Below are 56,622 nucleotides of genomic sequence, written 5' to 3' on the forward strand. Positions count from 1 at the left end.
CGTCGAGCAGCGGGTGCAGGTCGGCGCACTCGCGGGGCGTGCGCAGGAAGCCGCGCACGCCCCACGACGTCGCCCAGCCGTGGCGCCGCTCGAGGTCGGCGAGCCGCTCGGGGGTGGTCGCGAGGTCCAGGCTGCCCACCGGGTTGAAGCACCACGGGCCGTCGAGGCCGCCGTACTTCGCGGCGGTGTACTTCGCGAACTCGGTCAGCGTGCGGTCCGCGTCGGTCCGGAACACCAGCCCCGGGTGGCCGGCCGCCTCGCCGCTGCCCAGGACGGTGACGTCGGTCCAGCCGCGCTCGGTCAGCTCGTCCGCCAGCGCGCAGCCGAGCAGGCCGCCGCCGGCGACGACCACCCGGGGCCGTGCTGCCATCTGTGCCTCCGGGCGACGAAGTTGCGTCTTCGGCAACAACGTGCGTTATGCGAGACGTCGTGTCAAGCGCCCGAAAGGTGCCCGCTCAGGCGCGGGTGAACTCCATGACTCGTTGGCTTCCCACGTCTGCCCGCCGTCGGCGGAGAACTCCTGCTCCCAGCGCGCGGTGGTGTCCGTGATGTCCGACCAGAAGCCCGGCGTCCGGATCCACGCGGAGACCGGCCCGGACGGCGGCTTACAGCTGATGGAGGGCTACCGGACCCGGCTGACCGGGCTGACCGAAGGCGAGGCCGGGTCGCTGTTCCTCACCGGCCTGCCGCAGCCGGCCGCGGAGCTGGGCCTCCGCGGCTGTATCCCTACTTCCGACTGTGCTAGTCCCGACCGTGCTAGTCCCGACTGTGCTAGTCCCGGAAGTAGCCCAGCTGCGCGGAAAGGTCGTCCGCCGCCTCGGTCATCGGCCGCACGATCTGCTTCACCCGCTGCTTGGAAAGCCGGTACGACGGGCCCGACGCGCTCATCGCCGCGACGACGTCGCCGCCCGGGCCGTGGATCGGCACGGCGACCGCGTGCATCCCGAGTTCGAGCTCCTCGTAGCAGGCCGCGAAGCCGTCTTCGAGCACGCGTTCCAGCTCGGTCATCAGCTCTTCCGGCTCGACCGTCGTGCGCGGCGTGTACTGCTCGAGCTTGCGCTTCAGCACCCGCTTGCGCTCGGTTTCGCCCATGTACGCCAGCAGGATCTTGCCGCTGGACGTCGCGTGCAGCGGCGTGCGCTGGCCGGTCCAGTTCTGCGTCGTGATCGCCGCCGAGCCGCGGGCCTGGCTGATGTTGATCGCGACGCCGTCGTCGGCGATGGCGATGTTCACCGTCTCGCCCAGCTCCTCGGCGAGCGTCAGGCAGCTGGCGCGGCCGAGCTTGGCCAGGTCCATCCGGCCGGTGGCGGCGCCGGCCAGCCGCACGATGCCGAACCCGATCGCGTACTTCCCGCGTTCGCCGAGCTGCTCGACGAGGCCTCTGGACTCCAGGACGCTGAGCAGCCGTGACGCCGTCGACTTGTGGACGCCCAGCTCGCCCGCGATCTCGGTGATGCCGGTTTCGCCGTTGCGGGCGAGCAGCTCCAGCACGCTGATCGCCCGGTCGACCGACTGCACCTGGCTTTGAGTTGCGTTGCCACCAGCCGAGGCACGCTTTACCGCCGAGGTTGCGTCAGCAGAGTCCTGGTTCCGCATAGCGCAACACTATCCGTTTCGTGCCGTTCCTATCGGCTGAGTGGGCGAATCTCTTGACGCGGGCGCCGCCGACGCCGGATTGTTGCGCAAGAGGCGCAGCGTCGCGCAATGCGCAACATTCACGAACCGTCCCGGCATCCCGCCAGTCTTTTCCGGAGGCCTCGATGATCCGAGCGTGCGCCGTCGCCGACCTGCCCGTTGGCGAAGCCCTCCGCCTCGACGGCCCGGTGCCGATCGCGGTGTTCCACACCGAGAACGGCTTCTTCGCCGTCGACGACACCTGCACCCACCAGGACGCTTCGCTCGCCGACGGGTGGCTCGAAGGCTGCTTCGTCGAGTGCCCGCTGCACGCCGCGCAGTTCGACCTGCGGACCGGCGTGCCCACCTGCCTGCCGGCCAAGGCGCCCGTGCGCAAATACCGCGTGGTCGTCGCCGACGGCGCGGTGCACGTCGGCGCGCCGGTCCCGGCCGTCCCCTGACCCTTTTCCCGCAGGTCCGTGAAGGCCGCCTGCCGGCCTTCACGGACCGTCCAAGGGCACCCGGATGGAGCAGGGACCCTTCGCGATCTTGATCTTTCTGGTGGTCAAACACGCGGGTCGCGCGTGCGGGCGCCGGAACTAGTGCGAATATGTGGACATGAAGGCACGTGTTCTCGTGGTCGACGACGACCCTGCTCTCGCGGAGATGCTCACCATCGTGCTCCGTGGGGAGGGGTTCGACACGGCCGTGGTCGCCGACGGTTCGCGCGCGCTGCCCGCGCTGCGCGAGCTGAAGCCCGACCTCGTCCTGCTCGACCTGATGCTGCCCGGGATGAACGGGATCGACGTCTGCAAGGCGATCCGCGCCGAGTCCGGGGTGCCGATCGTCATGCTCACCGCCAAGAGCGACACCGTGGACATCGTCCTCGGCCTGGAGTCCGGCGCGGACGACTACGTCGTGAAGCCGTTCAAGCCGAAGGAGCTGGTCGCGCGGGTCCGGGCCCGGATGCGGCGCACCGAGGCCGAGCCCGCGGAGTCGCTCACCATCGGCGACCTGGCGATCGACGTGCCCGGGCACGAGGTCACGCGCGAGGGCAAGGCCATCCCGCTGACCCCGCTGGAGTTCGACCTGCTGGTGGCGCTGGCCCGCAAGCCGCGCCAGGTGTTCACCCGCGAGGTGCTGCTCGAGCAGGTGTGGGGCTACCGGCACGCGGCCGACACCCGGCTGGTGAATGTGCACGTCCAGCGCTTGCGCTCGAAGGTGGAGAAGGACCCCGAGCACCCCGAGGTGGTGTTGACCGTTCGCGGTGTCGGGTACAAGGCCGGCCCGCCGTGATGAGTCCATGATCACGGAGACCGGCAGACGGCTCCCCGCGTTCGCGCGTTCGACGGCACGCCTGGTGCGGCGTGTCGTCGTTTTCGCGCGCCGGCGCGCGGTCGCGTTCAACGAGCTGTGGAAGCACTCGCTGCAGTTCCGCGTCACGGTGTCGACGCTCGCGCTGTCCTCGGCCGTGGTCTTCGTGCTGGGCATGGTGCTGCAGAACCAGATCACCGAGCGCCTGCTGGACACCAAGCGCGAAGCCGCGATCGCGCAGACCCGCGCGGCCGCGGACACCGCCGCCGGCGAGCTGGTCGGCCTCGGCGGCGAGACGCACGACGCGATGAGCAACCGGCTGCAGAACGCGCTGAAGAAGATCGCGATCACGCCGACCAGCCAGGACGCGGCCGGCTCGGCGGCGGGCACGTTCGTCCCGGTACTCGCCAGCGCCGGCCACGACCAGACCGGCGAGGTGCCCGCGTCCGCCGGGCCGTTCGAGAACGTGCCGCCGCGGCTGCGCCAGTTCGTCGAAGCCAACGAGATGAGCCTGCTCGAGCACACGGTCACCGACCCCGACGGCTCGCGCACGACGTACCTGATCGTCGGCACCCCGCTCAACACCGTCGCGAGCCCGCTGCAGCTGTACCTGCTGTTCCCGCTGACGACCGAGCAGAACACCGTCGCGACCGTGCAGAACACGCTGCTCGTCGGCTGCCTCGTGCTGCTGCTCCTGCTGGCGGGCATCACGAACCTGGTGACCCGGCAGGTGGTGCGCCCGGTCCGGCAGGCCGCCGCGGCGGCCGAGCAGTTCGCCGGGGGAGACCTCGACCAGCGCCTGGCCGTGCTCGGCGAGGACGACCTGGCGAAGCTCGCGGTGTCCTACAACGGGATGGCCGCGAGCATCCAGGGCCAGATCCGCCAGCTCGAGGAGTTCGGTGGGCTGCAGCGCCGGTTCACCTCCGACGTCTCGCACGAGCTGCGCACGCCGCTGACCACCGTCCGGATGGCCGCGGACGTGCTCCACGCGTCCCGCGAGCAGTTCCCGGCCGGGCTCGCGCGGTCGACCGAGCTGCTGGTCGACGAGCTCGACCGGTTCGAGTCGCTGCTGGGCGACCTGCTGGAGATCAGCAGGCTCGACGCCGGGGTCGAAGAGCTGTCCGCGGAGTTCATCGACGTCCGCCCGATCGCCACGCGCGCGGTCGAGCAGGTGCGCGTGATCGCCGGCAACGCGGGCAGCTCGGTCGAGCTCGTGCTGCCCGACGAGGAAGTCATCGCCGAGGTCGACGCCCGGCGCGTCGAGCGGATCCTGCGCAACCTGCTCGGCAACGCCGTCGACCACAGCGAGGGCAAGCCGGTGGTGCTCACCGTCGCGGCCAACGAGACCGCGGTCGCGGTGACCGTCCGGGACCACGGCGTCGGCCTGCAGCCCGGCGAAGCCGACCTGGTGTTCAACCGGTTCTGGCGCGCCGACCCGTCGCGCAACCGGCGCACCGGCGGCACCGGGCTCGGCCTGGCGATCAGCCAGGAGGACGCGCGCCTGCACGGCGGCGAGCTCGACGCGTGGGGCGCGCCCGGCCACGGCGCCTGCTTCCGGCTCGTGCTGCCGCGCCGCCAGGACGTGCCGGCCGGCGACCCGCCGCTCGTGCTGCCGCCGCCCGACCACGCCGCCGCCGAGGTGCCCCTCGGGCTGATCGACATCACGCCGGCGCCGGAGGCGATCTTCGCCGAACGTGAGGAAATCGGTCAGTGAACCCACAAGCTCTCCGTGGGCCGGTGAAACGGCTTCTGCTCGCGGTGCTGTGCCTGGTCCTGGTGGCCGGCTGCGCGAACGTGCCGCTGGAGTCCCAGCCCGTGGTCGTCTCCGGCGAACGGCAGGGCCAGGGGTCCGGCGACGTCGTCCCCGAGCCGGAGAAAGACATCGACCCGCTCTCGCTGGTCCGCGGCTTCATCGGCGCGACGCTCAAGCCCGGCCAGGGCAACGCGGCCGCCCGCGCCTACCTGGACGACCAGAGCCGGGCGAACTGGCGGCCCAGCCGCAGCCTGACGATCATCCAGAACACCTTCGGCACGGTCTACGACCCGGCCCCGCAGCCCGACCCGAACACCGTCGTCGTCAACGTGCGCGGGTTCGACGTCGGCATGCTCGACCAGAACAGCGCGTTCGTGCCGGACTACAGCCCGGCGGCGCTCAAGGTGCAGGTGCACAAGCAGGCGAACGGCCAGTGGCGGATCGCCGACCCGCCGCCCGACCTGTACGCGACCGAGTCCGACTTCAGCGAGAACTACACGCCGGTGTCGGTGAACTTCTACTCGGAGCAGTCGGCCACGTTCGTCCCCGACCGCCGCTACGTCATCGCGAAGCCGCAGTCCGGGCTGCCGGGCCGCGTGATGGATCTGCTGGTCAACGGGCCCTCGACGAGCCTGGCCGGTGCGGTGAAGAACCTGCTCGGCGAGCCGGTCGAGATCGACACGAACGTGAAGAGCCTGGACGACGGGACGCTCGTGGTACCGCTGACCGGGCTGTCCGGCGTCGCCGACGACATCCGGAACCTGATCGCGGCGCAGATCGTCCTGACCCTCCAGTACGTGACGTCGGCGCGGATCCGGATCCTCGCCGACGGCGCGCCGCTGGTCGCGAACCATCCGGACTGGCGCCTGAACGACCTGCCCGCGTACACCGCGACGCTGTCGCCGAGCCTGGAGCTCCCGGGCCTGATGACGGTCGGCGGCCGGGTGCGGTCCCTGCTCGACGGCGCACCGGTCCCCGGCCCGGCGGGCAACGGCGGCTACGACGTCGTGAACGCGGCCCAGTCGATCGACGGCAAGCGCCTGGCGGTGGTGGAGCACGACGGCCCGAAGGTCCGCCTGCGGATCGGCGATCTCGGGCACGACCTGCCGCTGGTCGGCCTGGGCGGCACGACGCTGAGCCGTCCGACGTGGCGGCCGGGCACCGGCGAGGTGTGGACCGTGGTCAACGAGCTTTCGGTCGGCCGGATGGTGGTCAGCCCGAACGGCCAGTGGACGGCCCTCACGGTCAACGCGGCGGATCTCATCCAGCAGGGCGGCATCACGGAGCTGCGGTTTTCCCGCGACGGCGCCCGCGTGGCGGCGGTGGTGAACGACCACCTGTGGGTGGCCTCGGTGGTCGGCAGCGGCGATTCGGTGGCCCTGCGCGAGCCCCGGCTGCTGCAGCCGCACGACCTCCAGGAAGCGGTCGACGTGGACTGGCTGGACCAGGACACCCTGGTGGCGGTGACGAAGTCGCCGTCCCAGCCGGTGGTCCGCGTGACGGTGGACGGCCAGCGGATGGACGCGTTCAACAGCTCCAACCTGACGCCCCAGGTGCACGGCGTGACGGCGGCGCCGAGCCGCCCGATCGTGGTGGCCGACGCGAGCGGGCTGTGGACGGCGTCGGAGCTCGGCGAGGTCTGGCGGCCGCAGGCCCACTCGATGAAGGACGCGGATCCGTTCTACCCGGGCTGAGGTTCCGGAAACTGTCGGTGGTGCCGGGGACACTGTCCGTGTGTGGCTCGATTTGCTGATCCCCGCCCGGTGCGCCGGCTGCGGGGCCCGTGGAGCGCCGTGCTGCGGCCGGTGCGCGGGGGTGTGGGGTGCGGTGTCCGAGGTCGTCCGGGTCCCGGTGGCGGGGAAGGTGCGGGTGTTCGCGCTGGCCCGGTACCGGGGCGTCGGCCGGCGGTTGCTGATCGCGTTCAAGGAGCGTGGCCGCCGCGACTTGGCGGCCTCACTGGGGCGCGCGCTGGCGGAGGCCCTGGTCGTCCTGCCGCGGGTGTCCGCTTCTCGGGTGTGCTTGGTGCCGGCGCCGAGCCGCCGTCCGGCGGCCCGGGTCCGCGGAGGCCCGCACGTCGAGCGCCTGGCCAACGCGGCGGCGAAGGTCCTGGCGGAGCGGGGCTTCGAAGTCGCGGTCGCTCCGGCGCTGGAGCTGTCCGGCCGAGCCCGCGACGCGGTCGGCCTGGACCGCGCGGCCCGGATGGCCAACCTCGCGGGCCGGGTGCGCTTCCGCGAGGCAGGCCGCCCACCGCCGGGCATGCCGGTGGTGCTCCTGGACGACGTGATCACGACGGGAGCCACGGCGGCGGCCTGCGTCCGGGCAATGGCGGCGGAGGGGATCGAGGTGGCGGCGGTCTTGACCCTGCTCGCGGCGGGGTGACGCATGGCGTGCGGCTGCGGGGCCGTCGTCGGCGCCGCGCCGCCCGGCGGTCCTCCGCCGCCCGGCACCAGTCCCGCGCCGCCAGGTGTGGCGGCCGCCGTCACCAGCCGCGCGGTGCCGGTCCGCGGCAGCAACGCCTGCTTCCGATCGCGCGGCCGCGGCAGCCATGGCTGCGTCCGATCGCGCGCAGCCGCGGCAGCAACGCCTGCTTCCGATCGCGCGCAGCCGCGGCAGTCACGGCTGCGTCCGATCGCGCGCAGCCGAGCATTCGTCACCGCCACGGGTACCACCGCCGACCGCGGCAAGCCACCCGCCTCCCCGGCCCTCACCACCGCAAACCCGGCACCCCACCCCGGCACCCCCCCCGGCCTCACCCCGCACCCGGGTGACCCCGACGTCACCTACACGAGTGACATCCGGCGGGAACGCAATCAGCTCGGGGGCCGTTGTCCCGGCATGAGGGTGTCGATCAAGACCACTCGGCCGCCAGGCCACTCCACCGGGGTGGCGGCTGCGGGAAACCTGGCCGTCACCCTCGGCGTCCACCAGCCGGCAGCGATGCGCCGTCCGTGTGAAAGCACGCGAACCGCACCGCGTCCGACCAGCGGGTGTTTTCTGGTGTTCACCCTCCGCTCACTGCGCGGGGTGACGGAGTCTCATTCCTCGACATCCCCCGGCTCGGGGGCTGTTGCAACGGGCGTGAGGAAGCTAACGTGCTCCGCTATCAGCAATCCCCGCAGGCAGGGAGGTGACGAGCCCATGTCCCTGGCGCCGGAGGTGCGCTGAGTCCGCGCTCGGGCCCCGGCACGAGACGTCGTGAACCGATCCCGAGTTCCTTCTCAGCCCGCGATCCGGGCTTCCGTCCCCGCTACACCGGCGCCGTGTGTGAACTCAACAGCTCGCAGTCATCTCAGCGAGGGAGGTCGTGTATGGACATCGTCGTTAAGGGCCGCAACGTAGAGGTGCCCGAGCACTATCGGGCACTCGTCAGCGAAAAGCTGGCCCGCCTCGAGCGCTACGACAGGAAAGTCATCCGGTACGACGTGGAGCTGTTCCACGAACCCAATCGGCGCCAGGCCAAGAGTTGCCAGCGCGTCGAAATCACCGGAAAGGGGCGTGGCCCGGCCGTACGCGCTGAAGCGTGTGCCGCCGACTTCTACGCAGCGCTCGATTCCGCAGTCACGAAGCTGGAGAACCGGCTGCGGAGGACACACGACCGGAGGCGCGTGCACTACGGGCGCAGCCGCCCGGAATCGGTCGCCGAAGCGACCTCGGCCCTGCCGGGTGGTGGATCCCCGGCCGCAGCCAGTCCCGCCGCGCGTACCGCGGTGTTGGAAGCACCCGAAGCCGAGCCGCAGACGAACGGCTTCGCGGTCGCCGGAGAGATCCACCTGCCCCAGCAGCAGAGCTGGGCCGACGACGACCTCGGTCACCAGCCCGGTCGCGTCGTTCGCGAGAAGCAGCACACCGCGGAGCCCATGACGGTGGACCAGGCTCTCTACGAGATGGAGCTGGTCGGCCACGACTTCTACCTCTTCAACGACTCGGAGGCGGGCCGGCCCAGCGTGGTCTACCGGCGGAAAGGCTTCGACTACGGCGTGATCCGGCTCGGCTGAGCCGTCCTAAGGAGGCCTGACGGATGGCCCGCACGCGGCTCGCGTGCGGGCCATCCGCACGTCCACGACCTACGGCGTGTGCACACGACGCCCACCGTTCCCTACGATGGGGTGGGACGGTGGCGCCGACCACGGCGGCCGCCGCGGGAAAACCTGCCCGGGACCGGCCTGGGCGCACTCATGATCAGCTAGTGAGGTCGACCGGATGGTGCTGAACCGCCTGCTCCGCGCGGGCGAGGGCAAGATGGTGAAGCGGCTGCGCAACATCGCCGATCACATCAACACCCTCGAAGACGACGTCAAGGACCTGACCGACGCCGAGCTGCGGGCCAAGACCGAGGAGTTCCGCAAGCGGAACGGCGAGGGCGAGTCGCTCGACGAGCTGCTTCCGGAGGCCTTCGCGGTCGCCCGGGAAGCGGCCAAGCGGGTGCTGGGCCAGCGGCACTTCGACGTCCAGCTGATGGGCGGCGCGGCCCTGCACCTCGGCCAGGTCGCCGAAATGAAGACCGGCGAGGGCAAGACGCTCACCTGCGTCCTCCCCGCCTACCTCAACGCCATCCCCGGCAAGGGCGTCCACGTCGTCACGACGAACGACTACCTGGCCAAGCGCGACTCGGAGTGGATGGGCCGCATCCACCGCTTCCTCGGCCTCGAGGTCGGCGTCATCCTGTCGGAGCAGCAGCCGGACGTGCGGCGCTCCCAGTACAACGCCGACATCACCTACGGCACGAACAACGAGTTCGGCTTCGACTACCTGCGCGACAACATGGCGTGGAGCCTCGACGACTGCGTGCAGCGCGGGCACAACTTCGCCATCGTCGACGAGGTCGACTCGATCCTCATCGACGAGGCCAGGACGCCGCTGATCATCTCGGGCCCGGCGGACCAGTCGTCGCGCTGGTACGTCGAGTTCGCCCGGCTCGCCCCGCTGATGAAGGGCATCGACACCACGACCATGGGGTCGCGGGAGCGCACCGAGAAGACGAACCTGATCAACTCGAAGTACCACTACGAGGTCGACGTCCGGAAGCGCACCGTCGCCGTCACCGAGAAGGGCGTCCGGTTCGTCGAGGACCAGCTCGGCATCGAGAACCTCTACGAGGCCGCGAACACCCCGCTGGTCGGGTACCTGAACAACGCGCTGAAGGTCCAGGAGCTCTTCCACAAGGACAAGGACTACATCGTCCGCAACGGCGAAGTGATGATCGTCGACGAGTTCACCGGGCGCATCCTGGTCGGCCGCCGCTACAACGAGGGCATGCACCAGGCGATCGAGGCCAAGGAAAAGGTCGAGATCAAGGCCGAGAACCAGACGCTGGCGACGATCACGCTCCAGAACTACTTCCGCCTCTACGACAAGCTGTCCGGCATGACCGGTACGGCCGAGACCGAGGCCGCGGAGTTCCACCAGACCTACAAGCTGGGCGTGGTGCCGATCCCGACGAACCGGCCGATGATCCGCGCCGACCAGCCGGACCTGATCTACAAGACCGAAGACGCGAAGTACGAGGCGGTCGCCGAGGACATCGCCGAGCGGCACGAGAAGGGCCAGCCGGTCCTGGTCGGCACGACGAGCGTCGAGAAGTCCGAGCGGCTGTCGAAGCTGCTGGTGAAGCTGAGCGTGCCGCACGAGGTGCTGAACGCGAAGCACCACGACCGCGAGGCGCTGATCGTCGCCCGCGCCGGCCAGAAGGGCGCCGTCACGGTCGCCACGAACATGGCGGGCCGCGGTACCGACATCGTGCTGGGCGGCAACCCCGACCTCATCGCCGACCAGGTGCTGCGCGAGCGGGGCCTGGACCCGGTCGAGCACTCCGAGGAGTACGAGGCCGCGTGGCCCGAAGTCCTGGAGCAGGTCAAGGCGGAGTCGAAGGCCGAAGCGGAAGAGGTTCGCGAGGCGGGCGGGCTCTACGTGCTGGGCACCGAGCGGCACGAGTCGCGCCGCATCGACAACCAGCTCCGCGGTCGTTCCGGCCGCCAGGGCGACCCCGGCGAGTCCCGCTTCTACCTGTCGCTCGGTGACGAGCTCATGCGCCGCTTCAACGCGACCATGGTCGAGCGCGTCATGACGACCATGCGGCTGCCCGACGACGTGCCGATCGAGCACAAGATGGTCTCCAAGGCCATCAAGAGCGCGCAGACCCAGGTCGAGCAGATCAACATGGAGCAGCGCAAGGACGTCCTCAAGTACGACGAGGTCATGAACGAGCAGCGCAAGGTGATCTACGCCGAGCGCCACCGCGTGCTGGCCGGCGAGAGCCTGCGCGACCAGATCGAGGGCATGCTCGTCGACGTCGTCAACGCCTATGTGGACGGTGCGACCTCCAGCGGCTACGCCGAGGACTGGGACCACGAGAAGCTGTGGACGGCCCTGAAGCAGCTCTACCCGGTCAGCATCGACTGGGAAGACCTGGTCGAGGACGGCGACCTCGACGCGCAGGGGCTCCGCGAGGCGCTGGTGCAGGACGCCCGCAACGCCTACGACAAGCGCGAAGCGGAGATCAACGCGCTCGTCGGCCCGGACGGCATGCGGACCCTGGAGCACCAGGTCATGCTGACGGTCCTCGACCGCAAGTGGCGCGAGCACCTCTACGAGATGGACTACCTCAAGCAGGGCATCGGCATGCGGGCGCTCGCGCAGCGCGACCCGCTGATCGAGTACCAGCGCGAGGGCTTCGACATGTTCCGCGCGATGCTCGACTCGCTGAAGGAGGAGGCCGTCGGCTTCCTGTTCAACCTGCAGGTCGAGCGGGCCGAGGCGCCGCCGGCGGAGGACGCCGCGGCGTTGCCCGCGGGTGTCGCTTCGGGCAACGGCCAGGCAGCCGCGCCCTCGGAGGGCCGGCACGCGCGTCCGGCGCCGCCGCAGCCGCCGACGACCGACACCGAGTCCGTCCCGGCCGCCCTGCGCGGCAAGGGCCTCGGCGGCGGTGGCCCGCAGTTGGGCGTGACGCTGTCCGGCCCGGGTGAGGACGGCGAGGTCGAGTCCCACGCCGACGGCGGGGCGCAGGCCGCGGGCGGTGGCGGTGGGGGAACCCGCCGGGATCGTCGTGCCGCGCAGCGCGACGCGCAGAAGAAGGGCAAGAAGGGCCCGCGTCGCTGACGTGGTTTCCGGGGCCGGGGTGCACGCGCACCCCGGCCCTGTTTTTGTGCGAGGGGAGAAGCCGGTGGATCCGCAGGAGTTCTTCGCGCTGTTCGCCGCGGAGCGGCGGCCGGATCCGTACCCGCACTACCGGCGATGGCGTGCGCGGTGGCCGGTCGCGCGGCTGGCCGAAGGGATGTTCGCGGTCAGCGGCCTCGCCGAGGCGACGCAGGTACTGCGCGACCCGGCCTTCGGGCACCCCGAGCCGGAGTACCTGGATCCGGCGGACCGGCTCCCGGACCAGCCGGTCGACGAATCGGGACGCGTGGTCCGGGCGTTCCTGTCCCTGAACCCGCCCGACCACACGCGGCTGCGACGGCTGGTGGCGAAGGCGTTCACGCCACGGATGGTCGAGCGGCTGGCACCGCGGATCGAGGAGCTCACCGCGTCGCTCCTCGACGGCGTGCGCGGTGAGTTCGACCTGATGACGTCGCTGGCCAAGCCGTTGCCGGTGGAGGTGATCGCGGAGCTGCTCGGCGTGCCGCTGGACGACCGCGAGCGCTTCGCGGCGTGGTCACACTCGATGGCGCGGGCACTGGACCCGCCGTTCCTGCAGCACCCGGACACGGTCGGGCCGGCGGTCAAGGCACGGCAGTCGTTCGTCGCGTACTTCCGTTCCCTGGCGGACCAGCGGCGACGCGAGCCGGGGGACGACCTGCTGTCCGCGCTGGTCGCGGTGTCCGACGCGGGCGACGTGCTCAGCGAGGGCGAGCTGCTGGTGACGCTGACGCTCCTGCTGATCGCCGGCCACGAGACGACGACGAACCTGATCGGCAACGGCGTACTGGCCCTGCTGCGCCACGACGGCCTTGGCGCGGCACCGCCCGACCGCGTGGTGGAGGAGGTGCTGCGCTACGACTCCCCGGTCCAGCTGACGGCCCGCACGGCGTTGCGGGACACGGAACTGGGGTCGTTCGCGGTGCCGGCGGGCAGCCAGGTGATCGTCCTGATCGGAGCGGCCAACCGCGACCCGTCAACAGGCGGCGACACGTTCGACCCGACCCGCACGCCGGGCCGCCACCTGGCGTTCGGCCAGGGAATCCACTTCTGCCTTGGTGCCCCGCTGGCACGGTTGGAGGGCCGCATCGTGTTCCGCGAACTGGCCCGCCGGATGCCGCAGCTGAAGTTGGCGGCCGATCCGAAGTGGACGGCGACGACCACCCTGCGCGGCTTGGCAACGCTCCCGGTCGCCAGCGGGGGTTAGGGTTCTGCCGCTCACGACTTGAGGGCCGGTGGGGAGGGGAGTTCGCGCGGCCGGTTGCTCGGCGGCATGGCCTGGGCTTGGCGGCCGGGTTGCGGCCCGGCGCCCGAGACCTCCGGCACCTCGGCTCGCCGACGCCGACGCCGACGCAGCTGGCGCCGCAGCCGCCGGCGACCCGGCGGTGCGCGAACCGGTGGTACAGCGAGCCGACTGCACAACGGCTGGGTGCGGGGCCCAGTCGCCCGAGACCTCTGGCACCTTGGCACGCCGACGCCGCAGGCGGCGGCTACGACCCTGGCGGCGCGCGAGCCGCCGAAGCGCGACTCACGCCGCAGCCCGGCGCTGTGCCTGAACCGGGTGTCCCGGTTTCAGCAGCGCGAACCGCACGCACTGCCAGCCCGCCGGTGTCCGGACGAACCTGGCCGCCAGCGCGATCGACCGGCCCGCCACTTCCACGCGGGCGCACGCCTCGATCACCCCCGGCGCCGGCGGGCACACGTGGACCCGGCACAGCCGGTGGCGCGGCCGTGCCAGGTGCGGGCCGCTCAGGCTCGCCAAGACCTCCGGTGCCACCAGGCCGCGGATCTGCGGCACCGGCCGGCGGCCGTCGTAGGCCTCCAGCAGCATGGTCAGCAGCCGGCTCACCTCGCCCGCCTCGAGGCCGCGAGGCATCGGCCACCGGGCATCGCTCCCGCGGTGTTCGTGCGGCGTGACGGCCGGTGGCCGGTCGGCCCGGCGTGGCACTTCGTGGTGAATCAGTGTTCTCACGCGGTGTTCCTCGGTCATTTCCTCCCCTCCCGGGCACGGCATTTCGCCGTCGCCTCCGCTTAGAGGCGGGAACCGGCCGGAAAGGCCACGAGAATCGCCCGATTCGGGAAAGAACCACCGCAACGATGGATTCACGGCCGCCGGTGCGGTAAGTGCGGGCGGTTGTTGCGCCATGCGAGACAACGCGTCGCCGCCCCGGCTATGGTGTGCCGGGTGCTGAAGGGGTTATTGGTCGACTTCGCCGGAGTTCTCACCGATCCCGACGCCGGCCGCTTCTACGATTACCTGGCGGCCGCGCGCGAGCGAGGCGTCCGCACCGCGCTGCTGTCCAACGCCCCTGGGGCGTCGGCCGAGGTCAAGAACACGATGTTCGACTATTTCGACGCGCTCGTGTTTTCCGGCGAGGTCGGGGTCGCCAAACCGGATCCCGCGGTCTACCTGCTCGCGGCCGACCGGCTCGGGCTGCCCGCCGTGCGTTGTGCGTTCGTCGACGACTCCGCCGCGAACATCCGCGGCGCCGTCGAGGCGGGGATGGTCGGCGTGCACCACCGGTCGGTCGAGGAAACGCTCTCCGAGCTCGGTGTGTTGTTCCCGGACTGGTGAGCGCGCGTCACCGCGCGCGGCGGACCAGCTCGAAAGACAGGACCGCCGCGGCGGCTGAGACATTCAGCGACTCGACGTCACCCGGCATGGGAATCGACACCCATTCCGTGACGAGCTCGCCGACTTCGGCGCCGACTCCGCCCGTCTCGCCGCCGAGCACGAACGCGGCGCGCTGCGGCAGGTCGACGTCGAACACCGTGGTACGAGCCGACGCGCCCAGCGCGTAAAGGCCGTAGCCGGCTTCGGTGAGCAGTTCGGCGGCTTCGCGCGCGGACCCGCACCGCAGCACCGGCGCGCGGAAGGCGACGCCGGCCGAAGCCTTGACCACCAGCGGGTCGAGCGCGGCGACACCGCGTCGCGGCACGATCACGCCCTCGAGCCCGGCGGCCGTCGCCGTGCGCAGGATCATCCCGACGTTCGCGGGCGTGGTGATGCCGTCGAGCAGCAGCACCCGAGACGGCGGTCGACGGTCCGAAAGCGCGGTGTCAAGCGCGCGCATCCGCGGCGCGACGACGTCGGCGAGCACGCCCTGGTCTTGCTTGCCGTTGCCGGCGAGGACCTTGACCCGGTGCGCGCTGGCGCGCTGCACCATGACTCCGGCGGCCTTCGCCGCACGCTGGATCTCGGCCGCGCCGGGACCGCGGGCGGTGTCGGCGAGGATCACCTTGTCCACGCGCAGGCCGTCGTCGGCCAGCGCTTCGAGCACCGGCTTCCGGCCGTAGACGGTCAGGAAGCGGTCTTTCGGCGAGACAGTCGACTCATCACCCACACCCGGCAGTCTCGCACTGTGTAAGGATCGCCCCATGCCCGACCGCCTCTCCGCGCTGGACGCCTCGTTTCTCTACCTCGAGGACCACGCGACCCCGATGCACGTCGGCGGCGTGGCGATCTTCGAGCGGCCGCGGTCCGGGTTCAGCTACGCGCAGCTGCTCGACCTCGTCGGCGCGCGGCTGGCATACCTGCCGCGCTACCGGCAGCGCGTCCAGGAGGTGCCGGGTCACCTCGCGCGGCCGGTGTGGGTGGACGACGTCGACTTCGACCTGAACTACCACGTCCGGCGCTCGGCGCTGCCCCAGCCGGGCAGCGACGAGCAGCTGTTCGACCTGGTCGCGCGGCTGATGTCGCGGCGGCTGGCGCCGGAGCGGCCGCTCTGGGAGGCGTACTTCATCGAGGGCCTGGCCGGTGACCGGGTGGCGCTGGTGACCAAGACGCACCAGTCCGTTGTGGACGGTGTCGGCACGATCGAGCTCGCCCAGCTCATCCTCGACCCGACGCCGGCCGAGCCGGAGCCGTTCGAGGACATCTGGACGCCGCGCCGCGAGCCGAGCCGCACGCAGCTGGTGCTGGACGCGGTCAGCGAGGGCGTCCAGCGGCCGGGCGAGGTGGTGGAGAACGTCCGGTCGGCGGCGAACGACGCGTTCGCGACGGCGGGCAAGTTCGCCGAGACCGTCGGCGGGGTGGCGTCGACGCTGCGCACGCTGGTGACTCCGGCGCCGACCGGGCCGCTGAACGTCCGGGTGTCCGGCGGCCGCGTGTTCTCGGTGGTCCGGACGCGGCTGGAGGACTTCCGCAAGATCCGCGCGGCGCACGGCGGCACGGTCAACGACGTCGTCCTCGCGGCCATCACCGGCGCGCTGCGCGAGTGGCTGCTTTCGCGCGAGGAGCAGCTGACGCCGACCGCGACGATCCGGGCGCTGGTCCCGCTGGCGGTCCGCGACGCCGAGACGGCGGAATACTCGACGCCGGCGCTGGTCGGCAACCAGGTGGCCGCGTACCTGGTGGACCTGCCGGTCGGCGAGCCCAACCCGGTGCTGCGGTTGCAGCACATCGGGCACGCGATGGCCGAGCACCTGGACTCGGGCCGTCCGGTGGCGGCGCGCGGCCTGCTCAAGGTGGGCGGCTTCGCCCCGGCCACCCTCCATTCGCTCGGCGCGCGGGCCGCGGGTTCGCTGTCCGGGCGCATCTTCAACGTCATGGTGACCAACTCGCCGGGCCCGCAGGTGCCGATGTACGCGGGAGAGGCCAGACTGGTCGAGATGTTCCCGGTGATGCCGCTCATGCGCACCCAGGCGCTGGCGATCGGGGTGACGTCCTACCACGGCGGCGTCTACTTCGGACTGAACGGCGACCGCAAGGCCGCGTTCGACGTCGACCTCGTGGCCGGGATGATCGAAGAGTCCGTGGAAGAGCTGAAGGGTGCGCACTGGTGAGGGTCTATCTGCCTGCGACCATCGCGATGCTTCGCGACCTCGAATCGTCGGGGGAGTTCCGCGCCCGCAGCGGAACGGCGTTCGCGCTGACGCCGGCGTTGCGCGAGGCGTACGTGAGCGGGTCGGACGAGGAGCTGGAGTACGCGGCCCTGCTGGACGCGGCGCGGGCGTCCCTGCGCCTGATCGCGGCGGAGGAAAAGGGCGAGCCGCGCCGGGTGGTGATCTCGGCGGACGTTTCCGGCGTGACGTTGCGGCCGGACCTGGACGCCCCGGTGGTCCGCATCGGTGGCCCGATCCCCCTGTCGGCGGTAGCGGCGATCCACGTCGACGCGGCCGAGGCGGCGGACGCGGTGGCCGCGGCCGCGGCGGTGATCGACGCGGCGGACCTCGGCGACCCGGACGCGGAATTCACGCTCGGAGACGCCGAGGACCACGAACTGGCTTGGTACGCCCCGCAGGAACTGCCGTTCTTGCTGGAGCTTCTCTGACTTGTCCACAGGTGGAGTCGGCTGTGGACAAGTCGGGTCGAGCTGGGGGTTGTGTCGGGGGTGGCCGGTAGACTGGACTTGGGGACGCCCCCCCCGGGATGGGCGGGGGCTGCCTTGGTCGGGGCTGGGGCTGCCTTGGTCGGGGCTGGGACTGGCTGGCCGGGGCGGGGCAGCGTCTAACTAACCCACCTCGTCCGCAGGCGGCGCCTGCACCTCGACTGGCGCGCCCCACTCGCGGTACCGCGTGGTGATCCGAGCCTCGCCGCCCTGCAGGATCGGCGAAAGGTCCAGCACGATCTGCAACGGCCGGTGCGCGTCGTCGAGCCACAGCTCCACCGGGAACTTGCCCCCGAGACGGCTCGCCGAGTCCGCCGACAAGCCCGCCGGCAGGTCCGTGCCCAGCCGGGACAGGTCCAGGTCCACCCGGTAGTGCTCGGCCGCCACGCCACTCAAGTCCGTGTGCTCCGAGGAGACGATCGAGCCCGCCGTCCGGATTTCGCCGAGCGTGTGCGCCGGGTCGTTCTGGGCCGCCAGTTGCGTGAGGCTGCCGCCGAGGACCTGGGAAAACGGGTCCGTTCCGTCCGCCGCGACCACTGTCCAGGGCTTGCCGGCCTGGTCGCGCGAGCCCTCCGGGACCTTCGCGTACAGCTTTCCCGCCACCAGCCGCAGCTCCATCGGCTCGCCGATGAAGTCGGTCGTCATCACCTGGGACGTCCCGCCCGGACCGAAGCGTGCCTGGCCCTGGCCCTTCGAGCGCACCTGGCCCACGGCGACGTCCGTGGTGAACTTCGCCGAGCCGCCGCTCGCCGTGGCCGCGGTGGCCGCGTCGGCCAGTGCCCGGGCGTCGGCGAACGCCGGGGGTGGCGGCGAAGTGCACGAGGTCAGCACCAAGGCGAGCAGCACGACGGCGGCTTTGCGCATGGCACACCAAAACACAGCGGCTCCCCCGAACCCGTTCGGGGGAGCCGCCGCTACTCAGCGTCCGGTCAGCGACCGGCCTTCTTCATCAGCTCGCCGAGGTCGACGACCTGGTCGGCCGGCGGGGCCGCCACGTCGACCTGGGTGCCCCAGTCGCTGTACTTCATCGTGAACTTCGAGTCGCCCGCGCCCGGCACGCCCATCGCCTGCATCATCGGGCCCTGGTCCATGGTCACCTGCACCGGCAGGTTGTCCTTGTCCAGCCACAGCTCCATCGGGAGCTTGATGTCCTTGCCCTTGAGCATGTCGGTGAGCTTGCTGCGCGCGGCCGCCGGGACCGAACCGGTGAACTGGTCGATCGCCTTCGCGACGTCCAGCTCGACCTTGTAGTGGTTGACCTGCTGACCGTTCAGCTCGGTCTGGTCGGAGGAGATGATCCGGCCGGTCTTCGAGATCTGGTCGAGCATCTTGCTCGGGTCGCTCTGCTCGGCCGACTGCGACAGCGAGCTGCCCAGCGCCTGGGAGACCGGGTCGGTGCCGTCGGCGGAGATCTTCGCCCACGACTTGTCGGTGCCCATCTGCTTCTGCTGGTCGGCGGGCAGCTTGATGTACATGACCTTGTCGACCATGCGCATCTCGGTGGTCTCGCCGGCCGCGGTGCTGGTCATCGAGAACTTGGTGTTCGCGCCGTCGATGGCCATCGCGCCGGTCGCGCTGAGCGCCTGGCCGGCGGCGGAGCCCTCCATGGTGAACTTCGCCGACTTGGACTTCTCGGTGCCCTGCTTGGACGCCGACGCCAGCTGGATCGCGTCGGTGAACGGCGAGGCGAGGCCGCTGCCGCCGGCGGCCTGCGTCTGGCTGCCGGCGGCGGCCGGCTGGGCGGTACCGGAGTTGCCGCTGCACGCCGTGAGCGTCAGCGCCAGCACGGCGGCGCTCGCGGCGACCAGGGTGGTCTTGCGCATCGAATTCCCCTCAGAGTCGGATCTTCCGCTCGGCATATCGCCCGATCGGACGAATAGTTACCACTGGGACGGTGACGATCCGGCCTTGGTTCCCGGTTGTCTCAGGACTCTGTGACGCGGGTCACTTCATGGCCGCCGCGGGAGGCCAGCAGCCGTCGCAGCGACGCCAGCCGTTCGGCGCCCGCGTGGCCTTCGGTGACGACGTCGTCGAGCGCGCAGTCCGGGTCCTCGGGCGGGCCGAGGTGCCCACAGCCCGACGGGCACTCCTCGGCGGCCGCCGCGAACTCCTCGAACGCGTCGACGATGTCGTCCGCGGTGACGTGGGCCAGCCCGAACGACCGCACGCCCGGCGTGTCGATGACCCAGCCGCCGTCCGGCAGCGGCAGCGCCACCGCCGCCACGGACGTGTGGCGTCCCTTGCCGACCGCGCTGACGACACCCGTGGCCAGCGCGGCATCCGGCACCAGGCGGTTGACCAATGTCGACTTGCCGACACCGGAGTGCCCGACCAGCGCCGTCACGCGGTCCTTCAGCATCTCGGCGACGCCTTCGGGCTCTTCGTCGTAGCGGGTCACGATCGCCGGGATGTCGAGGCCCGCGTACCCGGCCAGAAGCTCGTCCGGGCTGGCCAGGTCGGCCTTCGTCAGGCACAGCACCGGCTCGACGCCGCCCGCGTAGCAGGCGACCAGGCAGCGGTCGATGAAGCCGGTCCGCGGCGGCGGGTCGGCCAGCGCGGTGACGATCAGCAGGCGCTCGGCGTTGGCGACGACCAGCCGCTCGTACGGGTCGGTGTCGTCGGCCGTGCGCAGCAGCGAGCTGGTGCGCTCGTCGACGCGGATGATGCGCGCGAGGGTGTCCGGCTTGCCGGAGACGTCGCCGACGATCCCGACGCGGTCGCCGACCACCACCGGCGTCCGGCCCATTTCACGGGCCCGCATCGCGGTGATCACCTGTTCGGGGTCGGCGTCGATCGCGCAGGTCCAGCGGCCGCGGTCCTTGCCGATGACCATGGCGTTGACGGCGTCGGCGTGCTCGGGACGGCGCTTGCTGCGGGGCCGGGTGCCCTTGCCCGGACGCACGCGGACGTCGGACTCGTCCAGCTTGCTCCAGTCGTTGCGCGCCAAACCCTCGTCCTCTCGTGCACCGGTGCCCACCCGAATGATCCCACGTCGCTCGCCACGGCCCTGGCCTGCGTGTAACGATGGCGTCCCGGACGTTTCCGGCATGCGAGGAGGTTGGCCATGTGCGGCCGCTACGCCGCCACGAAGGACCCGGCGAAGCTGATCGAAGAGTTCGAGGCCATCGATCTCACCGAAGGGCACGCGCGCGCCGACCACAACGTCGCGCCGACGAAGAACGTGGTGACCGTCGTGCAGCGGCACCCGCGTGACGAAGACGGCGAGGTCCTCGAGGACGAGCCTGCCGAGCGTTCGCTGCGGATGATGAAGTGGGGCCTGGTGCCGTTCTGGGCGAAGGACCCTTCGGTCGGCTCGCGGATGATCAACACGCGTGCCGAGACGGCCGCCGAGAAGCCTGCCTTCCGCCGCGCGCTGGTGTCGCGGCGCTGCCTGGTGCCCGCCGACGGCTGGTTCGAGTGGCGCCGCACCGGCAAGGAGAAGGAGCCGTTCTACATGACGGAGCCGGACGGCTCCTCGATCGCGTTCGGCGGGATCTGGGAGACCTGGCACCCGAAGGACGACAAGGACGCGCCGCCGCTGATCACGTTCTCGATCATCACGACCGACTCCGCCGGCCAGCTGACCGACATCCACCACCGGATGCCGCTGATCGTGCCTCGCGCCCATTGGGACGACTGGCTCGACCCGGACCGCGAAGACGTCAAGGACCTGCTGGTGCCGACGCCGGACGACATCGTCGCGTCGCTGGAGCTGCGGCCGATCTCGACGCTGGTGAACAACGTCCGCAACAACGGGCCCGAGCTGCTGGAGCGCGTCGACCCGGCGCACGAAGGTGCCCTGTTCGACGTGCCGAAGTCATGACGGCCCTCGAGATCGACACCGCGTACGGCCCGGCCCGGGTCTACCTGCACTGCGCCGAGGAAGGCGTGGCGGTGCTGATGCTGGGCCACGGCGCGGGCGGTGGGCTCGGGGCGAAGGACCTGGTGGCGGTGACGCGCGCGGCGCAGTCGGCGGGGGTGCACGTGGCGCTGGTCGAGCAGCCGTACCGGGTGGCGGGCCGCCGCGCGCCGGCCCCGGCGAACCAGCTGGACGCGGCCTGGCTGACGATCGCGGACGAGCTGTCGGAGCGCTTCGACTCGCTCCCGCTGGTGTTCGGCGGCCGGTCATCGGGAGCGCGAGTGGCCTGCCGGACGGCTTCGGCCGGGCAGGCGGTGGCGGTGCTCTGCCTGGCGTTCCCGGAACATCCGCCGGGCAAGCCGGAGAAGACGCGGCAGCCGGAACTGGACGCGGTCGAGGTGCCGGTCCTGGTGGTGCAGGGGGAGCGGGACCCGTTCGGCCGGCCGGCCGCGGGACCACACCACGAGATCGTCATGGTCGACGGGGACCACAGCCTGTCGAAGGACCTGGAGACGGTGTCCCGGGCGGCGACGGAGTGGCTGTCGCGAGTGCTGCGCCCGCTGGCCTGAGTTGTCCACATCGGGTACGGCTATCCACAGATTTTCGGCCGGACGGTTTTTGCACCCCTTCAGCCGATACGCTGGACAGGGGCCGCCCCCCCGGGACGGGTGGGGGCTGTCTGGCGGGCCTCTGGGGGATAAACCCGCAGGTCAAGCCGCGATCGGTGCCACCACCGCATTCGTCAGGCGGATCAGCTCGGCCGGGGCCAGTTCGACTTCCAGCCCGCGTCGCCCGGCCGAGCAGAACACCGTCTCGAACGTCGTAGCCGAAGTGTCGACCACCACCGCCAGCCGGCTCCGGTGGCCCAGCGGTGAGATTCCGCCCAGCACGTACCCCGTCGCCCGCTGCGCCGCCGCCGGGTCGGCCATCTTGGCCTTCTTGCCGCCCGCCGCGGCCGCCAGAGCCTTCAGGTCCAGCTGGCCCGTGACCGGGACCACGCCGACCACCAACCGGCCGTCCACCTCGGCGACCAGGGTCTTGAACACTCGGGCGCGATCGAGGCCCAGCGCTTCCACCGCCTCCAGCCCGTACGACTCCGCGCGCGGGTCGTGGTCGTATGCGTGCAGCGTGTGCGCCACTTTCTGCTTCACCAGCAGCGCCGTCGCCGGGGTGCCCTTGCCAGCCATGGGGCGGAGTCTAGGGAATGCCCGCACCCTCCGATCGGTTGTACGGGGCGTGACCACAACCCTCGCCACCACACGCTCTCGCAGCCGCCGCCGCCCTCAGGCACCGGCGAACCGCGGTGTGCCCGGCCCCCGCGTAAACTCGACGTCGCCGTATGCGCGCACGCGCATCGACGCCGAGCGGGAAGGGAACGGTTTGCCGAGCACGCAGAACCCAGCGTCGGAAGAAGCGACCGAGGCCGAGCGCGCCGAGCGCTTCGAGCGGGACGCGATGCCGCTGCTCGACCAGCTGTACTCGGCCGCGATGCGGATGACCCGCAACCCCGCCGATGCCGAGGACCTGGTCCAGGAGACCTACCTGAAGGCGTACGCGGCTTTCGCGTCCTTCAAGGCCGGCACGAACCTCAAGGCGTGGATGTACCGCATCCTCACCAACACCTACATCAACGGCTACCGCAAGCGGCAGCGGCAGCCGGTGCAGCAGCCCACCGAGGAGATCACCGACTGGCAGATCGCCAAGGCGGAGAGTCACACGTCCGCGGGGCTGCGTTCGGCCGAGGTCGAGGCGATGGACAACCTGCCCGACACCGACGTGAAGGCCGCCCTGCAGAAGCTGCCCGAGGAGTTCCGGCTGGCCGTCTACCTGGCCGACGTCGAGGGCTTCGCGTACAAGGAGATCGCCGAGATCATGGACACCCCCATCGGCACCGTGATGTCCCGCCTGCACCGCGGCCGCGCCCAGTTGCGCGACCTGCTCGCCGACGTCGCCCGCGAACGCGGCTTCATCCGGGGTGCCAAGGAGGAGGTGGCGGGGCGATGAACGACATGTGCGAGGGCGCGTCGGACAAGGTCCGCTGCGAAGAGGCGCTCGCCGACATCTACCTGCTCCTCGACCGCGAATGCAGCCCCGAGCGGGACGCCGCCCTGCGCGCCCACATCGACGACTGCCCGCCGTGCCTCGAGGAGTACGGCATCGACGAGCACATCAAGCAGCTGCTGGCCCGCAAGTGCGGCGGCGACCACGCCCCGGCCGAGCTGAAGAGCCGGCTGCGCGCGTCGATCCGCCAGACCGTCGCCACGCGCGGCGGCGTCACCGTCGAACGCACCGAGATCACCCTCGAGCAGCGTTCCGAATAGCGCCCGAGCACGACAAAGGCCCCCGCGCAGGAGTGCGGGGGCCTTTTGCGTGCCGACGCCGGGTTCAGGAGTTGGGCTTACCGCCGTGGTTCGCGCTGTTCTTCTTCCGGCTGCGACGCTTGCGGGCGCGCTTCGACATGTTCACTCCTCGTCGTCAAAGCTGGTCAACCTCTCAAGTGTGTCATGACGTCCCGTTCTGGTTGGATGGGGTGGCCGGGCGAGCGCGAGGAGGGGTGCCGGATGGCCGAGATCAGGGCCGAAATGGTCGGCACCGTGCTGCACGTCGTCGCGGAGCCGGGTGCCGCGTTGAACGCCGGCGACACCGTGCTGATCCTGGAGTCGATGAAGATGGAGCTGCCCGCCGTGAGCGAGAAGGCGGGCACGCTGACCAGCCTCGCCGTGGCGAAGGGCGACCGGGTCCAGCAGGGTGACGTGCTCGGGACGGTCGAGTAACCGTGTCCACGCTCGCCGAACTGCTCGCCGACAACACCGGACTCCCCGGGGAGGCCGCGGACCACCTGCAGACCGTCGTCGCGGAGTGGCAGCTGCTGGCCGACCTGTCCTTCGCCGACTTCCTGCTCTGGGTCCCGGTGACCGAGGAGCTGCAGCCGGACGGCGGCGACTTCGTCTGCGTCGCGCACGCGCGGCCGACGACGGCGCCCACCGCGCACCCCGAGGACGTCGTCGGCACACGCTTCACGGAGGAGGAGCACCCGCAGCTGGCGAAGGCCATGCGCGAGGCGCGGATCTGCCGTGAGGAAGACCCGCACTGGTACCGCGACCTGCCGATGCGGCGCGAGGCGATCCCGGTGCGGTTCCACGACGACGTCGTCGCCGTGATGAGCCGCGAGACGAACCTGGCCGCGCCTCGGGTGCCCTCGCCGCTGGAGATCGCGTACCTGGGCAGCGCGGGCGATCTGTGCCAGATGATCGTCGACGGCACGTTCCCGCCGAGCGGCACCAACGCGACCGACACGCACACCTCGCCGCGAGTGGGGGACGGGCTGATCCGGCTCGACTCGAGCGGCACCGTCGTGTTCGCCAGCCCGAACGGCCTGTCCGCCTACCACCGGATGGGGCACGAGTCCGACCTGGTCGGCACGCGCCTGGCGCCGCTGACGCGGTCGCTGATCCGCGACCCGTTCGACGCGACCGAGGTGTCGCACCGGATCATCGAGGCCCTCGACGGGAAGCCGTCGAGCCGCACGGAGGCCGACTCGCGGCGCGGCGCGGTGGTGCTGTTCCGCGCGCTGCCGCTGCGCCCGGCCGGGCAGGCGGCGGGCGCGCTGGTGCTGGTCCGCGACGTCACCGAGGTCAAGCGCCGCGACCGGGCGCTGCTGTCGAAGGATGCGACGATCCGGGAAATCCACCACCGGGTGAAGAACAACCTGCAGACGGTGGCGGCGCTGCTGCGCCTGCAGTCCCGGCGGACGTCGTCGGAGGAGGCCCGGCTCGCGCTGGCGGAGTCGGTGCGGCGGGTGACGTCGATCGCGCTGGTGCACGAAGCGCTGTCGATCTCGGTGGACGAGCGCGTCGACCTCGACAAGCTGCTCGACAACGTGCTGCCGATGGTCGGCGAGGTCGCCACGGCGGAGTCGCAGGTCGGGCTGAAGCGGAAGGGCTCGTTCGGGGTGGTGGTCGCGGAGATCGCGACGCCGCTGGTGATGGTGCTGGCCGAGCTGGTCCAGAACGCCATCGAGCACGCGTTCCCGGCCGGCCGGTCGGGGAAGGTCGAGCTGATCGTGGAGCGCTCGGCCCGCTGGCTGGACGTCGTCATCCGCGACAACGGGCGCGGCCTGCCGGCGGGGTTCTCGCTGGAGCGTTCGGACGGCCTGGGCCTGCAGATCGTGCGGACGCTGGTGGAGTCCGAGCTGCGGGGGTCGCTTTCGCTGCGCAAGGTGCACGCGGAGACGTCGTCGCCGCGCGTGACGGGCACCGAGGCCGCGCTGCGCATCCCGCTTTCGCGGCGGCTCTAGACCGTCGCGTTTGGACTCGATCACCGCCGGGCATACCGGTGCGGCGGACGCGATCGGGTGCGGATCGCGGGAGGAAAACACGCTGAAGGCCCGGCACCTGGTAACGCGGGTGCCGGGCCGTTCAACGTTTTGCGGGAGGACTTGAAGTCCCGGTGAGGTTTCAGCACACCCGTCGTCAGGTGGTTTCACCTCGGTTGTTAAGCTGAAGCCGGGTAGGCATCACCCCAGACGGCGGAGGCACAGAAGTGCCAGCCGGGCGATTTCCTTCTCGGCTTCGTGGTGCACAAGCTTTTGGTGCTGAGCTGTGGTGCTAAAAACGGTGGTGCTGGGAACGTCAGGCGTTGGTACGCGTGCCGATGTGCGTACGGCGGCGCTTGAGCGCGCGTCGCTCGTCCTCGCTCATGCCGCCCCACACGCCGGCGTCCTGGCCGCTGGCCAGAGCCCAGGCCAAGCAGTCGGAAGCGACGGTGCAGCGGTGGCACACGGCCTTCGCCTGAGCAACCTGCGACAGAGCCGGACCGCTGGTTCCCACCGGGAAGAACAGCTCGGGGTCCTCGTCTCGGCAGGCCGCGTCGTGGCGCCAGTCCATGTTCGTGAGCTCCTTCATAGGGCGCGGGAGGGCCGCGCCACAGTCGTCAATGGCGGTCGTGTTCTCGGGTGCTTGTGAATGCTTTCACGAAGCACCGCTTTCGACAAGGGTTTCCGGAAGATCGGTGAGTCAGCTCACCCGGCCGAGCGACACGTCTGACCTGCGGTTTCTCTCCGAAACAGCCGCACGAAGGGAAGGCTGATGCGGTGAGTGGAGCTTCTGCGTCGACGAACGGCAGATTGCACTTTGCCGCAGGCGATCAGCGGTCCCGTCGTCACACGATCACTGTGAGTGCGTTCGGGACACTGAAGAATTCCACCCTGGTCCGCTGGCCGACGAGGTCGCCGTCCACCTGGAAGTTTACCGGTTCAGCTGCGTCGATGCGGATCATCGGCAGGTCGTCGTGACGCACGAGACGCTTGCCTTTTTGGTTGCTCTTCGTAGCCAAAGCACGCCGTACATGCTTGAACACCGTCGGCAACCCCAGACCGTTCAACGCGAACAGGCCCAATCCCGTCTCGAACGAGCAACCCGGATTGAGGTGGACCGGACGCTCGCCCAGGTAGCTCCACGGATCGGTGTTCGACACGAAAGCGGTCAGCGCCTCGGCGGGCTCTTCACCCGGGACGCGGATGGTCAGGGCCGGCCGGCCCAGCGGCGGCCGGAAGTAGGACCGGACGGCGGCCCGCATGTAGAGGCCGGCCGTCGTCTGCTTGCCGCGGCGCTTCGCCACGCGGCCGACGACGTCGGCGTCCCAGCCGAGCCCGGAGTTGAAGGTGAACCAGTGCCCGTCGGCCAGGCCGAGCCCGACCCGGCGCGAGCGGTCGTTCTCCAGCGCGTGGAGCAGCTGGTGGGTGGCCTCGACGGGGTCCGAGGAGATGCCGAGGGCGCGCGCGAACACGTTGGCCGAGCCGCCGGGCACGACACCCAGCGCGGGGATCCGCCCGATCTGGGAAGGGTCGCCGTCCGCATCGGCCAGCAGGCCGTTGACGACCTCGTTGACCGTGCCGTCGCCGCCGTGCGCCACGACCAGGTCGATCCCGTCCCGCGCGGCCGAGCGCGCGACCGCCATGGCGTGCCCGCGGTAGTCCGTTTCGACCACGTCGAGCTTGACCTGGCTGGCGAGCGCGTGCGCCAGGACGTCCCGGCCACCGGCGGTGGTCGAGGTGGCCTGGGGGTTCACGACGAGGATTGCGCGCACTACCGCAGGGTAGGTGACTTCCGGGCACCCGAGAACCTCCCGGCGGCCCAAGGTGACGGGAAGCTCAGTGCGGAAACCGCCGCCCGAACCCCGGTCGCGACGACCCTTCGAACAGCACCTTCGAGACCCTGTGCCGGGCGGCCCTCCTTCGCGTGACGAGTGTCCGCTCGTCGTGACGAGTGCACCCGGGCCGACCGCCCGCTCATCGACGACACCTGAATTCTCAGCGCCCGGGCGGTCCCGCGAAAACGGCCGACCGGGTGGCATACGATCGAATCAGCTCACGCACGGTGACCCGCCCTGGTCGAGTCCACTGTGCTCCCGCAAAGCACTCGAAGTCCTTCGGAAGGCCCTGCTGTGAAGCTCTCGCCCGCTCCCCGCGAGGTCCGGCTGGCCGGCGCGGTCACCGCGGTGCCGTCGCTCGCCCTGCTGGTGCTCGGGGTGGTCGTGCTGGTGAACGGCCTGGGCTCGCCCGCGCAGCCGGGCAACAACGTCTACGTCGAGTCCGGCACGTTCATCGTGGTGGCGCTGGCGTTCCTGGCCGCGTCGGCCGGGCTGGTCCTCGGGCAGACGTGGGCGCGCTCGCCGGGCGTGGTGATCGCGCTGATCGTGCTCGGCCTCGGCTGGTACCTGCTCGGCCCGTCGGGCGAGCCGGCGTGGGGCGTGCCGATCGCGCTGTTCGGCATCGCGGCGCTGGTGCTGCTGTTCCGCCGCCCCTCGCGGGCCTGGGCGCTGGGCCTGCGCGAAGGCGAGACGGAGACGGAAGCCGCCGAACGCGGCGGCCTCGCCGGCCGGCGAGCCGAGCGCGAAGGCCACGAAGAGGACTGACCCGGCCCAGGGCTCGTGAGTGAGAAACAGCGTTAGAACACTGTTTCTCACTCACGACAGCTTTGGTCAGGCCTGGGCGGCCAGGGCTCGGAGGGGGTCGTCCGTGAGGCGGTTGACTGTCCACTCGTCCATCGCGACCGCGCCGAGGGCCTTGTAGAACTCCGTCGCCGGGTTCCAGTCCAGGACGGACCACTCGAGCCGCGCGTAGCCGTGCGCGACGCATTCCGCCGCCAGCGCCGCCAGCAGGGCCTTGCCCAGGCCGGAGCCGCGGTGGGACGGCAGCACGAACAGGTCCTCGAGGTAGATGCCGTGCACGCCGCGCCAGGTCGAGTAATTGAGGAACCACACCGCGAAGCCGACGACCTCGCCGTCCACTTCGGCCACGTGCCCGAAGAGCTTCGGCGCGTCGCCGAACAGTGCCTCGTGCAGCTGCGGTGCCGTCAGGTGGCACTCGTCGGGGGCGCGCTCGTAGTCGGCCAGCGCGTACGCCAGGCCGACGGCGGCCTCGACGTCGTCGGGCCGGATCCGGCGGATGCGGTCGTCGGGCACGTCAGTCCTCCAGGGCGGGCGGCAGGTTGAGGTGTTCGATCTGGGGTTCGCCGCGCTCGTCGCCGAGCACCGCGATGCCGGCCGCGTCGAGTCCGAAGTGGACGCCGGACGTCGCGGGCAGGCCGAGCCAGCGGGCCACCAGCACGCGGCTGAAGTGCCCGTGCCCGACCAGGATCACGTCACCGGCTTCGATGTCACGACGGGCGCGCGTCAGCACGCGGTCCGCGCGGTCGGAGACCTCCGAGGCGCTTTCGCCGCCGGGGATCGGGTGCGTCCACACCGTCCAGCCCGGCACGGTTTCGCGGATCTTCGGCGTGGTGACGCCTTCGTACTCGCCGTAGTCCCACTCGGCGAGGTCCTCGGTGACCTCGTCGACGCGCAGCCCGGCGAGCGCGGCCGTCCGCAGCGCCCGGGTGCGCGGGCTCGACAGCACGAGCGACGGCCCGCCGACCAGGCTCCGCAGCGTGCCGCCCGCGGCCAGCGCCTGGCCTTCCCCGGCCGGCGTCAGCGGGATGTCGGTGCGGCCGGTGTGCCGCCCGTTCACCGACCATTCGGTCTGGCCGTGCCGGAGGAGGAAGAGACGGTTCGCCACACGGGCGAATATATCCGGCGGTTTGCGCACCGGCTGAGCGTCTGCTTGGCTACTGAGCAGTAGCTTAGCTCGAAGGAGACCTCGATGTCCGAGACGCCGACGTTCGCGCTGTGGCACAAGCTGGCCGCGAAGCCGGGCGGGAAGCAGCTGTTCAGCGCCGCGATGTGCCTGCGCGTGCCGTACTTCCGCACGGTGCTGCCGTCGGTGCGCGAGCTGCGGCCGGCCCACTGCGAGGTCACCGCCCCGAAGTGGTGGGGTGTTTACAACCACATCCACACCTTCCACGCGATCGCCGCCTGCAACCTCGCCGAGATCGCGATGGGGATGCTCGCCGAGGCGACCGTCCCGGCGACGCACCGCTGGCTGCCGAAGGGCATGAACGTCCAGTACGTCGCGAAGGCCGAGACGGGCCTGCGCGCGGTCGCGTCGCTGCCCGAGCTGCCGGAGTTCGGCGACGAGGGTTTCGAGCTGCCGGTCCCGGTGACCATTTCGGACGCGAAGGGCAAGCCCGTGGTCACCGGGACGATCACGATCTGGGTGACGCCGAAGAAGCGTTAGAGCGGCTTGTACTGCACGTACGTCGTCTGGTGGAACGTGTTCTCGCCGGCCGGCGACGGCAGGCCCAGTCGCAGGTCGACGAGCTTGCCGAGGACGCCGCAGCCGGCGGTCGCGGGCAGGGCCAGGTCCGGGTCGACGACGCCGAAGTACGCCGTCCGCGGGTGGTCCGAGATGATCCGCGGCGGCACGGCCGGGTCGTCGTGGACGACGGTGTGCAGCGCGGCAGCCGCTGTGCCGATGCTGCAGTCCTTGCGCAGCAACGGGTGCCGGACCACGGCGTAGACGTCGAAGGCGCCGCGCCGGTCGGCGGTGCTCAGGAAGTCCGAGTAGCCGCCGTAGCGCAGCTGGATCGTCGCTCCCGGGAGTCCGGGGATCGGCGCGGGGGCGTGGCGCAGGGCTCCGAAGACCTGCGCGTACTGGCTGTTCACCCGCCCCTCGCTGAACGTCATGCGCATCTCCCCGAGCGGGATCTCCCGGTCGTGGATGGCCAGTTTCCCTTGGGAGACAAAGGCTTCACAGCGCCACGTGCCCGGGTCGGCGTTCGCGGGCGGTGCCGGGCAGTCCGCGAAGTCGAACGTCGGCAGTTCGTCCGCGGACGCCGGCCCGGGCGCGACCCCCAGTGCGGCCACGGCGACCGCGGCTGCCACCGGTGCGAGAAGTTTCATGGCTGTGAGCCTGCTCCCGGAGCGCGGCCCCGACATCCGGGATCGCCCCCAGGGGAAGTCCCGAAATTCCCTCGGTCGGGTGAAACGTGTTTCATTTAGTGAACGCCGTTTACCGAAATCGGGCATGCTCGGGAGCATGTCTGCCTTCTCCCGCCGCCGGTTCCTCGGCCTCGCCGCCCTGAACTCCGCCGCCGCCGTCGGGCTGACCACGGTCTCGACGCGGCCCGCCGCCGCGTCGCCGCTCCCGGAGTACTCGCCGGCGGTCGTGATCGGCACCGGCTACGGCGCCGCCGTCACCGCGTTGCGGCTCGGCGAGGCCGGAATCCCCACGCTGATGCTCGAGATGGGCAAGCTGTGGACCGAGCCCGGCGCCGACGGTCAGGTCTTCTGTTCGATGCTCGAGCCGGACGAGCGCGCCATGTGGTTCAAGGACCGGACCGAGGCGCCGCTCGCGTCGTTCCTGTGGCTCGACCTGGCCAATCGCGACATCGGGCGCTACGCCGGCGTGCTCGACCGGGTGAGTTTCGGCGACATGGCGGTGTACCTCGGCCGCGGTGTCGGCGGTGGCTCCCTGGTCAACGGCGCGATGGCCGTGACGCCGAAGCGGTCCTACTTCGAGGAGATCCTGCCGAACGTCGACGCCGAGGAGATGTACGGCAAGTACTTCCCGCGGGCCAACGCCGGGCTCGGCGTCGACGTCGTCGACCCGGACTGGTTCGAGACCTGCCGGTCCTACCAGTACGCCCGCGTCTCCCGGAAGGCCGCGCGCAAGGCCGGGTTCGGGACGGTGTTCGTGCCCAGCGTGTACGACGTGGACTACCTGCGGCGCGAGGAGGCGGGCGAAGTCCCGCGCTCGGCGGACGCGTCCGAGGTCATCTACGGCAACAACCACGGGAAGCGCTCGCTCGACAAGTCGTACCTGGCCGCGGCGCTCGGCACCGGGAAGGTGACCATCGAGACGCTGCGCGAGGTCCGCGAGATCCTCCGGCAGCCCGACGGGACGTACACGCTGGTCGTCCGCGAGATCGACGTGCACGGCACCGTCCTGGGCACCCGGCACGTGACCACGAAGCACCTGTTCCTCGGGGCGGGCAGCGTCGGCTCGACCGAGCTGCTGGTCCGCGCCCGCGACACCGGACGGCTCCCGGAGCTGACCGACGCCGTCGGGCAGGGCTGGGGCACGAACGGCAACGTCATGTGCGGCCGCGCCAACCACGTCTGGGACACCACCGGCAGCCTGCAGTCGGGCATGCCCGCGCTCGGCATCGACAACTGGGCCGACCCGGTGCACCCGGCCTTCGCCGAGATCGCGCCGGTGCCGGCCGGTCTCGAGACGTGGGTCAGCCTCTACCTGGCGATCACGAAGAACCCCGAACGCGGGCACTTCAGCTACGACGTCGCGAGCGACTCGGCGAAGCTGCACTGGACGGCGTCGCAGGGGCAGCCGTCGATCGACGCCGCGAAGGCCCTCTTCGACAAGATCAACCGGGCGAACAGGACGATCTACCGCTACGACCTCTTCGGCGACACCCGCACGTTCGAGAACCGCTTCACCTACCACCCGCTCGGCGGCCTGGTGCTCGGCGAAGCCACCGACGACTTCGGTCGCGTCAAGGGCTACCGCAACCTGTACGTCACGGACGGCTCGCTCATCCCGGGCAGCACCGGCGTCAACCCGTTCGTGACGATCACGGCGCTGGCCGAGCGCAACATCGAGCGCGTCCTCGCCGAGGACCTCAAGGGCTGAGGCGAGCCAGCGAGTCGGTGAAGTCGTCGCCGACGCCCTCGAAGAAGGACGCGTCGGCGGCCTCGACGTCCTTCAGGGCCTTCGCGACCAGGTCCAGCCCGAGTTGGGTGACTTCCAGGCGCTTGGCGCGGGCATCGGCGGGGTCGTCGGCGCGGGCCAGCAGTCCGCGGTCGGCGAGCTTGCGGACGACCTGGCTGGTCATCATCGTGTCCGTGCCGGCCCGCTCGGCGAGCTGCCGCTGGGTCGGTGGCTCACCCGAGCGGGTGAGCCACCACGTCGTCGTCAGCAGCACGAACTGAACGTGCGTGAGGTCGTGCGGGGCCAGCGCGGCCCGCATCGCCCGCTGCCAGGCCAGCGTCACGCGCCACAGCAGGAAGCCGGGGCTGCGCTCGGGGCCGGGCAGCCGGGACTCCGGGGCGGTCATACCCGCGAGCTTCCCTCAGCCAGGCGCGCCAGCGCGCGCATCGCATCCGGGGTGTCTTCGGTCACCTGCGGGCCGAAGCCGTCGGGGCCGTCGATCGTGACGCGGTAGGTGATCCGCGTGCCGCCGTCGATGTCGGTCAGCTCGTGCTCGAAGCGCAGGAACGCGTCCGGCAAGCGGGTCTCGTCGGTGAAGCTCCGGCCTTCGGTGACCTCGGTCAGGGTGAACGGGATCGGCGGCATCCCGTCCATCGTCATGGTGCCGCTGGTCCCGACGGCGAACGGGCCGTCGATGACCACTGAGCGGACGCCCGCGTCCCACTCGGGCCAGCGGCCGGTGTCGGCCCAGAGCGGCCAGATCGCGGCGGCGGTGGACGTCTCGCTGTGCTCGTACTCGTAAAGTGTCATGCGTGCAGACTATATGCGCGCTTACTAGTTGCGCAAGGGGTCACGCGGCCCCGGGCGGAAGCGCTCACCGCGCCGAGCGCAGCTTGTCGTAGTAGGCGACGCAGTCCTGGTAGGACGGCAGCAGGCCCTGCTCCTGGGCTTCGGCCAGCGTGGGCGCGGTGCGGTCCTTCTCGGACAGGATCGGCTCGATGTCCGCGGGCCAGGGCAGGCCCAGTGCCGGGTCCAGCGGGGTGATGCCGTGTTCGCCCGTCGGGTTGTACGGCTCGGAGCACAGGTAGGCCATCACCGTGTCGTCCTCGAGGGCGATGAAGCCGTGTCCGAGGCCTTCGGCGAGGTACGCCGAGTTGAACCGCTGGGAGTCGAGCCGGACGGCGTCCCACGTGCCGAAGCTCGGCGAGCCGACGCGGAGGTCCACGACGACGTCCAGCAGCGAGCCGCGCGCGCAGTAGATGTACTTCGCCTGGCCGGGCGGGGTGTCGGCGAAGTGGATGCCGCGGATCGCGCCGCGCCGCGACACGCTGTGGTTGGCCTGGGCGAGCCGCAGGGGGTGCCCGACCGCCTCGCGGAGGACCTCCTCCTGGAAGGGGGCGACGAACAGGCCCCGCTCGTCGGGGAACGCCCGGGGGGAGAACTCGAAGGCGTCCGGGACGCTCAGCCGGCGGAATTCCATGGCGTCACCTTATCGGGCGGCTAAAAAACCGAACGGACGTCTTGGCAATTGCCGGGAATAGGGGTCCGGTGTGACGTCAGCCGCACCGAGGGGTCACCTCCCGGACCGGACCTGTCACAATGATTGGACCGCCGCGTCCGCGGCCATCGCCAGACCCACGGCACCGATGGCCGGCGTGACGCCTCGCCGACAGGCCGGCGCTACCGCGCTGGGCTGCCGTGCCGGAGGATGAGGCTCATTCGGATCAGCCCGGCGCTACGGCCAGGACGATCACGGACGATCTGGCTTGCGCCGGGCGACGTCTGAATGAGCCTCACAGAACCACGGGTTCCCCTGTAGCCGTGGTCCCCCGCTCGCATGCCCAGGAGAAATTCCAGTGAGCCACGTCCGATCCGCGAGTTCCGTCATTCCCACTGGAGGAATGACGGAAACGACGACAGGAATCCCCATGAGCGACCCCACCGGCGCCGGAGCGCCGGTCACCGACGAAGAGATCTTCACCGGGCACGAGGGCGGCAAGCTCTCGGTGGCGGCCACCCGCCCGATTTCCAGCCCGCGTGACCTTTCGATCGCGTACACCCCCGGGGTGGCGAAGGTGAGCCGCGCGATCGCCGAGGACGCGGCCAAGGCCAAGCGGTACACGTGGGCGGACCGGCTCGTCGTCGTGGTGAGCGACGGGACGGCGGTGCTGGGCCTCGGCGACATCGGCGCGAGCGCGTCGCTGCCGGTCATGGAGGGCAAGTCGGTCCTGTTCAAGACCTTCGGCGGGCTCGACTCGATCCCGCTGGTGCTGGACACCACCGACGTCGACGAGATCGTCGAGACGCTGGTGCGGCTGCGGCCGTCCTACGGCGCCGTCAACCTGGAGGACGTCTCCGCGCCGCGGTGCTTCGAGCTGGAGGACAAGCTCAAGGAGGCGCTCGACTGCCCGGTCATGCACGACGACCAGCACGGCACGGCGATCGTGACGCTGGCCGCGCTGCGCGGCGCCAACCTGGTCCTCGACCGGGCGATCGCCGACCAGCGCGTGGTCGTCTCCGGCGCCGGCGCGGCGGGGGTCGCGTGCGCGCGGATCCTGCAGGAGGCCGGCATCGGCGACGTCACGGTCCTCGACTCGCGCGGCATCATCCACCCGGGTCGGGACGGCCTGAACCCGATCAAGGCGCGCCTGGCGTCGACGACGAACAAGGCCGGTCTCCAGGGCGGCCTGGCGGAGGCGCTGGAAGGCGCGGACGTGTTCCTCGGCCTGTCCGGCGCGACGATCGACGAGACGCTGCTCGGCCGGATGGCGGGCGGCGGCATCGTGTTCGCACTGTCCAACCCGGACCCGGAGGTGCACCCGGACGTGGCGGCGCGCTACGCGTCGATCGTGGCCACCGGGCGCAGCGACTTCCCGAACCAGATCAACAACGTGCTGGCGTTCCCGGGCGTCTTCCGCGGCGCACTGGACTCCGGCGCGCGGGCGATCACCGAGGGCATGAAGCTGGCGGCCGCCGAGGCGATCGTGTCGGTGGCGATGGACGACCTGGGCCCGGATCGGATCGTCCCGAGCCCGCTCGACCCGCGGGTGGCCCCTGAGGTCGCGGCCGCGGTGGCGAAGGCCGCGGAAGCCGACGGCGTCACGGACTGACGTCGGTCCGGAGGCGGCACTTTCCAGGGAGAGTGCCGCCTCCGGCGCGTTCAGAGGAGTTCGGTGAGGCGGTGGCGGGGGACGTCGACCAGGCGCAGGTCGCGCAGGTCGGCCGGGACGTCGAGGGAGACGTTCGCCAGCCGGGCGTGGGCGCGGGTCAGGATCTCGTCCTGCTGCTCCACCGCGTCCGCGACGACCACCGCGTGCCGGTTGTCCGGCGTGCTCCGCAGGTACCGCAGCGTGTACTTGCCCCGGACCAGCGTGCTCAGGGCGGTCTGCGACGCCTGGTCCGCCAGGTCCGGGTGCCCGTTCGGCACCAGCAGTGCCAGGCGGCGGGCGTTCGTGCCCAGCAGGGTGCGCAGCAGCCACGGGCCCGGGTCGGCCGTGAGGTCCATCGCGACGGCGTCGCCCTCCGGTCCGGAGATCGACCAGTCCACCGGCCGCGATTCCAGCGAAAGCCCGTCCGCGACGGCGATTTCCTTCAGCTTGTCCAGCAGCGCCGGTTTCGTCCCGGCCGCCTCCACCGACTGCGGGCCGTGCGTGTAGATCGCCGACTTCCCCTTGCCGCCGCGCATCTTCTTGGCCTTCGCCGTCGGCTGGCAGACGTACAGGTCGGCCGCGCTGCCGATCGCCTGCGCCCCGAAGTAGCGGTTGAAGTCCGGCAGGATCGCCTCGAACGTGAGCCCGAGCGTGGCCAGCGACCGCTGCACCTGCGCGCCCAGCGCCGGGTGCCGCGGGCTGTAGCCGTACGCGAACAGCAGCCGTCCCTCGGCCGGCTCCCGCAGCGCCTGCACGCCGCGCGCCGCGAACAGGCCCATCCCTTCGGGCGTGTACGGCGGATCGCTGAACACCAGGTCGAAGCCGCTGGTGAAGGCCGGCGGCAGGCCGACGCGCAGGTCCGCGTGCGCGGTGGCGATCTCGCGCCCGCTGCGGTCGTCGAGGTAGGCCAGCACGCGCTCGTCGAGGTCGACGACGGTCAGGGACGCCGCCGGGCAGACCGCGCGCACCGCCAGCGACGTCAGGTCGTGGTCGCCGAGGAACAGCAGCCGCGCCGGCGCGAGGTCGTAGCGCGCGTCCAGCCACAACGCGCGGCGCAGCACGGTTTCCGGCGTCGCCTGCACGTGGTCGAGCGCGGCCAGCGGTGGCGGCACCTCCGCGACCCACTCGGCGACCTTCGGCAGCAACTCGTGCGCCGCGACGGCGTCGTCGAGCGGGTCGGCGTAGCGAGGCGCGCTGTACTGCAGGTACGACGCGGCGACGCCAGGGGCGATCCGCAGCCGGTCGCCGCTGCGGTCGAGGTCGTCGCCCAGCGCCGTGAGGACGTCCTCCACGCTGCGGCGCGGCGCCGCGCTCAGCCGCACCAGCTCGCCGAGGTCGTGGTCGCCGGTGCGCAGGAGGTCGATGACGCGGTGCAGCGGGCGGACGCCGACGCCGTGCGCGGCGAGGACGTCGTCGAGTGCCTTCACGGGCATTGAGCCTAGTGAGGCTTGTTCAGCCGTCGGTCGCCGCATGACATCTGCGCTGACCGGCCAGTTCGTGCGCGGGGCGCGGCGACCTGACCAGAACAAGCCTCAGCCACCACCTGCCGGAACACCGTGCCAACCGCCGCCGACTCGGCTACGGTCGATTCCACCGGACATGGGGAGTGGGCAGTGACCATCGAATTCCGCGACGTGACCAAGCAGTATCCGGATGGGACGGTCGCCGTCGACAAGCTCAACCTGACGGTCGAGGACGGCACGATCACCGTGCTCGTCGGCCCGTCCGGCTGCGGGAAGACGACGTCGCTGCGGATGATCAACCGGATGGTCGAGCCGACCGGCGGCCAGGTGCTGCTGGACGGCAAGGACGTCGCCGAGGGCGACCCGGCGCTGCTGCGCCGCGGCATCGGCTACGTCATCCAGCACGCCGGGCTCTTTCCACATCGGACGGTGCTGGACAACATCGCCACCGTGCCGCTGTTGTCGGGCTGGGACAAGGCGAAGGCGCGCAAGCGGGCGGCCGAGCTGCTCGAGACCATCGGCCTGCCGGTCGAGCTCGGCAAGCGGTACCCGGCCCAGCTCTCGGGTGGCCAGCAGCAGCGCGTCGGCGTCGCCCGCGCGCTCGCCGCGGACTCGCCGGTGCTGCTGATGGACGAGCCGTTCTCCGCCGTCGACCCGATCGTGCGCGAGGACCTGCAGAACGAGCTGCTGCGGCTGCAGTCGCAGCTGGGCAAGACCATCGTGTTCGTCACGCACGACATCGACGAGGCCGTCCGGCTCGGCGACAAGGTCGCGGTGATGCGCGTCGGCGGCAAGCTCGCCCAGTACGGCACGCCCGCCGACGTGCTGCGCCACCCGGTGGACGACTTCGTCGCGTCGTTCGTCGGCCGCGACCGCGGCTACCGCGGACTGTCCTTCCTCTCCGCCGAGGGTGTCGAGGTCAAGGAGATCGAGCTGGTCGAGATCGGCTCCCCGGTCTCCGCGAGCGACGGCTGGCGGCTCGGTGTCAACGCGGACAAGCAGCCTCGCGGCTGGCTGCGGCCGGACTCCACAGTGGACGGCGCACTGTCCGAAGACGACCTCGTCGCCGGCGGCTCACTGTGGATCCACGGCACGCCGATCCGCGGCGCGCTCGACGCCGCGCTGTCGTCGCCGGCCAGCCTCGGCGTGGTCGTCGACGAAGACCACCGCGTGCTCGGCGGCGTCGTCGCGAGACAGGTCCTGGACGTGATCGAGGCGACGCCCCAGGCGTCATGAGCTTCTTCGACGAGCTCGGGAACTACCTGAGCAGCGCGAACACGCGCGTCGAAGTCCTCGGTGACCTGGGCGACCACGTCTACCTGGCGCTGCTCCCGCTGGTACTGGGCATCGTCCTCGCGATCGCCGCGGGCTGGCTCGGCCACCGTTGGCGGCCCGCCCGGCAGGTGCTGATGGTGCTGGCCAACCTGCTCTACACGATCCCGTCGCTGGCGCTGTTCGTCGTGATCCCCGGCCTGATCGGGTCGAAGATCCTGGACAGCGTCAACGTCGTCGTCGCGCTGACGATCTACACCACGGCGCTGCTGGTCCGCCCGGTGCTCGACGCGCTGGACGCCGTGCCGCCGCCGGTGACCGCCGCCGCGACCGCCGTCGGGTACAAGCCGGTGCGGCTGTTCTTCGCGGTCGAGCTGCCGCTGTCCGTGCCGGTGCTCGCGGCGGGCGTGCGGGTGGCGTCGGTCAGCAACATCAGCCTGGTCAGCGTCGGCGCGCTGATCGGCACCGGTGGTCTCGGTGTGCTGTTCACCGACGGTTTCCAGCGCGAGTACTTCTCGCCGATCGTCGTCGGCATCGTGCTGACGCTGCTGCTGGCGCTGGTCGTCGACCTGGTCCTGGTGGGGATCCGGAACCTGCTGACGCCATGGACCAGGGTGGTTGCCGCATGATCACCGACCTCTTGCACTGGTTCGGCGACCCGGCGCACTGGTCGGGCCCGGACGGCATCCCGCAGCGGCTGCTGGAGCACCTCGGCTACACCGCGTTGTCGCTGGTGATCGCGTTGGTCATCGCTGTCCCCTTGGGACTGTTCGTCGGCCACACGGGACGCGGCGGTGTCGCCTTGGTGAGCGTGGGCAACGCGATCCGCGCGCTGCCCACGCTGGGACTCGTGACGTTCCTGTTCCTGCTCTTCACCGAAAGCGTCACCTCGACGATCATCGGGCTCGTCGTGCTGGCCGTGCCGCCGATCCTGGCCGGCACGTACGCCGGGCTGCAGGCGACCGACCACGGCGTGGTCGACGCCGCCGAGGGCGCGGCGAAGAGGGCGGCGAGCCCGGCCGCGGCGACGGCGACGTGGATGGCTTCGCTGGTGGCGACCCCGGCGGTGGCGAGCAGCCCGGCTTTCGGACCGCCGCGCATGCCGCAGCCGAGGATGAAGAGCATGTCCGGGCCCGGCGTCACCATGGCGACGATGGTGGTGAGGACGAAGGCCAGGAGAAGGTGCGGGTCGACCGGCATGGGCCGATCCTGACACGCGGGGTGCGTTCGGCGAACTGCTTTTCGGCGCCCGCGCGGCGCCATGATGGATCCCGTGACCACCGACTACGACAGCTTCGCCGAGGCTTACGCGGCCGAGAACGAGACCAGTCTCATGAACGCCTACTACACGCTGCCCGCTGTGCTGGACCTGGCCGGGGACGTCGACGGGCGGCGGATCCTCGATGTCGGCTGTGGCTCCGGGCCGCTCTTCGCCGCGCTGCGGGAGCGTGGTGCCGTCGTGAGCGGGTGCGACGCCAGCGCCAAGATGGTCGAGGTGGCTCGCCGGAAGCTCGGCGACGGCGCGGACCTGCGGGTCGCCGACCTGGGTGAACCGCTGCCGTATCCCGATGGCGCCTTCGACGACGTCGTCGCGGCCCTGGTCCTGCACTACCTCGAGGACTGGGCCGCGCCGCTGGCCGAGATCCGGCGCGTGCTCGAGCCCGGCGGCCGGCTGATCATGGCCGTCAACCACCCGATCCTCTACAAGATGGTCCACCCCGAAGGCGACTACTTCGCCATCGCCAAGTGGACCGACGAGTACGCCTTCGGCGTGCTCACCTACTGGCACCGGCCGCTGCACGCGATGACCGACGCCTTCACCGCGGCCGGCTTCCGCACCGCCGTGATCAGCGAACCGCCGTTCGCGCCGGAAGCCTGCGAGCACTTCCCCGACGAACTCGCGAAGTTCCCGTCCGGGGCGTTCCTGGGCTTCCTGTTTTTCGTTCTCGAGGCCGGCTAACGACGCAAGGCCGCCGCCACTCGGCCCGCGTCCTCGATGCCCCGCTCCGGCGGCTCCTCCGGCAGCGGCAGCAGCACCACCGACCCGCTCCCGGCCTCGTGAAGGGCACGCACCGCGGCCACGCACTCCTCCAGATCCCCGCACACCGCCAGCCGCGAAAGCCACGATGGGTCCAGCCCGGCGGCCAGTTCGTCCACAGTGGACGAAGAGTCCACCAGCGAGAGCAGCTCCGAAGCGAACGGCAGCCCCTCGACCTGCACCCGGGATCCCGGCGTCAACGACTCCGCGATCGTCAGCCGTGCCCGCGAAGGGTCACCCAAGGCCAGCCAGTTGTACGTCACCACCGCGTGCCCGGGAGCGTCGCCGATCGCCGCCAGCGCCGTCCGGACGAACTCCGGTGGAGACGGTTCCGCCAAGATCGTCCCGTCCGCCGACGAACCCGCCACCGCCAGCGACTTCGGACGGCGGACGCCCGCCAGCACCGGGGGCACCACAGACGGCGGGAACACCAGCTCCACCTCGTCCAGGTCGACGTGCCTGCCCCGCATCGACACCCGGTCGCCGGCCAGGAGGCGGCGGACCGCCACCAGCGTCTCCTCCAGAGCCGCCAACTGCGAAGCCGGGTACGCGCCGATCTGGCGCATCCACGACGCCACCCCGTGGCCCAGCCCGCCGATCAGCCGGCCCGGGTGCAGCTCCGCCAGCGCCGCCAGCTCCATCGCCGCGATCGCCGGGTTGCGGGCCACCGCCGGGAGGACGCCGATGCCCACCTTGATCGTCGACGTCACCGCCAGCGCCGTCGCCACCGTCGCGATCCCGGCCGCCCAGAAGCAGTCCTCGACCAGCCAAACCTCGTCGAGACCCGCGGCCTCCGCCCGACGGGCCAGCTCGACCAGCCGGGACGGCGGCTGCTCGCGGTTGATCCGGACGCCGACGGACGAGCTCGGTGCGTACATGCGAAGGCTCCTCAGATCCGGGAGAACGCCGGCGCGTATTCGAACGCGCCAGCCTGGGTGGGTTGGTAGCCGGTGAGCGTGCGGGCCTGGAAGTTCTTGCCCCAGGCCGGATCCGGCGCCGCGATCGAGAGCGTCGACGCCGTGACGAAGCCGAACCGCGCGTAGTACGCCGGGTTGCCGAGCAGGACGACCAGGCCGTACCCGAGCGCGTCCGCGGCGCCGAGCACCGCGTGCACCAGCGCCGAGCCGACGCCGGTGGCCTGGTGCCCGGGCAGCACGCCGAGCGGCCCCAGCCCGACCGCCGACGTCGTGTCCTCGCCGACGCGGGCCCGGCTGCAGCACACGTGCCCGACGACTTCGCCATCGCGGACGGCCACCAGCGACAGCGCGTCGAGCAGGTCGCCGTCCGCGCGCAGCTCGTCGACCAGTGGTGCCTCGACCGGGGTGACGCCGGGTTCGCGCCGGAAGTCGTCGCGGTGGATCGCGTGGATCGCGGTCCGGTCGGCGGGTGTCTCACGGCGGATCAGCACGGCCCCAGCATGCCGGGGAACGCGGGCGAGGCGAAATCGTTTTCCGGGCCCGGTCAGGCCGCGCGCCGGCCCTCGGCGGTGGCGAGGACGGCGGGCCGCGCCGTGACGGTCGCCTTCGCGAACACCGCGATCAGCCCCACCGGGAGCACGAGCAGGGCCAGTGCCGTGCTGACGCCGGAGGTCTGGGCCAGCCGGCCGAACAGGGCGGGCCCGGCCAGCACCCCCACCTGGTGCAGCGTGGAGAACCGGGCGATGGCGACGCTCGTGTTGCCGCCGCCGTGGCCGACCGCGCCCGCGATGAGCGGGATCACCACCGCGAGCCCGCAGCCCTGCAGCGCGAACCCGGCCAACCCGGACCACGGGTCCGGCGACAGCACTGCCACCAGCACCCCGGCCGCGGTGGCCGCCATGCTCCACCGCAGCAGCGCCACCGGCCCGAGCACGCGGTGCACGCGGTCACCGAACATCCGGGTGGCGGTCTGCGCCAGGATGAACACGAAGTAGCCCAGCGAAGCGACGTCCGCGGTCGCGCCGCGTTGCTCGCGCAGGAACACCCCGCACCAGCTCGACACCGCGCCCTCGCACAACGCGGCCGCCGCGCCGAGACCGCCCAGCACCAGCACCGCCCGGGTCCACCCGGAAAGCAGCCCGGTCCGCGCCCGTTTCCCCGGTTCACGGCGCGTGCCGCTCCGCCGCTCGGGCAGCGCGTGCCGCCCCGCGACCAGCGCCAGCACGCACAGGACAGCGGCGACGGTGGCGAAGTGCACACCGAGCGGCACCCCGGCCCGGATGGCGACGACCGCGCCGAGCGACCCGGTCAGCGCACCGGCGCCCCACACCGCGTGCAGACTGCTGAGGAACGGGCGCCGGCCGAACTGTTCCAGCGCGACGCCCTGGGTGTTGACGGCCACGTCGAGCAGGCCGGCCACCAGACCCCACCCCAGCATCACGGCCGCCGCGGTGACGGCGCCGGGGGAGATCGCGACGAGCGCGGGGAACCACGGCACGATCGTCGCGGTCAGCCGGACGACCGCGCGGCTGTCGAGGTAGGCCGACAGGTGCCCGGCGACCTGCATGGCGATGATCACGCCGACGGTCTGGGCGAGCAGCACCGCCCCCAGCTGCGAGAAGCTGAGGTGCAGGGCAGTGCGCAGTTCCGGGACGCGCGCGAACCACGTCCCGAGCTGGACCCCGACGACGAAGAAGATGCCGGCCACGGCCACCCGGTGCGTGCGCAGCCGGGGCAGCGGCGTGACGTTATTCATCGGTGCCGGTGGCCCGTGCCGGGTGGTCGAGCCCGCCGTAGCCCTGCGCTCCGGTCCACGTGCCGACCGGCACCTGGGCGTTGAACGGCTGCCCGTCCTCGCGCCGCATCGCCGGCCGCCGGTGCGCGAGGTGGACGAACACGTCGTCGAACTGGATCACCGAGCCGGCCGACGCGACGCGGTAGAGCATGTCCTCGTCCTCGCCGCCCCAGCCGCGGTAGCGCTCGTCGAACCCGCCGACCCGCTCGTACAGCTCCGGCCGGATCCACAGGCAGGCACCGGGCACGTCCCGCAGCAGCAGCCCGCGGGCCCCGGCGAGCGGCACGTCGGCCGTGCCGCGGTCGCAGCGTTCCTCGATCAGGTGGTGACTGGCCGGGGCGTCCAGCGACAGCATCTCGGTGTGCGGCAGGTGCGCGTCATGGCCGTGCTCGGCGAACCGGGCGTGGTTGCGCGCCAGGAAGTCGCGGTCGACGAGGATGTCGGCGTCGAGCAGGCACAGCGTGCGGGCGGCCCCGAGGGTCTGCCGGACGCCGGCGTTGAAGGTCCAGGACTTGTTGAACAGGCCGTGGCCGGTGACGTGCACGTAGTGGTCCACGAGCGGTTCGATCCGGCCGCGCCACCGCGGGCGGTCGTCGAACTCCACGACGGTCACCCGGTAGTGCGGCGCCGGCATCGTCTGGTCGCGCAATGCCAGCAGGCAGGCCATCAGGTTGCGGATCCGGCCCGCGCCGTCGCGGTCGGAGATCGGGACGACCACCAGCACGTCGTCACCGCGGCCGTCCGGTCGCGTCGCCGCCCGGCCGGTGAGCCCCGTGAGGTGCTCGAGGCCGGCGTCGTGCGCGCCGGGACCGTAGCCGGGGCCGCGGAAGTAGTTGATGTAGACGTTGTCGTCGGCGGCGTCGGCGCGCCTGCCGAGTTCGTCCGCCAGCGCCGGGTCTTCGCCGAGCAGCGTCCGCACCCGCGTCACGAGGGCGCGTTCGGCGCCGGCGTCGGTGGGGTGCGCGGCCAGCCGCCGGTAGGCGAGGTCGCCGCCCAGCCGGTCGGCGACCGGGCCGGCGACCACGCGGTAGAAGCGTTCGCTGTGCATCCAGTAGTCGGCGGCGACGTCGGGCACGGCCGGGTCGAGCGTCAGGACGACGTAGCCGGTCACCCGCGTGGCGAGGTCCCCGGTGGCCGGGACGGCTCGCCGGTAGGCCGAGGCCGCCGCGAACGTCCCGCTGCCCGCCCGCACCGGCCGGACGCGCATCGGATTCGCCGCACGCAGTTCGCACATCGGGCTGCAGTCACAGGGACGTGGTTGCACGGGGAATTCGCCCTTCGTCGTCCGAGGTGTGCCGGAGCAGGGCCGGCACTATGTCCGGCCAGTCCGAGGGGCGCAGTTCGTGCCCCGCGCCGTCGAGGATCCGCACCGTGGCCCCGGGGATGGCCGCCGCCAGCGCGTGGGCGTGGGCGACGGGGTGGATCGGGTCCGCGGCGCCGTGGACCACCAGCGTCGGCGCGGTGATCCGGCCGAGCCGGGGCCGCCACGGCGTGCCGTGGTCGAGGTAGGCGTGGTTGCCCGCGGACTCGGCCGTCCCGCCCGCGCGGTCGAACACGCGGCCCGCGACCCGCCGGCTCGCGTGCTCGTCGATCTCCCGGCCCGGCCCGGCGAGCGGGCGCGCCCCGGCCACCAGGTGCTCGACCACGGACTCGCGGTCCGCCCAGTCCGGCGGTTCGACGTCGGCCAGCTCGGTCAGCACCCGCAGGGCCGGCGGCGCCAGGTCGGGACCGTCCGGGCCCTCGCCGGGGCTGGTGGCCACCAGCGTCAGGGAGGCGACGCGCGCGGGTTCGGCCAGGGCGGCGACCTGCGCGATCATGCCGCCCAGCGAGATCCCCACGACGTGCGCGCGGGCGACGCCGAGCGCGTCGAGCACGCCGAGCGCGTCGGCCGCCAGGTCCCGCAGGTCGTAGGGCGGCTCGCCCGGCGGGTAGCTCGTGGAGCGGCCGGTGTCGCGGTGGTCGTAGCGGATGACGTACCGCGAGCCGCCGGCGAGCAGTTCGCAGAACTCGGCGTCCCACGCCAGCATCGACGCGGACGCCCCGGCCACCAGGAGGATCGCCGGCTCGCGCGGGTCCCCGAAGGTCTGCACGCAGAGGTCGACGCCGTTGGCCCGCACGATCCGGTCGCGGGACGGCACGTCGGCTGTCGGCGGCAGATCGTCGGCCAGGTCCCGGAAGAGCGCGGCGTACGCGGCCCGCTCCGCCTGCATGCTGTGCGCGCGCCGCACGTGCGCCTGCCCCCGCCGCCACAGCCGGCGGGCGAGCACCTCGTCGCCGAGCAGGCGCCGCACCTGCGCGCGCAGGCCGGCCGGCCCGGCGAACACCAGCCCGGTCACCTCGTGCTCGACCAGGCACGTGTTGCCGGGGATGTCCCGGACGACGACCGGGCAGCCGACGTCCATCGCCTCGAGCAGCGAGTTCGGGCTGCACTCCGACGTCGAGGTGTTGAGCACCGCGGTCGCCTCGCGCATCGCGGCGTGCAGGTCGTCGCGGGCCAGCGTGCCGACGTACCGCACGGCGGGGCTGTCCCCGCACCGCCGCTGCACGAGGGCTTCGAAGTCCTCGTCGTAGGACACCCCGGCGATGACGAGCAGGACGTCGTGGCCCTCGGCGTGCAGCTGCTTGACGCAGTCGACGGCGAGCAGCGGATCCTTGACCGGCCGCAGGCCCGAGGGCAGGAGCAGCAGCTTGACGTCCTCGCCGACGCCCAGCGCGCGACGCAGCGAATAGGCCGACGGCGTGGTGCGCACGCCCTGCGGGATGACCCGCACCTTGTCCGCGACCTGCGGCCACAGTGTCCGGCAGCGCCGAGCGAAGTCGTCGTTGAACGCCACCAGCGCCGCGGCCCGTTCGACGGCCTCGGTCATCTGCGCGTGGAACTCCGGCTCCAGGGCGTATTCGTTGAGGTCGGTGCCGCCCAGGGCCAGCACGTACGGCAAGCCCGTTTCGGCGAACCTGCTGCCACTGAGCAGGGCGTGCGTGCCGACCAGCGCGACGGCCCGGTGTTCTTCGGCGACCGCGGTCAGCTCGGCGGCATCGGCGGGTGGCGCGAACAGAACGGAACAGCCGCTCGCGGACAAATGGTCGGCGATCCGCCGGGTCGTCGTGTCGCCGCCGCTGGCCGCCGGGCTGTGGAGCAGGGCTAGCAGATTCATTTCACCAACTCCGGCCGCCGGATTCCGGTGCTCGGGAAACGCGCTTCGGTCCACGGAAAGCTTGGCGGAACACCGGGGTCCCGGACTTCTCCTCGATTGCCGGGAATGGTGATCGGAACGGGGGGACCAGTTTTTCGGGAACCAGCTGCGGCAATTCCGGCCGCCGCGGGCGTCGTCATGACGAATCGGGCGGAAAAACCAGGAAGGCCACCTCGAATTCCTTCGAGGTGGCCTTCCCGGGACGGCTCAGGCGATCAGTCGAACGCCTTCGAGATCAGCGCCTTCTGCTCGACTTCGTGCACCTTCGACGAGCCGGCCGACGGCGCCGCCATCGGGCGCCGCGAGACGACCTGCAGGCCGGAGAGCAGCTCCGGGAACTTCCGGGGCAGGTTCAGGCCGAAGAACGGCCACGCGCCCTGGTTCTCCGGCTCCTCCTGGACCCACGCGACCTGCGTCGCGTTCGTGTACCGCTCCAGCGCCGCCACGAGCTTCTTCTTCGGCAGCGGGTAGTACTGCTCGATCCGCACGATCGCGACGTCGTGCGCCTCGCGCTTGGTCCGCTCCGCGACGAGCTCCCAGTACAGCTTCCCGGAGGTCAGCAGCACCTTGCGGATCTTCGCCGGGTCCGGGGTGACGTCGTCGATGACCGACATGAACCGGCTCTGGCCGGTGAAGTCACTGGTCGGCGACGTCGCGGCCTTGTTGCGCAGCATCGACTTCGGCGTGAAGACGACCAGCGGGCGCTGGATCCCGTCGAGGGCGTGGCGGCGCAGCAGGTGGAAGTAGTTCGCCGGGGTGGACGGCACCGCCACCGTCATCGAGCCCTCCGCGCACAGCGAGAGGAACCGCTCGATGCGGCCGGACGTGTGGTCCGGGCCCTGGCCCTCGTGGCCGTGCGGCAGCAGCAGCACGACGTCCGAGCGCTGGCCCCACTTGGCCTCGCCGGAGGAGATGTACTCGTCGATGACGGTCTGCGCGCCGTTGACGAAGTCACCGAACTGCGCTTCCCACATGACCAGCGACTCGGGGTTGGCCACCGAGTAGCCGTACTCGAAGCCGACGGCCGCGTACTCCGACAGCGCCGAGTCGTAGATCATCACGCGGCCCTGGCCCTCGGCCAGGTTCTGCAGCGGGGAGTACTCCTGGCCGGTCTTGCGGTCGATGAACACCGAGTGCCGCTGGGTGAACGTGCCGCGGCGGGAGTCCTGGCCCGACAGCCGGACCAGCCGGCCCTCCATCGCCAGCGACCCGAACGCGAGCAGCTCGCCGAACGCCCAGTCGATGTCGCCCTCGCGGGACATCTTGTGGCGGCGCTCCATGACCGGCTTGACGCGCGGGTGCGGGGTGAAGCCCTCCGGCACGTTCACGAACGCGTCGCCGATGTGCTCGAGCGTCTCGCTGGTGATCGCCGTGGACACCTTGGCCGGCACCTGCTGCTCCTCTTCGACCGAGGGGCTGGCCTTCGCCGGGTGCTTCTCCAGCTCGCGGACCTCGTTGAAGACGTGTTCCAGCTGGCTCGAGAAGTCGCGCAGCGCGGCCTCGGCCTCCTCGACGGAGATGTCGCCGCGGCCGATCAGCGACTCGGTGTAGGTCTTCCGCACCGAGCGCTTGGTGTCGATGATGTCGTACATCGCCGGCTGCGTCATCGACGGGTCGTCGCCCTCGTTGTGGCCGCGGCGGCGGTAGCAGATCAGGTCGATGACGACGTCCTTGTGGAACGCCTGCCGGTACTCGACGGCCAGCTTGGCCACCCAGTGCGCGGCTTCCGGGTCGTCGCCGTTCACGTGGAAGATCGGCGAGCCGATCATCTTCGCGACGTCGGTGGCGTACTGGCTGGAGCGCGAGTGCTCCGGCGCGGTCGTGAAGCCGACCTGGTTGTTGACGATCACGTGCACGGTGCCGCCGGTGCGGTACCCGCGCAGCAGCGCCAGGTTCAGCGTCTCGGCCACGACGCCCTGGCCCGCGAAGGCCGCGTCGCCGTGCATCAGGACCGGCAGCACGGTGTAACCCTCGCCGCCCTTGTCGAGGAGGTCCTGCTTCGCGCGGACGATGCCCTCGAGCACCGGGTCCACGGTCTCCAGGTGCGACGGGTTGGCGGTCAGCGACACCTTCGTCTCGCCGTCGCCGAACATGCGGAAGTACTTGCCCTCCGCGCCGAGGTGGTACTTCACGTCACCGGAGCCGTGCGCCTGGCCCGGGTCGAGGTTGCCCTCGAACTCCTGGAAGATCTGGCTGATCGGCTTGCCGACGATGTTGGCCAGCACGTTCAGCCGGCCGCGGTGCGGCATGCCGATGACGACCTCGTCGAGCTCGTGCTCGGCGGCCTTGTCGAGCAGCGTGTCGAGCAGCGGGATCGCCGTCTCGCCGCCCTCGAGCGAGAACCGCTTCTGGCCGACGTACTTGGTCTGCAGGAACGTCTCGAACGCCTCGGCGGCGTTCAGCTTCGAGAGCACGTACTTCTGGACCGCGGGGTCCGGCTTCTCGTGCGGGATCTCGACGCGCTCCTGGATCCAGCGCCGCTCCTCGGGGTCGAGGATGTGCGTGTACTCGATGCCGACCGTGCGGCAGTAGGAGTTGCGCAGCACGCCCAGGATGTCGCGCAGCTTCATCCGCTCCTGGCCGGCGAAGCCGCCGACCGGGAACTCGCGGTCGAGGTCCCACAGCGTCAGGTTGTGGGAGAGGACGTCGAGGTCGGCGTGGCTGCGCTGGCGGTAGTTCAGCGGGTCGGTGTCGGCCATCAGGTGGCCGCGCATCCGGAACGCGTCGATCAGCTCGATGACGCGGGCGGTCTTGTCGACCGGGCCCTCGGGGATGTCGGCGACCCAGCGGATCGGCTCGTACGGCAGGCGCAGGCTGGTGAAGACGTCGTCGTAGAAGCCGTCTTCACCGAGCAGCAGCTCGTGGATGCGCTTGAGGAACTCGCCCGACTCCGCGCCCTGGATGATGCGGTGGTCGTAGGTCGAGGTCAGCGTCATGATCTTGCTGATACCGAGGTCGACCAGCGTCTTCTCGCTGGTGCCCTCGAACGCGGCGGGGTACTGCATGGCGCCGACGCCGATGATGGCGCCCTGGCCGGCCTGCAGGCGCGGCACGGAGTGGTTGGTGCCGATGCCGCCCGGGTTGGTCAGCGAGATCGTGGTGCCGGCGAAGTCGTCCGCGGTGAGCTTGTTGTTGCGGGCCTTCTTGACGATCTCCTCGTAGGCCTGCCAGAACTGCAGGAACGACATGTCCTCGCAGCCCTTGACCGAGGCCACGACGAGCGTGCGGGAGCCGTCCTTGCCCTTCATGTCGATCGCGAGCCCGAAGTTGACGTGCTCCGGCGTGATCGCGAACGGCTTCCCGTCGATCACCTGGTAGTGCCGGTTCATGTTCGGGTAGCTCTTCAGCGCCCGCACCATGGCGTAGCCGATGAGGTGCGTGAAGGAGATCTTGCCGCCACGCGTCCGCTTGAGGTGGTTGTTGATGACGATCCGGTTGTCGGCCATCAGCTTCGCCGGGACCGCGCGCACGCTGGTCGCGGTCGGGACGCTCAGCGAGGCGTCCATGTTCTTCGCGATGGCGGCCGCGGCGCCGCGCAGCTGCTTCGACTCCGGCTCGTCCTTCTTCGCTTCGGCCTTCGGCTCGGCCTTGGCGGCCGGCTTCGGAGCGGCTTTCGGCTCCGGCTTCGGGGCCGTCTTCGTCTCCGCCTTCGGCTCCGGCTTCGCGGGGGCGGCCTGCTTGGCCGCCGACTCCGCGTTGCGCACGACCTTGGCCGACGGCTGCGCCGCCTGGCCGTTGGTGGCCGGCTTGGCTTCGGCCTGCTGCCGGGCGGTGTCCGCCTTGGCCTGCGCGTTCTGCGTCGGCTTGAAGTCCGCGAAGAAGTCGTGCCATGCGGCATCGACTGAAGAAGGGTCGGCGAGGAACTGGTCGTACATCTCTTCGACCAGCCACTCGTTGGGGCCGAACTGTGACGCAGGGCTGCTGCTGGACACGGCTGGGGCTCGCCTCTATCCGTCTCGATCTCGATCTTGAATCCGCTGATGCGCCTACCAGGCTAACCCCCTCGGTGACCGCGATGTGATGGAACCGGCCTGTGTGAGGCGAGGCGCACTAGGGGATCGGTCACTGACTCGATCAAGATGTGCTAAGGGAACCTTAAGCGGTGGACCCGGTACAGCGTTCCCGGGCTCTTCCGCCCGGGTTCTCGCGGCGGCCGTCGGGCGTTCACCGCGGCGGGTTCCACTGGGCGGATGTGGCTGGTCGAATGTCCTTCCTTCTGGGACCAGGGCCTGGTGAGGCCGCTGGTGACGGAGTCCGGCACGGTCGTGCTGACGTGCGATTCGTGCTCGGCCGTGTGGCCCACGCTGGCGGACTTCGAGTCGTTCGAGCACGTGGAGCCGGAGGAGCCCGACTGGCTGGTCGGGGCCGGCGTCCACGTGCGGCCGGGGACGGTCCGGTGGGCCTCCCGGCCGGACGTCGAGGCGGCCGGAATGGGCTCGCTGAAGTGGCGGGCGCTGCCTTAGCCGAGCGGGTACGGCGGCTCGTGGGGGACGAGCTTGACCGCCTTGTGCAGCTGGTCTGTGACTTGCGGCCGTTGCCGCTGCGGTAGGCAGCCAGGCGGAAAGACGGGTCGAGCCAGACGATGCCGTCGAGTTCGGTGCGCAAGAGGGCATCACCCGTGATCAGAGGGGCATCACGGGTGATCAGAGGGGCATCAGCGCTGATGCCCGCTCAATCACGCGTGATGCCTTCCTGATCACGGGTGATGCCCGTTTGCACACGGTCAGCCAAGGGACCAGAGGCGGGCGTAGAGGCCGTTGGCCGCCAGGAGTTCCTCGTGGGTTCCGGTTTCGGCGATCCGGCCGTGGTCCAGGACCACGATGCGGTCCGCGCGGGCCGCCGTGGCCAGGCGGTGGGCCACGACGAACGTCGTGCGGCGGCGGGACACCGTCTCCGTCGCGCGCAGGACCGCCGCCTCCGTCGACGGGTCCAGGGCCGCCGTCGCTTCGTCGAGGAGCAGGACGTCCGGGTCGACCAGCTCCGCCCGGGCCAGGGCCACCAGCTGGCGCTGACCCGCCGACAGCGACCGGCCGCGTTCGCCCACCGGCTGCAGGAACCCCGCCGGCAGGGCCGCGACGCCGTCGAACGCGCCCACCGCGCGGACCGCCGCCTCCACCTCCGAGTCGGACGCCGCCGGGCGGCCGTAGCGGACGTTGTCGGCCACCGTGCCCGAGAACAGGTGCGCCTCCTGCGGCACCACGCCCATCCGGCGCCGCAGCCCGGCGAGCTCGTACTCGCGGACGTCCGTGCCGTCGATCCGGACTTCGCCGCCGGTGACGTCGTAGAAGCGCGCCACCAGCTTCACCGCCGTCGACTTCCCGGCGCCGGTCGCGCCGACCAGCGCGATCGTCTCGCCCGCCGCCACGTCGAGGGAGAACTGCTCGAGCGCCTTCGCCTCGGTGCCGGTGTAGGAGAACTCGACCTCCTTGAACGACACCTCCCCGCGCATCCGCTCCGGCACGGTCACCGCGTTCTCCGCCGCCGGTACCGACGTCGGCGTCCGCAGCAGGTCGCCGATCCGGTTCAGGCCGACGCGGGCCTGCTGGTAGCCGTCGAACACCGACGACAGCTGCTGGATCGGCGAGAAGAACTGCTGCAGGTACAGCAGGAACGCGAGCAGCACGCCGGCCGACAGCGTCCCCGCCGAGACGCGGTTCGCGCCTGCCACCAGCACCGTGGTCGTCGCCAGGTCGGACAGCAGCGCCACCAGCGGGAAGTACGTCGCGACGTACCGCTGCGCCCGCAGCCGCGAGCGCCGGTAGTCGTCGCTGCGCGAAGCGAACGCCGCCGCGGAACGGTCTTCGCGCGTGTACGCCTGGGCGACGCGCAGGCCGCTCACGTTTTCCTGCATGTCCGCGTTGACGACGCTGACCCGCTCGCGGGCCTCGTTGTACGCCTTCGACGCCGCCCGCCGGAAGATCACCGTCGCCACCGCCAGCACCGGCACCATCGCCAGCGCGAACAGCGCCAGCCCGGCGTCGGTGACCAGCAGCGCTGCCGTGATCCCGGCCAGCGTCAGCGCGCTGACCACCGCGGTCGCGAGCCCGGTCTGCAGGAACGTCGAGAGCGCGTCGACGTCCGTGGTCATCCGGGTCATGATCTTCCCGGACAGCTCCCGCTCGTAGTAGTCGAGCCCGAGCCGCTGCAGGTGCGCGTAGCTGCGGACACGCAGCGCGTACAGCACTGTCTCGCCGACCCGCGACGTCAGCCGCGTCTGCGCGAACACCACCAGCCAGTCGGCCGCGATCACCGCCGCGCCGATCCCGGCGACCAGCCAGATCACCCACTCCACGCCCGCGCGGACGCCGTGGTCGACGCCGAACTGATACAGCCCCGGCAGCGCGATCGACGCCAGCGCGTCCGCCGCCACCAGCGCGACGACCACCGCGAGCGGCCAGCGGACCGGCCGCAGCAGCCCGGCCAGCCGGAAGCCGGGGTCGGGCGCGGTGACGTCCACATCGGACAGTCGTGGCTCGTCGACGGCGGCCGGGAGCTTGCGCACGCCCTCGATCAGCTCCGGCGTCGGCGGCACGTCGAGGCCGCCGCCCCCGCCGACGAACCCGCTGCTGTCCACGTTGCCACTGCGCTGCTGCGCCGCTTCGGCCAGCTCGTCGACCTCGTCGCGCTCGGCGCGCGGCCACAGCGCCGGCGTGATCCCGTCCTGGCCGCAGTCGAGGCCCTCGCAGCGGTGCTTCTCCTCGACGTCGTCGCCCGGGCCCGCGACCAGTTCGCGGAACAGCGGGCAGCGGACCATCAGCTCGGCTTCGGTGCCGACGTCGACGACGCGGCCCTCGTCCAGCACCGCGATCCGGTCGGCCAGGGCCAGCGTCGAGCGCCGGTGCGCGATCAGCAGCGTGGTCCGGCTCGCGGTGACCGAGCGCAGGGTGTCGTGGATCGCCGCCTCGGTGACGGTGTCGATGGCCGACGTCGCGTCGTCCAGGACCAGGATCCGCGGGTCGGTGATCAGCGCCCTGGCCAGCCCGAGCCGCTGCCGCTGGCCGCCCGAAAGCGTCAGCCCGCGCTCGCCGACCAGCGTGTCGTAGCCGTCGGGCAGGGCGCGGATGAACTCGTCCGCCTCCGCCGCACGCGCCGCCGCGACGACCTCGTCCTCGCTCGCGTCCGGACGGCCGTACGCGATGTTGTCGCGGATCGACGAGGAGAACAGGAACGCCTCCTCGAACACCACGCCGATCGCCTGCCGCAGCTGCCGCAGCGGGACGTCCCGGACGTCGAGGCCGCCGACCCGCACCGCACCCGCGTGGACGTCGTAGAACCGGGGCAGCAGCAGGGAGATCGTCGACTTCCCGGAGCCCGCGGTGCCGACCAGCGCGAGCGTCTCGCCCGGGTTCGCCGCGACCGAGAGCCCGGCCAGCACCGGTTCGCTGCGCGTGTAGCCGAACCGGACGTCCGCCAGCTCGACGCCGAGCGGCCCGGACGGCAGCGGCCGCGCGTCGGCGGAGTCGACGACCTCGGGCTGCGCGTCGATCAGCTCGTACACGCGCTCGGCGCCGGCGCGGGTCAGCTGCGCCTGCACGACCAGGCCGGACAACATCCGGGCCGGGCCGATCAGCGTCGCGAGGTAGGTCGCGAAGGCGAGGAACGTGCCGAGCGTGATCGAGCCGTTCAGCGCGAGGACACCGCCGATGCCGAGGACGGCGACCTGGCCGGCGGCGGGCAGGGCCGCGGTGGTCGCCGTCGGCACCGCGGACAGCTTCGCCGCGCGAAGCCGCTCCCCGAACAGCTTGCGCGCGGTCCCTTCGAGCTTCGAAACCTCCCGCGCCTCCTGGCCGAAGCCCTTGACCACGCGGACGCCGGTGACGGTCTCCTCCACCTGCTGCGCGACGTCCGCCGCGCGTTGCTGCGCCGACCACGTCGCCGGGAAGAGGCGCTTGCGGCTGCGCGTCACGACGATGCCGACCGCGGGCGTGACGACCAGCGCGATCAGCGTCAGCACCGGCGACATCCACAGCATCGCCGCGAACGACAGCAGCGCGAAGATCACCGAGCCCGCCGACAGCGGGATCTGCATGAGGATCCCGACGACCAGCTGCAGGTCGGAGATCGCGCGGGAGACGACCTGGCCGGTGCGCAAGGCGTCCTGCTTGCCGCCGTCGAGCCGCGAGACCGCGTTGAAGACGCGCTGGCGCAGGTCGTGCTGGACGTCGAGGGCGAGCTTCCCGCCGAGGTACCGGCGCGCGAACGCCGTGCCGAACGCCACGAGCTGCAACGCGACCAGGACCGCGGCGATCGCGCCCAGCCCACCGGTGTGCCCGGCCACCGCGTCGTCCACCGCCGTGCGCACCAGCAGCGGGCTCGCGGCCTGTACGCCGACGCTGAACACGGCGGCCAGCAACGACAGTACGACGAGCGCGCGATGCTCCCAGGCCGCGGCGGACAGCCGGCGGACCCAGCCGACGGTCTCAGCGGGTGGGAGCTCTTGACGGGAGCGGGGCGGAGCGATGGTCACGTTGTCACATTAAGCGCCGCCACCGACAGAATATTTCCCGGAAAGCCGGAAAGGCCGTCTCGAAGACTTCGAGACGGCCTCCTCGGACGGGTGGAACTACGTGATGTCGCGGCGCTGGTTGCCCGCCCAGCCGAGGCCGAAGAACAGCATCGTCCACGCGAAGAAGATCAACGCCGACGCCCACCAGGACAGCACGCCCGGTGCGCCCGCCGTGAGCTGCAGCAGCAGCTGCGACCCGGAGTCCACGCTGCTCGGCAGGTTGAGCGAGTTGAACCCGAAGGCGTCCGCGGCGATGCCGCCGACGATGCCGTTCGCGGTGCCGTTCGGCAGGATCCCGCCCAGGATGCGGACGTCGCCCCAGCCCCAGAACATGATCACCAGGACGTTCTCGACGATCAGGAACCACACCAGCAGCAGCACCACGGCCAGCGGCACGCTGCGCAGCACCGCGCCGAAGCCGATGCCGAACAAGGTCACCAGCACCGCCGCAAGCACGGTCCCGCCGAGCGCGGCCAGCCACTGACCCGCGGACGGCCAGCGGCCCGAATCGACCGACGCCATCACCGCGAGCGCCGAGACGCCGAAGCTGACCAGGCCGTAGATCGCGCCCCACGCCACGTAAGTGAGCATCTTCGCGGTCAGCGCGGAGATCCGGTTCGGGGCCGTGAGGAACGTCGTCGTGATCGTCCTGCTGCGGTACTCGCCCGCCAGCGCGAAGACGCCGAACAGCGCCGGCACGATCTGCGCGATGTTCACGCCGTGCGCCAGCGCCAGCAGCCCCACCGGCACCTTGGCCGGGTCCAGGCCGATCAGCTCGGTGACCTGGCGGGCGTCTTCCGAGCCGAGGAAGTCCGCGAAGTCGTTGGTGATCTTGCCCCATGCGAACGTCAGCCAGAACGCCACCAGCGCCAGCGGGATCAGCAGCACCCACCACGTGTTCAGCGACAGCGTCTTGCGGAACTCCGCCTTGATCAGGTTGCCCATCACCGCTGCGGTCCTCCCCGGTACTGCTGCTGGTGCTGCGGACCCGACGGCGGATACCCCGGCGGCGGGCCCTGGTACTGCGGCTGCGGCGGGTACGCCGCCCCGCCGGTGAACTGGCCCTGCGTCAGCTGGAAGAACATCCGCTCCAGGTCGGCGTGGTCCTCCTGCATCCCGTAGACCGCGATGCCCGCCTTCGCGGCGATGTCCCCGATCTGCTGGACGCTCGACCCGGCGACCGCGACCCGGCCGTCCGGCGTCGGCGAAACCGCGGTGATGCCGTTCTCCTGCAACGCCTTCACCAGCGCGGCCGGGTCCGCCGGCTGCACCAGCACCCGCGACTGCTGGCTCTTGCGCAGCTGGTCGAGCGAGCCGTAGTAGCGCGTGACGCCCTGGCTGATGATGACGACCTGGTCGATCAGCTGCTCGACCTCGTTGAGCAGGTGGCTCGACACGAGCACCGTCCGCCGCTGCTCCCGCGCGTACGAGCGCAGGAAGTTCCGCAGCCACAGGATGCCTTCGGGGTCGAGGCCGTTCGTCGGCTCGTCCAGCACCAGCACCTGCGGGTCACCCAGCAACGCCGTCGCCAGCGCCAGCCGCTGCCGCATGCCGAGCGAGAACCCGCCGGCCTTCCGGTCCGCGGCGCTGCCCAGGCCGACCAGGCCGAGCACCTGGTCCGCCCGCTGGTCCGGCACCCCGATGGCCGCCGCGTACACACGGAGGTGGTTGCGCGCCGTCCGGCTCGGGTGGAAACCCTCGTTCTCCAGCACCGAGCCCACGATCCGCGCCGGGTTCCCCAGCTGCGAGTGCGGGCGCCCGTTGATCGTCGCCGAACCCGACGTGGGCGTCACCAGCCCGAGCAGCATCCGGAGCGTCGTCGTCTTCCCGGCGCCGTTCGGGCCCAGGAAACCCGTCACCGAACCCGGCTCGACCGTGAAACTGAGGTTCTGCACCGCGTTCACCGCGCCGAACTGCTTGCTCAGGTTCTGCACCACAATCCGGCCACTGCCGTCGTGCATACCGTCCCCTAACGTTCCCGCTGATGCGGCGTCATCCTGCCCTACCGGCGGCACCCGCGCGCACGGAACGACTCAACCCGCCCGAAGCGACGTTCGTCACGTTCCGCAACCGGTTCCGGTCGCCGTGCGTGGTCCGCCCGGGGCGCTGACCTGAGGATTCGCGCCGACGGACATCGACGGGCCAGATCAACTTGGTAAAGAATTCGCTCGACTTGCCGACCCGGTGCAGCGAAGTCCGCGCAAGCCCTCTAAGCTTGTCCTTGGCGGCCCGCTCCCAATGAC

At 71.2% G+C, this 56,622-nt stretch carries 52 protein-coding genes and 3 pseudogenes (1 of these 55 cut by a window edge); 27 read left to right on the plus strand and 28 right to left on the minus strand.

The features are described from left to right. Positions 1–370: the start of an FAD-dependent oxidoreductase gene (locus OG738_RS18250; RefSeq protein WP_329055438.1), read on the minus strand. The gene continues 1,682 nt to the left of window position 1, outside the view; the window shows 370 of its 2,052 coding nt (coding positions 1–370); it begins with the start codon at positions 368–370; its stop codon lies off the left edge, out of view. Between the two features lie 196 nt (positions 371–566). Between OG738_RS18250 and OG738_RS18255 the strand changes: the two are divergent. After that, a pseudogene (locus tag OG738_RS18255) lies at positions 567–713 on the plus strand (transcriptional regulator); the annotation flags it as partial. Between the two features lie 58 nt (positions 714–771). Here OG738_RS18255 and OG738_RS18260 read toward each other — a convergent pair. Further along, positions 772–1,596, minus strand: coding sequence for an IclR family transcriptional regulator (locus OG738_RS18260; protein WP_329055439.1), 825 nt, complete (start codon positions 1,594–1,596; stop codon positions 772–774). A gap of 164 nt (positions 1,597–1,760) precedes the next feature. On the opposite strand from OG738_RS18260, the gene OG738_RS18265 reads away from it, so the two are divergent. The 8 genes from OG738_RS18265 (at position 1,761) to OG738_RS18300 (ending at position 13,019) form a co-directional block, all read left to right on the plus strand. After that, on the plus strand, positions 1,761–2,075 hold the full coding sequence (locus OG738_RS18265) for a bifunctional 3-phenylpropionate/cinnamic acid dioxygenase ferredoxin subunit (protein WP_329055440.1): 315 nt from the start codon (positions 1,761–1,763) through the stop codon (positions 2,073–2,075). A 157-nt stretch (positions 2,076–2,232) separates the two neighbouring features. Next, positions 2,233–2,910, plus strand: coding sequence for an MtrAB system response regulator MtrA (mtrA, locus tag OG738_RS18270; protein ID WP_005150760.1), 678 nt, complete (start codon positions 2,233–2,235; stop codon positions 2,908–2,910). Between the two features lie 7 nt (positions 2,911–2,917). After that, positions 2,918–4,642: an MtrAB system histidine kinase MtrB gene (mtrB, locus tag OG738_RS18275; protein ID WP_329055453.1), complete on the plus strand. Its 1,725-nt coding sequence runs from the start codon at positions 2,918–2,920 to the stop codon at positions 4,640–4,642. Positions 4,643–4,665: 23 nt separating this feature from the next. After that, positions 4,666–6,375, plus strand: a complete 1,710-nt coding sequence (locus OG738_RS18280; RefSeq protein ID WP_329055456.1) for an LpqB family beta-propeller domain-containing protein — start codon at positions 4,666–4,668, stop codon at positions 6,373–6,375. A gap of 40 nt (positions 6,376–6,415) precedes the next feature. After that, positions 6,416–7,060, plus strand: coding sequence for a ComF family protein (locus tag OG738_RS18285; protein ID WP_329055457.1), 645 nt, complete (start codon positions 6,416–6,418; stop codon positions 7,058–7,060). A 929-nt stretch (positions 7,061–7,989) separates the two neighbouring features. Further along, complete coding sequence (hpf, locus tag OG738_RS18290) at positions 7,990–8,676, plus strand: ribosome hibernation-promoting factor, HPF/YfiA family (protein ID WP_329055459.1); 687 nt, start codon at positions 7,990–7,992, stop codon at positions 8,674–8,676. A 205-nt stretch (positions 8,677–8,881) separates the two neighbouring features. Next, positions 8,882–11,776 carry a preprotein translocase subunit SecA gene (secA, locus tag OG738_RS18295; protein WP_329055461.1) on the plus strand — a complete coding sequence of 965 codons (2,895 nt, stop codon included), beginning with the start codon at positions 8,882–8,884 and terminating at the stop codon, positions 11,774–11,776. 64 nt (positions 11,777–11,840) lie between these two features. Beyond that, a complete protein-coding gene (locus OG738_RS18300) occupies positions 11,841–13,019 on the plus strand; it encodes a cytochrome P450 (protein ID WP_329055463.1) in 1,179 nt (392 codons plus the stop codon). A 321-nt stretch (positions 13,020–13,340) separates the two neighbouring features. Here the strand turns inward: OG738_RS18300 and OG738_RS18305 are convergent, their stop codons facing one another. Beyond that, positions 13,341–13,784, minus strand: a complete 444-nt coding sequence (locus OG738_RS18305) for an Rv3235 family protein (protein ID WP_329055464.1) — start codon at positions 13,782–13,784, stop codon at positions 13,341–13,343. 228 nt (positions 13,785–14,012) lie between these two features. Between OG738_RS18305 and OG738_RS18310 the strand changes: the two genes are divergently transcribed. Then, positions 14,013–14,387: an HAD-IA family hydrolase gene (locus OG738_RS18310; RefSeq protein WP_329056750.1), complete on the plus strand. Its 375-nt coding sequence runs from the start codon at positions 14,013–14,015 to the stop codon at positions 14,385–14,387. A 7-nt stretch (positions 14,388–14,394) separates the two neighbouring features. Here the strand turns inward: OG738_RS18310 and OG738_RS18315 are convergent, their stop codons facing one another. Continuing rightward, complete coding sequence (locus OG738_RS18315) at positions 14,395–15,156, minus strand: TrmH family RNA methyltransferase (protein WP_329055466.1); 762 nt, start codon at positions 15,154–15,156, stop codon at positions 14,395–14,397. 34 nt (positions 15,157–15,190) lie between these two features. Between OG738_RS18315 and OG738_RS18320 the strand changes: the two genes are divergently transcribed. Next, a complete protein-coding gene (locus tag OG738_RS18320) occupies positions 15,191–16,597 on the plus strand; it encodes a WS/DGAT/MGAT family O-acyltransferase (RefSeq protein ID WP_329055467.1) in 1,407 nt (468 codons plus the stop codon). Then, positions 16,594–17,085, plus strand: a complete 492-nt coding sequence (locus OG738_RS18325) for a DUF6912 family protein (RefSeq protein WP_329055469.1) — start codon at positions 16,594–16,596, stop codon at positions 17,083–17,085. The genes OG738_RS18320 and OG738_RS18325 overlap by 4 nt, the downstream gene beginning before the upstream one ends. A 180-nt stretch (positions 17,086–17,265) precedes the next feature. Here OG738_RS18325 and OG738_RS18330 read toward each other — a convergent pair whose 3' ends face one another. The 3 genes from OG738_RS18330 to rsgA all read right to left on the minus strand — a co-directional run bounded on the left by OG738_RS18330 (position 17,266) and on the right by rsgA (position 20,089). Next, positions 17,266–18,006 carry a hypothetical protein gene (locus tag OG738_RS18330; RefSeq protein WP_329055471.1) on the minus strand — a complete coding sequence of 247 codons (741 nt, stop codon included), beginning with the start codon at positions 18,004–18,006 and terminating at the stop codon, positions 17,266–17,268. Between the two features lie 65 nt (positions 18,007–18,071). After that, on the minus strand, positions 18,072–18,965 hold the full coding sequence (locus tag OG738_RS18335) for a hypothetical protein (RefSeq protein WP_329055472.1): 894 nt from the start codon (positions 18,963–18,965) through the stop codon (positions 18,072–18,074). A 101-nt stretch (positions 18,966–19,066) separates the two neighbouring features. Next, positions 19,067–20,089 carry a ribosome small subunit-dependent GTPase A gene (gene rsgA, locus OG738_RS18340; protein ID WP_329055473.1) on the minus strand — a complete coding sequence of 341 codons (1,023 nt, stop codon included), beginning with the start codon at positions 20,087–20,089 and terminating at the stop codon, positions 19,067–19,069. A 117-nt stretch (positions 20,090–20,206) separates the two neighbouring features. Here rsgA and OG738_RS18345 point away from each other — a divergent pair, with 117 nt between their 5' ends. Beyond that, a complete protein-coding gene (locus OG738_RS18345; protein WP_329055474.1) occupies positions 20,207–20,965 on the plus strand; it encodes an SOS response-associated peptidase in 759 nt (252 codons plus the stop codon). After that, positions 20,962–21,570 (plus strand): alpha/beta hydrolase family protein, encoded by a 609-nt coding sequence (locus tag OG738_RS18350; protein ID WP_329055475.1) that lies wholly within the window; start codon positions 20,962–20,964, stop codon positions 21,568–21,570. The genes OG738_RS18345 and OG738_RS18350 overlap by 4 nt, the downstream gene beginning before the upstream one ends. Before the next feature lie 141 nt (positions 21,571–21,711). Here OG738_RS18350 and ybaK read toward each other — a convergent pair whose 3' ends face one another. After that, on the minus strand, positions 21,712–22,188 hold the full coding sequence (ybaK, locus tag OG738_RS18355; RefSeq protein WP_329055477.1) for a Cys-tRNA(Pro) deacylase: 477 nt from the start codon (positions 22,186–22,188) through the stop codon (positions 21,712–21,714). Between the two features lie 193 nt (positions 22,189–22,381). On the opposite strand from ybaK, the gene OG738_RS18360 reads away from it, so the two are divergent. Both OG738_RS18360 and rsrA read left to right on the plus strand, forming a co-directional pair. Then, on the plus strand, positions 22,382–23,005 hold the full coding sequence (locus OG738_RS18360; RefSeq protein ID WP_329055479.1) for a sigma-70 family RNA polymerase sigma factor: 624 nt from the start codon (positions 22,382–22,384) through the stop codon (positions 23,003–23,005). Continuing rightward, positions 23,002–23,322 (plus strand): mycothiol system anti-sigma-R factor, encoded by a 321-nt coding sequence (rsrA, locus tag OG738_RS18365; protein WP_257918242.1) that lies wholly within the window; start codon positions 23,002–23,004, stop codon positions 23,320–23,322. Before OG738_RS18360 ends, rsrA begins: the two co-directional genes overlap by 4 nt. 64 nt (positions 23,323–23,386) lie before the next feature. Here the strand turns inward: rsrA and OG738_RS44680 are convergent, their stop codons facing one another. Further along, a complete protein-coding gene (locus OG738_RS44680; RefSeq protein ID WP_371827656.1) occupies positions 23,387–23,461 on the minus strand; it encodes a 50S ribosomal protein bL37 in 75 nt (24 codons plus the stop codon). A 101-nt stretch (positions 23,462–23,562) separates the two neighbouring features. Between OG738_RS44680 and OG738_RS18370 the strand changes: the two genes are divergently transcribed. Further along, positions 23,563–23,775: a biotin/lipoyl-binding carrier protein gene (locus OG738_RS18370; RefSeq protein WP_329055483.1), complete on the plus strand. Its 213-nt coding sequence runs from the start codon at positions 23,563–23,565 to the stop codon at positions 23,773–23,775. A gap of 2 nt (positions 23,776–23,777) precedes the next feature. After that, a complete protein-coding gene (locus OG738_RS18375; RefSeq protein ID WP_329055485.1) occupies positions 23,778–25,298 on the plus strand; it encodes a sensor histidine kinase in 1,521 nt (506 codons plus the stop codon). 334 nt (positions 25,299–25,632) lie between these two features. Here the strand turns inward: OG738_RS18375 and OG738_RS18380 are convergent, their stop codons facing one another. Together OG738_RS18380 and OG738_RS18385 are read right to left on the minus strand one after the other, a co-directional pair. Further along, entirely contained in the window at positions 25,633–25,887 is a 255-nt protein-coding gene (locus OG738_RS18380) for a WhiB family transcriptional regulator (protein WP_072481920.1), read from the minus strand. Between the two features lie 274 nt (positions 25,888–26,161). After that, positions 26,162–27,088, minus strand: a complete 927-nt coding sequence (locus tag OG738_RS18385) for a diacylglycerol/lipid kinase family protein (protein WP_329055487.1) — start codon at positions 27,086–27,088, stop codon at positions 26,162–26,164. A gap of 357 nt (positions 27,089–27,445) precedes the next feature. On the opposite strand from OG738_RS18385, the gene OG738_RS18390 reads away from it, so the two are divergent. Then, positions 27,446–27,916, plus strand: coding sequence for a hypothetical protein (locus OG738_RS18390; RefSeq protein ID WP_329055488.1), 471 nt, complete (start codon positions 27,446–27,448; stop codon positions 27,914–27,916). A 66-nt stretch (positions 27,917–27,982) separates the two neighbouring features. Here OG738_RS18390 and OG738_RS18395 read toward each other — a convergent pair whose 3' ends face one another. After that, on the minus strand, positions 27,983–28,465 hold the full coding sequence (locus tag OG738_RS18395; RefSeq protein ID WP_329055489.1) for a GNAT family N-acetyltransferase: 483 nt from the start codon (positions 28,463–28,465) through the stop codon (positions 27,983–27,985). Position 28,466: 1 nt separating this feature from the next. Continuing rightward, positions 28,467–29,057: an acid phosphatase gene (locus OG738_RS18400; RefSeq protein ID WP_329055490.1), complete on the minus strand. Its 591-nt coding sequence runs from the start codon at positions 29,055–29,057 to the stop codon at positions 28,467–28,469. Positions 29,058–29,141: 84 nt separating this feature from the next. Here OG738_RS18400 and OG738_RS18405 point away from each other — a divergent pair, with 84 nt between their 5' ends. Continuing rightward, positions 29,142–29,615 carry a hotdog fold domain-containing protein gene (locus OG738_RS18405; protein ID WP_329055492.1) on the plus strand — a complete coding sequence of 158 codons (474 nt, stop codon included), beginning with the start codon at positions 29,142–29,144 and terminating at the stop codon, positions 29,613–29,615. On the opposite strand, the gene OG738_RS18410 is transcribed toward OG738_RS18405, so the two are convergent. Next, positions 29,612–30,280, minus strand: a complete 669-nt coding sequence (locus OG738_RS18410) for a hypothetical protein (RefSeq protein WP_329055494.1) — start codon at positions 30,278–30,280, stop codon at positions 29,612–29,614. The two genes, OG738_RS18405 and OG738_RS18410, sit on opposite strands and share 4 nt — an antisense overlap. Positions 30,281–30,416: 136 nt before the next feature. Between OG738_RS18410 and OG738_RS18415 the strand changes: the two genes are divergently transcribed. Beyond that, positions 30,417–32,027 carry a GMC oxidoreductase gene (locus OG738_RS18415; RefSeq protein WP_329055496.1) on the plus strand — a complete coding sequence of 537 codons (1,611 nt, stop codon included), beginning with the start codon at positions 30,417–30,419 and terminating at the stop codon, positions 32,025–32,027. Here OG738_RS18415 and OG738_RS18420 read toward each other — a convergent pair. From OG738_RS18420 to OG738_RS18430, 3 genes are all read right to left on the minus strand, one after another. Next, complete coding sequence (locus tag OG738_RS18420; RefSeq protein ID WP_329055497.1) at positions 32,017–32,451, minus strand: MarR family winged helix-turn-helix transcriptional regulator; 435 nt, start codon at positions 32,449–32,451, stop codon at positions 32,017–32,019. The two genes, OG738_RS18415 and OG738_RS18420, sit on opposite strands and share 11 nt — an antisense overlap. After that, positions 32,448–32,855, minus strand: coding sequence for an SRPBCC family protein (locus tag OG738_RS18425; protein ID WP_329055499.1), 408 nt, complete (start codon positions 32,853–32,855; stop codon positions 32,448–32,450). The genes OG738_RS18420 and OG738_RS18425 overlap by 4 nt, the downstream gene beginning before the upstream one ends. 64 nt (positions 32,856–32,919) lie before the next feature. Beyond that, positions 32,920–33,525 carry a dTDP-4-dehydrorhamnose 3,5-epimerase family protein gene (locus OG738_RS18430; RefSeq protein WP_329055500.1) on the minus strand — a complete coding sequence of 202 codons (606 nt, stop codon included), beginning with the start codon at positions 33,523–33,525 and terminating at the stop codon, positions 32,920–32,922. Positions 33,526–33,973: 448 nt separating this feature from the next. Between OG738_RS18430 and OG738_RS18435 the strand changes: the two genes are divergently transcribed. Further along, entirely contained in the window at positions 33,974–35,155 is a 1,182-nt protein-coding gene (locus tag OG738_RS18435; RefSeq protein WP_329055502.1) for an NAD(P)-dependent malic enzyme, read from the plus strand. Between the two features lie 50 nt (positions 35,156–35,205). On the opposite strand, the gene OG738_RS18440 is transcribed toward OG738_RS18435, so the two are convergent. Then, on the minus strand, positions 35,206–36,621 hold the full coding sequence (locus tag OG738_RS18440; protein WP_329055503.1) for a bis-aminopropyl spermidine synthase family protein: 1,416 nt from the start codon (positions 36,619–36,621) through the stop codon (positions 35,206–35,208). A 186-nt stretch (positions 36,622–36,807) separates the two neighbouring features. On the opposite strand from OG738_RS18440, the gene OG738_RS18445 reads away from it, so the two are divergent. From OG738_RS18445 to OG738_RS18455, 3 genes and pseudogenes are all read left to right on the plus strand, one after another. Next, on the plus strand, positions 36,808–37,893 hold the full coding sequence (locus tag OG738_RS18445) for an ABC transporter ATP-binding protein (protein ID WP_329055504.1): 1,086 nt from the start codon (positions 36,808–36,810) through the stop codon (positions 37,891–37,893). Further along, complete coding sequence (locus OG738_RS18450; RefSeq protein WP_329055505.1) at positions 37,890–38,558, plus strand: ABC transporter permease; 669 nt, start codon at positions 37,890–37,892, stop codon at positions 38,556–38,558. Before OG738_RS18445 ends, OG738_RS18450 begins: the two co-directional genes overlap by 4 nt. Beyond that, positions 38,555–38,923 (plus strand): annotated as a pseudogene (locus tag OG738_RS18455) (ABC transporter permease); the annotation flags it as partial. The gene OG738_RS18450 and the pseudogene OG738_RS18455, both read left to right, overlap by 4 nt. A 47-nt stretch (positions 38,924–38,970) precedes the next feature. Here OG738_RS18455 and OG738_RS18460 read toward each other — a convergent pair. Continuing rightward, positions 38,971–39,192 (minus strand): annotated as a pseudogene (locus OG738_RS18460) (hypothetical protein); the annotation flags it as partial. A 1-nt stretch (position 39,193) separates the two neighbouring features. Between OG738_RS18460 and OG738_RS18465 the strand changes: the two are divergent. Further along, on the plus strand, positions 39,194–39,889 hold the full coding sequence (locus OG738_RS18465) for a class I SAM-dependent methyltransferase (protein WP_329055506.1): 696 nt from the start codon (positions 39,194–39,196) through the stop codon (positions 39,887–39,889). Here the strand turns inward: OG738_RS18465 and OG738_RS18470 are convergent. The 6 genes from OG738_RS18470 to OG738_RS18495 all read right to left on the minus strand — a co-directional run bounded on the left by OG738_RS18470 (position 39,886) and on the right by OG738_RS18495 (position 49,805). Continuing rightward, a complete protein-coding gene (locus OG738_RS18470) occupies positions 39,886–40,845 on the minus strand; it encodes an LLM class flavin-dependent oxidoreductase (RefSeq protein ID WP_329055508.1) in 960 nt (319 codons plus the stop codon). The genes OG738_RS18465 and OG738_RS18470 overlap by 4 nt on opposite strands. A gap of 11 nt (positions 40,846–40,856) precedes the next feature. Then, positions 40,857–41,375, minus strand: coding sequence for a GNAT family N-acetyltransferase (locus tag OG738_RS18475; protein ID WP_329055510.1), 519 nt, complete (start codon positions 41,373–41,375; stop codon positions 40,857–40,859). 53 nt (positions 41,376–41,428) lie between these two features. After that, positions 41,429–42,640, minus strand: a complete 1,212-nt coding sequence (locus OG738_RS18480; RefSeq protein ID WP_329055511.1) for an MFS transporter — start codon at positions 42,638–42,640, stop codon at positions 41,429–41,431. Next, the gene (locus OG738_RS18485) at positions 42,633–43,913 is read right to left on the minus strand and encodes a galactosyltransferase-related protein (protein WP_329055512.1); all 1,281 of its coding nucleotides are present in this window, start codon (positions 43,911–43,913) and stop codon (positions 42,633–42,635) included. The genes OG738_RS18480 and OG738_RS18485 overlap by 8 nt, the downstream gene beginning before the upstream one ends. A 10-nt stretch (positions 43,914–43,923) precedes the next feature. After that, positions 43,924–45,834 carry an alpha/beta fold hydrolase gene (locus OG738_RS18490; RefSeq protein WP_329055514.1) on the minus strand — a complete coding sequence of 637 codons (1,911 nt, stop codon included), beginning with the start codon at positions 45,832–45,834 and terminating at the stop codon, positions 43,924–43,926. A 254-nt stretch (positions 45,835–46,088) separates the two neighbouring features. Next, the gene (locus OG738_RS18495; RefSeq protein ID WP_329055515.1) at positions 46,089–49,805 is read right to left on the minus strand and encodes a multifunctional oxoglutarate decarboxylase/oxoglutarate dehydrogenase thiamine pyrophosphate-binding subunit/dihydrolipoyllysine-residue succinyltransferase subunit; all 3,717 of its coding nucleotides are present in this window, start codon (positions 49,803–49,805) and stop codon (positions 46,089–46,091) included. 258 nt (positions 49,806–50,063) lie between these two features. Here OG738_RS18495 and OG738_RS18500 point away from each other — a divergent pair, with 258 nt between their 5' ends. Next, entirely contained in the window at positions 50,064–50,336 is a 273-nt protein-coding gene (locus tag OG738_RS18500) for a hypothetical protein (RefSeq protein ID WP_329055516.1), read from the plus strand. Between the two features lie 260 nt (positions 50,337–50,596). Here the strand turns inward: OG738_RS18500 and OG738_RS18505 are convergent, their stop codons facing one another. From OG738_RS18505 to OG738_RS18515, 3 genes are all read right to left on the minus strand, one after another. Then, complete coding sequence (locus tag OG738_RS18505; RefSeq protein WP_329055518.1) at positions 50,597–54,340, minus strand: ABC transporter ATP-binding protein; 3,744 nt, start codon at positions 54,338–54,340, stop codon at positions 50,597–50,599. Positions 54,341–54,436: 96 nt separating this feature from the next. Further along, positions 54,437–55,324, minus strand: a complete 888-nt coding sequence (locus OG738_RS18510; RefSeq protein ID WP_329055519.1) for an ABC transporter permease subunit — start codon at positions 55,322–55,324, stop codon at positions 54,437–54,439. After that, positions 55,324–56,340, minus strand: coding sequence for an ABC transporter ATP-binding protein (locus OG738_RS18515; protein ID WP_329055521.1), 1,017 nt, complete (start codon positions 56,338–56,340; stop codon positions 55,324–55,326). The genes OG738_RS18510 and OG738_RS18515 overlap by 1 nt, the downstream gene beginning before the upstream one ends. Positions 56,341–56,622 lie beyond the last annotated feature (282 nt).

The organism is Amycolatopsis sp. NBC_01488 (assembly GCF_036227105.1).
In the GTDB taxonomy this organism is placed as follows: domain Bacteria; phylum Actinomycetota; class Actinomycetes; order Mycobacteriales; family Pseudonocardiaceae; genus Amycolatopsis.

Coding starts and splice junctions, on each gene's coding strand:
- OG738_RS18335 (WP_329055472.1), bottom strand. CDS start 18,965: ATGCGCAAGACCACCCTGGTCGCCGCGAGCGCCGCCGTGCTGGCGCTG.
- OG738_RS18405 (WP_329055492.1), top strand. CDS start 29,142: ATGTCCGAGACGCCGACGTTCGCGCTGTGGCACAAGCTGGCCGCGAAG.
- mtrA (WP_005150760.1), top strand. CDS start 2,233: ATGAAGGCACGTGTTCTCGTGGTCGACGACGACCCTGCTCTCGCGGAG.
- ybaK (WP_329055477.1), bottom strand. CDS start 22,188: ATGGCTGGCAAGGGCACCCCGGCGACGGCGCTGCTGGTGAAGCAGAAA.
- OG738_RS18485 (WP_329055512.1), bottom strand. CDS start 43,913: ATGTGCGAACTGCGTGCGGCGAATCCGATGCGCGTCCGGCCGGTGCGG.
- OG738_RS18435 (WP_329055502.1), top strand. CDS start 33,974: ATGAGCGACCCCACCGGCGCCGGAGCGCCGGTCACCGACGAAGAGATC.
- secA (WP_329055461.1), top strand. CDS start 8,882: ATGGTGCTGAACCGCCTGCTCCGCGCGGGCGAGGGCAAGATGGTGAAG.
- rsrA (WP_257918242.1), top strand. CDS start 23,002: ATGAACGACATGTGCGAGGGCGCGTCGGACAAGGTCCGCTGCGAAGAG.
- OG738_RS18330 (WP_329055471.1), bottom strand. CDS start 18,006: ATGCGCAAAGCCGCCGTCGTGCTGCTCGCCTTGGTGCTGACCTCGTGC.
- OG738_RS18515 (WP_329055521.1), bottom strand. CDS start 56,340: ATGCACGACGGCAGTGGCCGGATTGTGGTGCAGAACCTGAGCAAGCAG.
- OG738_RS18265 (WP_329055440.1), top strand. CDS start 1,761: ATGATCCGAGCGTGCGCCGTCGCCGACCTGCCCGTTGGCGAAGCCCTC.
- OG738_RS18410 (WP_329055494.1), bottom strand. CDS start 30,280: ATGAAACTTCTCGCACCGGTGGCAGCCGCGGTCGCCGTGGCCGCACTG.
- OG738_RS18510 (WP_329055519.1), bottom strand. CDS start 55,324: ATGGGCAACCTGATCAAGGCGGAGTTCCGCAAGACGCTGTCGCTGAAC.
- OG738_RS18260 (WP_329055439.1), bottom strand. CDS start 1,596: ATGCGGAACCAGGACTCTGCTGACGCAACCTCGGCGGTAAAGCGTGCC.
- OG738_RS18500 (WP_329055516.1), top strand. CDS start 50,064: ATGTGGCTGGTCGAATGTCCTTCCTTCTGGGACCAGGGCCTGGTGAGG.
- OG738_RS18370 (WP_329055483.1), top strand. CDS start 23,563: ATGGCCGAGATCAGGGCCGAAATGGTCGGCACCGTGCTGCACGTCGTC.
- OG738_RS18425 (WP_329055499.1), bottom strand. CDS start 32,855: ATGACACTTTACGAGTACGAGCACAGCGAGACGTCCACCGCCGCCGCG.
- OG738_RS18480 (WP_329055511.1), bottom strand. CDS start 42,640: ATGAATAACGTCACGCCGCTGCCCCGGCTGCGCACGCACCGGGTGGCC.
- OG738_RS18380 (WP_072481920.1), bottom strand. CDS start 25,887: ATGGACTGGCGCCACGACGCGGCCTGCCGAGACGAGGACCCCGAGCTG.
- OG738_RS18450 (WP_329055505.1), top strand. CDS start 37,890: ATGAGCTTCTTCGACGAGCTCGGGAACTACCTGAGCAGCGCGAACACG.
- OG738_RS18470 (WP_329055508.1), bottom strand. CDS start 40,845: ATGTACGCACCGAGCTCGTCCGTCGGCGTCCGGATCAACCGCGAGCAG.
- OG738_RS18430 (WP_329055500.1), bottom strand. CDS start 33,525: ATGGAATTCCGCCGGCTGAGCGTCCCGGACGCCTTCGAGTTCTCCCCC.
- OG738_RS18490 (WP_329055514.1), bottom strand. CDS start 45,834: ATGAATCTGCTAGCCCTGCTCCACAGCCCGGCGGCCAGCGGCGGCGAC.
- hpf (WP_329055459.1), top strand. CDS start 7,990: ATGGACATCGTCGTTAAGGGCCGCAACGTAGAGGTGCCCGAGCACTAT.
- OG738_RS18320 (WP_329055467.1), top strand. CDS start 15,191: ATGCCCGACCGCCTCTCCGCGCTGGACGCCTCGTTTCTCTACCTCGAG.
- OG738_RS18350 (WP_329055475.1), top strand. CDS start 20,962: ATGACGGCCCTCGAGATCGACACCGCGTACGGCCCGGCCCGGGTCTAC.
- OG738_RS18415 (WP_329055496.1), top strand. CDS start 30,417: ATGTCTGCCTTCTCCCGCCGCCGGTTCCTCGGCCTCGCCGCCCTGAAC.
- OG738_RS18420 (WP_329055497.1), bottom strand. CDS start 32,451: ATGACCGCCCCGGAGTCCCGGCTGCCCGGCCCCGAGCGCAGCCCCGGC.
- mtrB (WP_329055453.1), top strand. CDS start 2,918: ATGATCACGGAGACCGGCAGACGGCTCCCCGCGTTCGCGCGTTCGACG.
- OG738_RS18345 (WP_329055474.1), top strand. CDS start 20,207: ATGTGCGGCCGCTACGCCGCCACGAAGGACCCGGCGAAGCTGATCGAA.
- OG738_RS18465 (WP_329055506.1), top strand. CDS start 39,194: ATGGATCCCGTGACCACCGACTACGACAGCTTCGCCGAGGCTTACGCG.